Origin of the sequence: Abyssibacter profundi (assembly GCF_003151135.1) — a bacterium.
In the GTDB taxonomy this organism is placed as follows: Bacteria; Pseudomonadota; Gammaproteobacteria; order Nevskiales; family OUC007; genus Abyssibacter; species Abyssibacter profundi.
The window spans coordinates 1-56,563 of the sequence record NZ_QEQK01000015.1 but is presented as its reverse complement, the minus strand read 5'-3'; the positions used below and the strand labels follow the sequence as shown (position 1 = coordinate 56,563).

Here is a 56,563-nt window from a genome sequence, read left to right as displayed (position 1 = left end):
AACATGACTGCCAGCCCGACACCCTGCCCGAGTTGATTCAAAGCCTGCGCCATCGGCTGGATCAGGCCATCCACGCCGGCGAGCACACGGAGCGACTGCAGCAGGAGATCGAGGCCGCCCTTGCGGCGTATCGAGAGGCCGCCCAGCAACTCACACGCGCGCGCTCAGACGCTGCCATGCGGATGCAGCAGGCCGTGACCGACAATGTGCGCAGCCTCGGCATGCCTGACGCGCAGGTTCGCATCAGTATCCGTCCAGACCCCGAGCAGGTTGGCCCGCACGGGATGGATCGCGTCACGTTTGAAATTGCCGCCAATCCCGGTCAAAGCGCGCGGCCACTGGCTCGCGTCGCCTCCGGGGGCGAGCTCTCCCGCTTGGCGCTGGCCATTCAGCTCGTGGTGCTGGGCGACGACGCAGCGCCGACCATGATCTTCGATGAGGTGGACGCCGGCATCGGCGGCGCCGTTGCAGAAATCGTCGGCCGACGCCTGGCGGAGTTGTCAGAGCGACATCAGGTGCTCTGCGTGACCCACCTGCCGCAGGTGGCCGCGCAGGGGCATCAGCAGTATCACGTCAGCAAACAAAGCAGCGACCAGGCGACCCGAACCCGGGTTGAACAACTGCAGGAGGATCGCCGCGTCGAAGAAATTGCCCGCATGCTCGGTGGCGTTGAGGTCACCGAGCGCACACGAGCCCACGCCCGCGAGATGCTCGGCTTGGGCGAAGCCACGGCCTGACGCCAAGCCAGGCCACTGCCGGCGACCTTAGTCGTTCTCTGCCTGCGCCTCGGGGCTCAGGCCATAGATCACCAAGCTGTGATCGGTCATCTTCCAGCCATGCTCGGCGGCAATCTCTCGCTGCCGCTGTTCAATGACATCGTCGACAAACTCGACGACCTGACCGGTCTTCATGCACACCATGTGGTCGTGATGCGGACCATCGTCCAGCTCGAACACACTTTGGCCACCATCGAAGTTGTGGCGGGTAACGATGCCCGCAGACTCGAACTGCGTCAGCACGCGATAAACCGTCGCCAAACCGATTTCCTCGCCCAGCTCCAGCAGTTGCTTATAGACGTCTTCGGCCGTCATGTGACGCTCATCGGCGGATTCCAGGATCTCCAGAATCTTCAGCCGCGGGAGCGTGACTTTGAGTCCGAGTTTTCGCAGGTCTTGAGATTCCACAGCTTCGATACTCCGCCAACGGGTTTTGCCAAGCGTGTATTATCGCACGTCCTTCAACCGACCCACCTGCACCACCATGATTCGATTGGTCGCACTCGCCGGCGTGCTGGCTTTCACCACCGGCTGCAACCTCGTTTACAAGCTCCCCGTCAACCAGGGCAACGTGATCGAGCAGGAGCAGGTCGATCAGGTTGAGGTTGGCATGACGCCAGAGCAGGTGGAGTTCCTAATGGGCTCCGCGCTGGTCAAGAGCGAGTTGCGGGAGACCGTGCGCTGGGACTATGTCTCCTACTACCTGAGCCCACGCGACAAAGAGCTGCGGCGCAACATCACCATTGTCTTCGAGAACGGTGTGGTGTCCGAGATCATCGGCGCCAGCAACGAAACCGACCGCGAGCAATCACAGCCGGTTGACCCGCCGCCGACGCGGTAAACCCGAGCTGGCGGGCGGCTCAGCCCTGCGCCTTGGCCTTGGCCGCCCGTTTCCGACGGGCCGCCTTGGGATCGGCGATCAGTGGGCGATACACCTCGACCCGGTCTCCACTCTTGACCTCGGTCGTGGCCGGCACCTGTTTGCCGAAAATCCCGACCGCAGCCGCCGCCAGATCGATGTCCGGGTACTGCTCCAGCAGGCCGGACCGCTGCACGGCCTGTTCAACGGTCGTGCCAGCCGGCACGTCGAGCCGCAACAGGGACTGACGATCCGGTAACGCATAGGCGACTTCGATCGCCAGCAAGTCTGCTCCACTCATGGTTCTGCCCATAGTTGTACCAGTCGCTGGCCCACCCCCAGCGCGTCGATCAGGACGATGATGATGCCGATCCGAGCGGGGTAGCGCATCATCCAATACCAGGCCTGAAACACGCGATTCGACGGCTCGGTCCCCCACAACTCGGCGACCAGGGTGCGCGGCAACAAGCGGCCGACGTAGACACAAAGCCCCAAGGTCGTCAGCGGCACCAGCAGCCGCCCAGTCAGATCCAGCAGCCATTCGGCCAGCGTCCGGCCGCCTGGGGCCAATTCGGCCAGCACGTTGAAGGACAGAATGGTCAGCAGGCCGAATAGCCAGATCAGCATCCCGCTGGCGGTGGCCGAGAAAACACGCGACAAGCCGAAGCGCTCCATCATGCGCAGCACAATGGGTTCCAGCAGTCCCACTGCCGACGTCAGCGTCAACAACGCCAGCATCACGTAAAGCGCCAATGTGGGCATGGCCCCTTGTGCGCCAAACGCCTGAGGCACTTGCTGGAACAGCAAGGGCACACCCGAACGGGGCGCCTCTCCCGTCGCCAGCACCACGGCGAACAACGCCGTGCCGCCAACAAGCATGAACAGCAAATCTCCGATCAAGACGGCTGCAGCACTGCGCAGCAGAGGCGTGTTGTCGGGCAGGAAGACGCCGTAAGCCAGCATCACACCGGCACCCAGGCTCAAGGTGTAAAACGACTGCGAAATGGCCGACAGCACGCCGGTCAAACCCAGTTCCATTGGACGAAACCCGAGCAACAGTCCGGCCGCCTCGCCCAGATACCCGGTGCCGGCGGCGTAGAGCAACAAACCGATCGCCAATACAAACGCCACGGGCACCAGCAGGGTCGTGGAACGCTGCAAGCCGAACTTGGGACCGTGCGCAACCACCAAGGTCACGAACACCATGAAGATCGTGTGCCAGGCCAGGCTACGCTCCGGATCACCGGCCAGCGCCAGAAACTGCTGTCGGGCCGCCTCCGCATCAATGGCCGAGAACGTGCCGGCCCCGGCGCGAATCGCATAAGCCAGGGTCCAACCTGCAATGACAGCGTAGTACGACAACACCAGGGCTGCGGCGATCAGCGCAGACCACCCCAACAGCTGCCAGCCACGACCGACATGCCCCTCGCGCGAAAGATGCCGAAGCCCCCAGACCATGTTGGAGCGCATCCAGCGCCCCAGCACCCACTCATTGAGCAGCAACGGGGCCGCCATGGCGCACAGGCTGACGATGTAGATGACCAGATACGCCGAGCCGCCGTACTCTGCGACCAAGCTGGGCAGCCGCCATAGGTTTCCCAGACCGACAACGATACCCAGCGCGGCCAGCACAAACCGACCTGGCGAACTCCAATAGCCGTAAGGCGATGACCTTAGCGGCATCTGCACCCCCCTTCTCGCACGCAGCCTAAACGGGCCGCCCAATATGATTTCGAACTACCGATCGGCCGCCGCTGCGAGGCCGACCCTCCCCGACCGAACCTTCGCAGCGCGCGCCTGAACGCAACGGGCACGTATAATCCGAGCCGTGAGCAAGAAGAGCAAATCAAAATTGGGTGATCGCCAGATCGCCGTAAACCGACGCGCACGGCACGACTACCACATCGAGGACCGTTTCGAGGCCGGCATCGTTCTCAATGGCTGGGAAGTGAAGGCATTGCGCGAGGGCCGGGCCCAGGTCGCTGAAGCCTATGTGTACCTCAAGAACGGCGAAGCTTGGCTGCTGGGCGCGCATATCAATCCGCTGCAGTCCGCATCGACGCATGTCGTCGCCAAGCCCGACCGCACGCGCAAACTGCTGCTGCATCGCCGCGAACTGAGCCGACTCATCGGCTCCACCGAGCGCCAGGGCTATACCTTGATCCCCCTGGACCTGCACTGGACGCGCGGGCGGGCCAAACTGGAAATCGGTCTCGCCAAGGGCAAGAAGCAGCATGACAAGCGCTCGGACATCAAGAGCCGCGAATGGGATCGCCAGAAAGCACGCATCCTGCGTCACGGCGAAAAAGCCTAGGGCGCTGTCGTCACCGGCCTGAACTTCTTGGCCAACTGCCGGTCCATTTATGCGACACTATCGCGTTCATCGGGGGCGACTTGGATTCGACGGGAGTCGCGAAACCTGACGTGCATGCCGAGGTGCAGTCCCCCTCGTAAAACAGACTTGCAATCAAGCTTAGTTGCGAACGACGACAACTACGCCCTCGCTGCGTAAAAAACCGCAGTGAGCGTCCGACCTGGTCTGCTTGTGGGCTGGGTATCGGGCGTCAAATTACACAAGCTCGCCCGCGGATAGGTCTCTGGTCCAACGGTTAAAACTTCGTGAGTCTAAGCGGCTGTCTTCCCTCGCCTGCCGGGTAACAGTCGCCGACAATCAAAGGCTAGGCTAAGCATGTAGATCGAAAGGCAGAGGGCTTTCGGACGCGGGTTCGATTCCCGCCGCCTCCACCAATAAAATCAAGCATTTATGCTTGTTTGGGGCTTCTCAGGGCACTCTTTCCCTGCCCTCGCCCTTAGCTCAACAACAGGCCGCCACCGTGCGGCCTGTTCTGTTTCTGCCAAGCGCCTACGAAGGCATCGGAACCATCTCGGATAACTGCCTGGCGCGACGCTGGGTACGCAGTACGATGGCGAGGCCAGTCAGTGCCAGCACCAGATTGCCCAGGGCCAGCGCGACCAGGGTGCCGTCGTACTGCTGTGCGATGGCAAAGCCCAAGCCGGTGCCTGCAACCGTCGTGAAACTCCCGATCACCGCCGCTGCGCTACCGGCGTGGTGTCCCATGGGTTCCATGGCCAGGGCATTGAGGTTGGCGCCCAAAAAACCGAAGCAGAACAGGCAAAGCCCTTGCAGCAGGATGTACAGCGGCAGCGGGACGACGTCGATCCAGGCCAGTACCGACCAGAGCGCCGCAATCGCGATCAGGCCCAACAACGCGGCCCGCGTCATGCGTTCCAGACCGAAGCGGCGGAGCAACCGTGAATTCGCGAAGGCAGCCGCCGAAAGAAACAGCGCGATGATGGCGAACAGCAAGGTGAACCCGGCGCCCACGCCGTAGCGATCCTGAAAGATTTGCTGCGCCAGGCTGATGAAGACCACCAGCACCCCGAACACGCTCCCCAGCGCCAGCATATAGCCGCGGGTCACCGGATGGCGTAGCGCCACGGCAAACCCGAGCAACAGGTTCTCCCGGTTGAAGGGACGCCGGTTGGCGGTCGTGAGCGTTTCCCGCACGCGGTAATGCCCCCAGCCCGCTATCGCCAGACCGGCGATGAACAAGGTGACGAACATCCATTGCCAGGGCGCGATCAATAAGATCCCCTGCCCGATGGAAGGCGCCAGAATCGGTACGATCATGAAGACCATCATGGCCATCGACATGACGCGTCCCATCTCGACCCCAACGAAGCGGTCACGCACCAGTGCCATGGCCACAACGCGGGGCGCACCCGCGCCAAACCCCTGCATGAATCGCGATGCGATCATGATTTCGAAACTGGTCGATGCGGCGGCGACCAGGCTGGCGGCGGCGAATAGCAACAAGCCGAAGCTCAGCACTGGCTTGCGGCCGAAACTGTCACTCAGCGGTCCGTACAGGAACTGCGAGGCGCCCAGCCCGAACAGGTAAGCGGAAATCACCGCCTGACGGTCATTCTCGTCGCTGGCCCCCAGCTCGGATGCCATCTGCGGCAGAGCGGCCAGCACGATGTCGATGGCCAGCGCATTGATGGCCATACAGGCCGCCACAAAACAGACGAACTCACGCAGGCCCATAATGGGTTGACGGCTGGCAGGTTGGACTGCGGGCATGTTCGAGCTCCTTGCCAGCCGAATGCGAGGCGGCGGGACGGGGGTCGTGAAAGCGTGGGTGGCCTAGGCAAGGTCATTAGCACCCACCGTGCGGGCGCCCGACCACTGGCCGCATGACTTGCGTATGGGCCACCATGGCGCCGACGCATTCGTTAGTTTACCTAATTAGATGGGTGGTCAGCCATCCCGCACACTATCTCGATGGATCAGCACGACAGGAGCGGCGAGCAGTCGTGGTTGCAATGGGATCAGGGTCACCCCTATTCCAAGCGCTATGGCGACCGATACTTCGATCGCGACGGACTCGCCGAGTCAAACTATGTCTTCCTGCGACACAACGACTTGCCTGCGCGCTGGGCGAACCGTCGCGCGTTCACCATTGGTGAACTGGGCTTCGGCACCGGCCTCAACGCCTGTCTGACACTAGAGCGCTGGCGGCAGACCGCTCGCCCTGATGCATGCCTCGATTACATCAGCGTGGAATCACATCCGCTGGGTGCCGACGACATGCGTCGCGCCTTGGCCCAGTGGCCCCAGCTGGGGCGTACAGCCGATGCCCTTGCCAGCGCCTGCCAGCAGTTGCAGCCAGGCTTCAACCTACGCGTGCTGGAGAGCGGTCGTGTTCGCCTGCTGGTGTTGTGTGGGGATGTTGACCGCATGCTCGAAGCCCTGGATGCCCAGGTGGACGCCTGGTACCTCGATGGCTTCGCACCCGCACGCAACCCGGACATGTGGTCCGAAACGGTGTGTCGATTACTCGCGGCACGCACGCGTTCTGGCGGCAGTTTTGCCACCTACACCGCCGCAGGTTGGGTACGACGCAATCTGCAGGCAGCGGGATACGACGTGTGCAAGGCGCCCGGGTTCGGGCGCAAGCGCGACATGCTGCATGGCCACCTGGCGAAAGCAGTGGACGCGCCCGCGCAGGGTGATGCCGCCGCTAAACCGTGGTTCCAGCGGCCGAAACCTGCTGCGACCGACCATGCCGTGGTCATCGGAGCCGGACTGGCCGGCAGTGCCACCGCTCGCGCCCTGGCCGAGCGAGGGCTGGATGTCACGGTTTACGACCGGCCAAAACCCGACGTGGCCCCGCCCTCACGACTGCCCGCGTTAATCGTTCGCCCGTATCCCGAGCGCGCGGCCAATCTGCGTGGTCGGTTTTATGACGCCGCTTTCGGCCATGCTGCCCACCGCCTGAAACAGGCCGCCGGCTGGCATCCAACCGGGGTCGGCGTCATCGCCCATCGCGGTCGCCTCAGCGGCCATGTCCTCGACGCGGCCGAGCTGACGCAAGCCGTCGGCACCCCGCTGCAGGCGCCAGGTCAGTGGTTGCCTAACGCCGGATGGCTGCATCCGACGCGGTGGACGGCCGCCTGGCTCGACCATCCTCGAATCCGCTGCCTGAATCAACCAGCGCCGGATCGCCTGGCCGGCGTGCCGACCGTACTGGCGACCGGCGCGGCCGTCACCGACTGGGATTCGATCGCACCTGTCTCCAGGGCCCGGGGACAGATGAGTGAGCTGGCGCCACCCGACGGCAAGCCCCTGCCGACAGCGGCGCTGGCTGGCGGCGGATTGTGTGTGCCGTCAACAGGTACGGCCTGGGTCGGCAGTAGTCATCAACGCGGTCAAACACAGGCCACGCCAGATGCAGATGAGGCGGCCTCCTATGTGACGAACTGGCTTGAACGGCTCGGGTGGCCGGGTTCGGTCGACGTCCTGACACATATGGCCGCCGTCCGGGCGGGGACGCCAGACCGGATGCCCCAGGTCGGTCCCCTGCCAGATGCCGCCTGGTGGCAATCGCAGTACGCAGACATCCGGCATGGGCGGCCCGGAGCACGCTTTCCTATCGGACGGGTGGTCGAGCAGCGCTGGCTACACCGGGGTCACGGAAGCCGAGGGGCAACGGCCGCACTGCTCTGCGGAGAGATCATCGCTGCCGCCATCACCGGTGCGCCGCTGCCTGTGGATCGCGAGACCTGGAACGCCTTGCATCCCGGCCGCAGCCTGATCCAGGCCTTACGCCGAGCCTGACCGACCACTAGCGCCACGCCTGCGCTCAAAGTCGCGCGATGGGGAACCCGCAGCCAAACATCGCCCTGAGCCCCCCGCTGCGCAACGCAGACCTATGTCTGGAGCGGCACGTGCGCACGGTCGAGGATGGCCTCGTACGCCAGGCCTGCAGGCAGCGTGCCGAAGACCCGGCCGCCACCAAAGCGGCCAGCCATGAACGCTTCGGCCACAAACCCCGGCGCTGATCGCACCAGCAGGCTGGCCTGCAGGCAAACAGCGAGTTCTTCAACCAGTGCACGCGCCCGGGTTTCGATCTGGTCGCGATCAGCCAGTGCCTGACCCAGGTGCTCCACCCGTTCAGCAAGCCCCGCATGTTCGGCTGCACCAATGCCCAACTCACGCGTAATCGCGGGCAGGCTGTCCGGTTCGCGGGACAGCGCTCGCAGTACGTCGAGACACTGGATGTTGCCAGAGCCTTCCCAGATCGAATTCAGCGGTGCCTGGCGGTACAGGCGCGGCAGGATCGATTCCTCGACGTAGCCCGCCCCCCCGAGGCATTCCTGCGCCTCGTTGACCATCATCGGCGTGCGCTTGCAGATCCAATACTTGCCCACGGCGGTGAGCACACGAGCCAGCGCCGCCTCCTCGGTATCACCCTGGGCCGCAGCATCCAGGGCGCTGGCCAGTCGCAGCGTCATCGCCAACGCCGCTTCCGACTCCAAAGCCAGATCGGCCAGCACGTTCTGCATCAGTGGCTGGTCCGACAGCAGCCGGCCGAATGCCTGCCGATGCTTGGCGTGATGTACGGCCTGGCTCAAGGCCTGGCGCATCAACGATGCAGAGCCGATCATGCAGTCGAGCCGGGTATGCATGACCATCTCCAGAATGGTGGGCACACCGCGACCCTCCTCGCCCACCATGACGGCCCAGGCCTCGAAGAACTCCACCTCGCTGGACGCGTTGGCGTGATCGCCCAGCTTGTCCTTCAGCCGCTGGATCCGAATCGCGTTCTGGGTGCCATCGGGTTGGAACCGCGGCACCAGAAAACAGGACAATCCGCGCTCGCTCTGTGCCAAGACCAGAAATGCATCGCACATCGGGGCCGAGAAAAACCACTTGTGGCCGACCAGTCTGTAGGCCTGACCCGGGCCGTACTGGCTGACAGGTGTCGCCCGTGTGGTGTTCGCACGGACATCAGAGCCACCCTGCTTTTCGGTCATCCCCATGCCAATGGTGGCCCCGTGTTTGTCAGCCAACGGCAGAAATCGTCCATCGTAGTCAGTGGACAGGATCTTCGGCAGCCACTGTTCGGCCACCTCCGGCTGGTTGCGCAGCGCGGGGACCGAGGCATAAGTCATGGTCAGCGGGCAGCAGGTCCCCGCCTCGGCCTGACCGTGTAGGTAGGTCAGCGCGGCACGCACCACCTGCGCGCCTTCGCCGGGCCGGGACCACGGCAATGAGGGCAAGCCATGACGGATCGCCGTGGCCATAATCTCGTGGTAGGCCGGATGAAATTCGACCTGATCAAGCCGATGTCCGAAGCGATCGTGGGACCGCAGCACCGGCTTGTTGGCATTGGCCAGAAAGCCCAGTTCCATCAGGCGGCCGCCCGCCAGTTCCCCATAGGCCATTGCCCGCTCGTGCCCCCAGCTGCCACCCAGTGCATCCATCCAGTGGCGTAGCACCTGGTCACCTGCATAAAGATTGGTCCCCAGAAAATCGGGGGGCTGGTTGCTCACCGTATGGGTCAAATCATGAACGTTCGGCATGGCATGTTTCTTGAGGAACTTTGAACGACAGTGGATCATGGTCGAAGGGGCAAGCTCAACAGCGGGCGACGGGGATGAACGAAACAAATTGGGCCGAGATCGAACGGGTATTCGATGCGGTCATGGATGTCGCGCCAAACCGCCGACAGGCCATGCTGGATAAGCTCTGCGAGGGGAATGACAGGCTGCGCACGGCGGTGCAGCGCTTGCTGGATGCCGACCGCGATGCCGGCGAGTTCCTGCAGCAACCCGCAGCCTCAGCCTCGACGGCTACCCCCGACGAAACCGCAGACTATGCCCTGGCCCGCGGAGACCATATTGGTGTCTGGGCCGTGGCCTGCCCGCTGGGGCGGGGCGGCATGGGAGAGGTCTATTTGGCGGACCGCTCCGACGGGCAATATCGACAGCAAGCGGCCGTTAAACGACTGCCAACACGTGATCCCGGACGGCTGCAACGATTCCAGCGCGAGCGCCAGATCCTGGCAGACCTGGATCATCCCAACATCGCGCGACTGCTGGACGGCGGTGTCGACGACCAGGGTCATCCCTATATGGCCATGGAGTATGTCGACGGCCTGCCACTCCTCGACTACTGCCAACAACACGGACTGGCACTGCACGCGCGGCTCGATCTGTTCCGGTGCATTTGCGACGCCGTCGCCTATGCCCACCGTCGTCTGGTCATCCACCGCGATATCAAACCGGCCAACATTCTTGTTCGCGCAGACGGCACGCCCAAACTGCTGGACTTCGGCATCGCCTCGCTGATCGATGATTCGGGCGTGAAGAATGGCCAGTTGACACAGGCGCTCTACACCCCGAACTACGCGGCCCCCGAGCAACTGGCCGGCGGTCAGATCACAACGGCCACTGACGTGCATGGGCTGGGGGCGGTGCTCTATGCCCTGCTTGCAGGACAGCCGCCGCAACAACTGGACGGGCTCCCGCTCCCCGCCGCCATCAACCGGGTGCTGACCACCGTGCCCCCTGTTGTCAGTTCATTGATCGATCGCTCCAGCCCCCTGCATGGCCACAATCTGACGGATGATCTCGATGCCATCTGCGCCATGGCGCTGCGCAAGGAGCCGGATGCCCGCTACCCCAGCGTACTCGCGCTTTGCGAGGATATAGACGCCATGCTCGCTCTGCGGCCGGTTGCGGCCCGTCGGGGTGCGCGTCGCTATGTTGCCCGGCGCTTCATCCGCCGCAACCGTGTGGCGGTGGCCGCGTCGGCACTGGTGTTGACGTTGATCATCGCGGCACTGGGCATGACCAGCTATTACGCACATCGCGCCGCGGTCCAGCGAGATGTCGCACTGCGCGACGCTGCCCGCGTTGCCAGCATGCGGGATGCCATGGCCCGGGTACTGGGCGCCGCCGGCAGTCAGAACGAAACCGGCGAACCGCTCACCGCCGTTGGCCTGTTGGACAATGCGCTGGCGCATCTTGATGCCGAGCTCGATGACGATCCGGCCAGCCACGCTGCCGGCCTGCGGATGATCGGCACCATCTTTTTCGCCATGGACGACTACGGCCGGGCCGAGCCGGTTCTGGAGCGCATCGCCAACAATCCGTCCCCGCAGATTCCCCCGGACATCCGCGCATTGGCCCAATTCGACCTGTCACAGATTCGCTTTGAAGCAGGCGATACCGCCGGCGCACGCGCACTCTTTCAGCAGGCGCATGACTACTGGCTGGCCAACGAATCACGCCATGAAGTTCAGCTCATCCACTCGGCTTCGATGCTGTCACGGTTGTATCGGCTGGATGACAACCCCGAGGCGGCCGTGGGCGTCATCAAGGATGCCCTGCGCCGCGCGGACCGCCACTGGGGCCGCAACCACGAAGAAACCGCCATTGTGCTGAGCAACCTGGTGGTGGCGCATTTCTACAACAACGACATGGACGCTGCCCAGCGAGTCAGCGCGCAAACCTGGGCCGTCTGGGAAGCCCTGGACAAGACCCAGACCGTCAACGCGCTCAACACCCTGAGCAACTGGGGAGCCATTGCCCGCAAGCGCGGTGATCTGGTGACGGCGGCCGAGCGCATGCAGCGCGCCATCGAACTCCGGCAGTCGCTTTATGGCCCATCCGCCGCTCTAGCCCGTCAGATGCTCAATCTATCGAAGCTCCAGACCGACAATGGCCAGCTGGATGCGGCACTGACCACCGTCGACCAGGCCCTGCCCATGGCCCATGAATACGGTGAACGGGGCGACAAGCTCACAACCGCACTGGGCTGCCAACGCGGCTACGTCCTGCTGCAAGACGGGCGCCACCAGGATGCGCTGGTTGAACTTGAATCGACCCTGGTCGACATGACACCCAGCACCCAGAACGACATCTACGGCACGGATTGTCGCGTGCTTCGCGGACATGCACTGGCGGTCAACGGGGACTTTGATCGCGCTGAAGATGTGCTGGACCGCAGCATCGAAATTCTGCTCGAGACCGGCGAGCCGGGTAAGCCGCACCTGTCTTTGGCGCTGAGCTATCGCGCGCGACTGGCGCTTTATCGCGGCGACGCCGATGCCGTGCAGCGATTCGAACAGGCTCTGGAGATCAAGCAGGCGCTGCACGGCCCTGAGCACTATCAGGTGCAACTGCTGCGCTGCGAACTGGGCCGTGCTCTGGTCGCTGCCGGCAATCGCGAGCAGGGACACCAGCTCATGGAGACCGCCACAGGCGCGCTCAAGTCGCAGTTCGGTGCCCAGCATGCGCTGTATCAGCGGGCTCAGGCCATCCGGTCAGAAGCGGCCATCTGACCGTCGGGGGCGGCCTGTCCCTTCGGCACCGGCAAACGGCGCTGCGACGACCGGCTGCAGCCGGTGCGGCTTCAGCTAGCCGCCGCAGCACTGGGCTTAGATGATGTTGAACAGCATGTAGAGCATCAGCAGGACCTGCGCGATAAACATCGTCGCCCGGGCCAGTACCAACGGAAAACTGGTACCCACGCTATGCACGGCAATTTGTACCAGACGCGCGTACAACACCCAGGGCGCCAGCGCATCGATCACGGCCCGCTGGTCCAGAGCCACCGCCAACAGAACCACAGCGGCAAACGGAACCAGATTCTCAATACAGTTCAGATGGGCGTGCTTGAGCCGAATGATCAGGCCCGGATCATCCTCCGGCCGACCACGTGTCCAGTGGTCCGCTGCTTTCTTGCCGCTAAGAACCAGCGGTACGCGATAGCCAGCGTAGATCAGTGGCAGCAGCAAGGTGATGGCGGTGAAGCCCGCCAGAGCCATTAGTCCAGTCATGTTCTCCTCCCTGTGAATATCGCCTGTCGAATCGACTCGAGCCAATGGCGATTTGTTGGAGAGGCAAGACTAACCGATCGTTCAAGCCGACCGCACCTACCCGAACGCAGTGGTCAGGATGAGGGCGAATGCTCCAGCGGCCGCAGACCCGCGACCAGCGCTGTGTCCGGCTGGTCACAGGCCGCCAACAACTCCGCGCTGCGCACCAGGTGACGGGGCTGCATGGGCGGGGCCCTCAGCGAATCCAGCTCTTCAACCAAACGACGGGGCAACGGCTGCGACTGCGCCTGCAAACGAACGCGCACCTGAACCAGTTCGAGGTAACGGTGGTAACGACGATCCCCTTCTGCGACGAGGTGACAGGCCACACGCAGCGTATCGACCATACTGAGCTGCGCCGGCACCCGCCCCCCGAACTGCGGTGCCACATAGCGCGTGGCCAGATCGTCGTGGCGTAACGCGGCCTGCACGTAACCCTCGGCGGCCTGAATTGCGGCGGCTCGATCACGGTCGGCCTGCGCCAGCTCACGATCACCCCATTGGGCGGCGAGATTCGTTGCCGCCAACAGCAGCGCGACAGTTGTTGCAAACAGGGTGCGACGGGAGCGAATCGAAGACATGCCGGAACCTCGCGGACAGGACCAAATCAATAACTGTATTTTTATACAGTATTTGTCCTGACTGCAAGGCCAGCACGCACCGGCACCCGACAGGTCAGGGAATTACGCCACGGCGATCGACACGCCGGGGTCGCGCTTGGCCACATACATGGCCTGATCTGCGGCCCGAACCAGTGAGTCCGCATCGGTTGCGTGATCCGGGCACATGGCAATACCGATGCTGGCACCGCACTGCAGCGACAAGCCATCGATGACCACGGGCGCCGTAATCGCTTCCAGCAGGCGCTCGGCGATTTGCCGCGCCTGCGAAACGGTGGAGCAACTGGCAAGCACAACGCCGAACTCGTCTCCCCCCAGACGAGCCACCGAATCAGCGCCCCGAAGCATGCGCGCCATGCGCCAACTCAGTGTCTTGAGCAGGCTGTCGCCGGCATCATGGCCATACTCATCGTTGATCGGCTTGAAGCCGTTGAGGTCTAGATACAACAAGCCGAAGGCTGGCTGATCATCCGCATGGACGCAGCGTTCCAGGTGCCGCTGGAAGATCCGGCGATTGGGCAGGCCGGTAAGCTCGTCATGCTCTGCGCTGCGACGCAAGGCTTCCTGCGCGCTGAGCTGATCCGTGATGTCGTTGAAGACCAGGACAAACCCCGATGTCTGCCGCTGCGCAGAATCGACGGCCGACAGGCTGAAGGCCACTGGGATGGGCGGCTTGCCCGGCAGCACGAACTCGGTTTGGGTACTGCGGTAAATACCCTCTTCCACCGCGATGCGGCGCATGTCGCTGGCCATGAAGTCCGTCCCGACGCGCTCACGCAGCGCCGCGTTGAACAGCGTGAATATCGGTTGGCCGAGCAGTGCGGCACCCTCCACCCCGAGCAATCGCGCCGCGGCAGGGTTGGTGAAGTCGATCACACCGTCGCGTGTCAGCCCGAAGATCCCCTCGGCGGCACCACGCAGCAGGCCACTGAGCTGTCCGTTGACCCGTCGCAACATATCCGTTGACTCGGCCAGCCGGCGCCGATGCAACCATAAATCGGTGAGCACACGCACCTTGGAAATCAACAGCTTGTCGTTGACCGGTTTGAACAGATAGTCAATCGCACCGGTGTCATAGCCGCGAAACTCGCGCGCCTCGCTGCGATCCCCCGCCGTAATGAAAATCACGGGGATGGGCACTTCGCCAGCATGCTCACGGATCAGCTCTGCGGTTTCGTAACCATCGAGATCGGGCATCTGCACATCCATCAGGATGGCTGCAAACTCGTGTCGCAGGACCAGCGACAAGGCCTCATGGCCTGATTCCGCCTCATGCAGCTCAAGGCCCAGTTTGCCGAGTATGGCCCGGTACGCGAGCAGGTTGGCTGGCGTATCGTCGACCAGCAACAGCTTCGGACGTGCCGGCACATCGGCCTGCCTTCTTCCCTCCATCGACAGACTCCCCTTAGTCGATTCCGCGATTGATGAGATCGGCGATAAACCGACCCAGTCGCCCCGCCGCCACTACGTGATCCGGACGGCAACAGGCCAGGGCCGCCTCCGGCATGGTGGCTGCAACCGCCGATTCCGGCGACTGAACCACCGTGGTGCCGCCCAGAGCCTGGATGCGGGCCAACCCACGGGCCCCGTCAGCGCTGGCGCCGGTCAGCAACACGCCCAGCAAGCCATGACCGAACACCATGGCGGCCGACTCGAACAACACGTCGATCGACGGTTGCGCGTGGTTCACCGGGCCGTCGGATGACAGGCTTAGCGACCGATCACGCTCGACCAGTACATGGTAACCGCCGGGTGCCAGGTACACCGTGTTCGGCGCCGGGCGCTGCTTGTCTTCCACTTCCAGCATGCGGCAGCCACAGCGCTCTGAGAAATGGTGGACAAAATCCGGCGTGCTGCCACGCGGGATATGCAGCGCCATCAGTAGCGGCGGGAACTCCACGGCCGCCCAACGCGGCAGCACGTCCAGCAACAAATCGAAGCTGCCGTGCGAGCCACCGATGACCACCGCGTCAAATGGCACGGTACAGTCGCGCGTCGCGATCCAGACATTCAAAGCGCTGCCCGGCCGACAAGTGCAGTAGGCTTTCCTTCGCGCCCAAGGCGAGAAAGCCGCGGCGAGCCAGGCTGCGGCGGAACAAATCAACCACACGATTCTGTAAATCGCGTTCGAAATAAATCAGCACATTACGGCACATGACCAACACCATTTCGCCGAATACCTCGTCCGATACGATGTTGTGCTGCGAGAACACCATGTTGTCGCGCAGCGAGGCATCAAAGCGAGCGGCGCCATATTGCTGGACCGTGTAGTCGGCCAGCCGTCCGGTTCCGCCAGCCGCCAGGTAATTGCGCTCGCCCCGTGCAATCGACTCGGCCGGGTAAATCCCATCCTTGGCGCGGGCCAATGCATCGGTATTGATGTCGGTGGCATAGATCTGTGCCCGGTCCAGCAAGCCGGCCTCCTTCAGCAGGATGGCCATCGAATACACCTCTTCACCCGATGCACAACCGGCGTGCCAGATCTTGAAGTAGGAATAGGTTCGCAGCACCGGAAAGACCTGCTCGCGTATCGCCGCAAAGCATTCGGGATCGCGAAAAGGTTCGGTGACATTGACGGCAATCCCGTTCACCGCCCGATCCACGAAGCCGGGCTCATGCAATAAGCGGGGAATTAGCTCGCTCACCCGCGCCAGCTCCAGCTGCTCAACAAGCCCCAGTAGCCGCCGCTCCAGTGAAGCGCGCGAATACTGGCGGAAATCGAGGCCGAAACGCTCGTACATCGCCTGGATGACCAGATCGACCTCGATTCGGAGAATCTCGGGGTCCGTCACGCGGCACGCCCCAACCACAGCCGAATCATCGACAGCAGGCGGTCCATATCAATGGGCTTGGCCAGATAGTCACTTGCGCCCGCCTCCAGGCATTTGCGGCGATCTTCCGGCATGGCCTTGGCCGTCAGCGCAATAATCGGCAAATCAGCCTGTGTGCTGTCAGCGCGTATACGGGCCATGGCTTCGTAGCCATCCATCACCGGCATCATGATGTCCATCAGGATCAGGTCCACGCTGCCCAGCTGGTCCAGCTTCTCCAAGGCCATCTGCCCGTTGTCGGCAATATGGACCTCGAACCCCTTCTTCTTGAGGGTTCCGGACAAGGCAAAGGTATTGCGCAGGTCGTCATCGACCACCAACAGACGCTTGCCCTCGAACACCCCGGGACCATCATGCAAACGCTCCAATACCTGGCGCTGCTGGGCGGGTAAGCGTTCATTCAGTGCATGGACAAATAGCGTGACCTCATCCAGCAATCGCTCGGGCGATTCCGCCCCCTTGACCACCACACTCTCGGCCATTGCGGTCAGTTCCCGGTGTTCGTCCCGGGTCAGGTCGCGGCCGGTGTAGATGATCACCGGCGGATGCTGGCGCGATTCGCTGGCCCGCAGACGTTTCAGAAATTCCAGGCCGTCGATATCGTCGAGCTTCAAGTCCAGCACGATGCAATCAAAGGTCTCGGAGGCCAGGCGACGCAGTGCCTGCTCCCCGCTGGATTCGGTCTCGATCCGAGTCTGATCGTTCTCCAGCAGACTGCGAATGGCGGACTGGGCTGCGGCATCATCCTCCAGGACCAGCACGCGTCGCTGACCCGTTTGTGCCGACTCAATCTGGTTGAGGACTTCGCCCAGCGCCTCACGGGTCACGGGCTTGGCCAGAAACCCGATGGCCCCCATCCGCAAGGCGTCGACCGAGCCATCCTGGGCAGAGACGATATGCACCGGAATATGGCGTGTCTCCAGACTTTCCTTGAGGACTGCCAAGACTTGCTGCCCGCTCATGTCGGGCAGACGCAGGTCCAGCACAATGCCTTGGGGGCGATACTCCCGCGCCAACGCCAGCCCACTACCACCATCCAGCGCCACCAGTGCCTGGCGGCCGCGGGCCCGAATCTGATCACGGACAATCGCCGCGAACGCGGGATCATCTTCAATGATGAGCACGGCCTGTCCGGGCCCGGTCAGCGCGTCGCGGTCATCCGGCACAACCGCCGCCGGCAGGTCCGCCGGCGAGGATTCCGCGGCGCCCTCGGATAGGGCCGGGTCTGTGGCCAGCGTGTCTGCATCCGCTGCTGCAGGCTCCAGCCACTGTGGCAGCACCGCCGAGAACACGCTCCCTTGGCCGGACTCGCTACTGGCGTGCATTGTTCCGCCCAGCAAGGCCGCCATCTCACGGCAGATGCTCAACCCTAGGCCCGTGCCCCCGTACTGGCGACTGGTCGAACCATCGGCCTGGACAAATGGCTTGAAGATCTCGTCCAGCTTGGCCGGTGCAATACCGATACCGGTGTCAATCACCGAGAACGCCAGCAACTGCTCGGTTGCCCACGGCTCGCCCGCTGGGCCGACCGGCCGCGGCAAAGCGGCATCTGGTCGTGAGACACGCAGTGTCACGCCGCCTTCAGCCGTGAACTTGATGGCATTCGACACGAGATTACGCACGATTTGCTGCAGCCGCTGGGCATCCGTGCAGATTTGCTCAGGCAGGTCCTCGGCACATTCGATGTGGAATGCAATGCCCTTGGCCTGGGCCATCGGTTCAAACTGGCGCCGCAGCGTGTTCAGCACGGCTTTGAGCATAAACGGCTCGGCATGAACGGCCAGCTGCCCGGCCTCGACCTTGGACAGATCCAGAATTTCGTTGATCAGGTTCAGCAGGTCGCGGCCGCTTTCGTAGACCACCCGGGCCGACTCCGATTGCTCGGCGGTGAGGTTGCCCTCCTCGTTGTCGGCCAGTTGCCGGGACAGAATCAGCATGCTGTTCAGCGGGGTGCGCAGCTCATGCGACATATTGGCCAGGAACTCAGACTTGTACTGCGTGGCCTGCTGCAGCTGCCGGGCCGACGCCTCGAGCTTGGTGCGTTCCCTGGATAGCACCTCGCTTTTCTCTTCCAGCTCCTCGTTGGTCGTCCGCAGCTCTTCACGCTGCTGCTTGAGCTCTTCCTCCGACTGGCGCAGCGCCTGCGTTTGTTCCTCCAGTTCTTCATTGGAGACCCGCAGCTCCTCCTGCTGCTCCTCCAGCCGCGTGGCCATGGATCGGGTCTCTTCCAGCAGCTGATCGGTGCGCTGCTTGGCTTCCAGGGCATCCAGCGCCAAGGCAACCGATTCCGAAACGCTATCCAACAGCTCCAGGGTCTGCTCCGGTGCCCGGCGGTGCCAGGCCAGTTCCAGCAGCCCCACCACGCGGCCCTGGCCACGCAAGGGCACCAGTGCCACCGTGCTGGCCAAGGTCTGGCCCAGACCCGATGCAACAGGCAGATAGTCAGCCGGCAGGTCTGCGAGCAAGAACGCCCCCTGGGCCTTGAGCGCCCGACCCAGCTGGCCATGGTCGGCATCGAACCGGCTAGGCCAGTCGATGCCATCGGGTAGTCCAATGTGAGCCTGCAGCACAACACCCTGCTCATCCTGCTGATAAAGCGCACCGATGTCCGCCTCCAGTCTGTGCAGCAGGCTTTGGACCACCGCCTCCGCCAGATCGCCAACCGACCGGGGGCGACGCATGGCGCGCAGGACTGCCAGCTGGCCTTCAGCACGCCAAGCCGCAGCCGCCGTGGTGCTGCGGTAATCTGCAAGCGCGGCGGCCATGGCATTGACCGCCTGCGACAGCGTGTCCCGCTCACTGCGCGGCAGCAGCGACGTGTCGTAGTCACCGGCAGCAATGCGCTGGGCGTGATCCTCGATCGCCCGGCTGGCCTGGCCCAGCGACACCAGCGACTGTGCCATCACATCCTGCGGCCCCAGCGGCTCCGGCAATTGGGACGTATCACCATCGGCCAGTCGCTGTAGCGCCGCCGCCAGGCTGGCCACACGCTGGTTGTATTGCCGCACCAGGGCTTCGAGCACACCAATTTCATCGGTGGCTGCATTCCCCGCTCGATGCTGCAGTTCGACCGAACCGGTCTCGGTCACATGTCGCAGATCATCCAGAAAGCCGGCCAACCCACTGCTCAGGCGCCGGTAAAACGAGAACGCCAGCAGACTGACCAGCACAACGACCAGCCCGCCCAGGGCCAGGGTCCAGATCGCGCGACGATCGGCCGCGTGGTAGATCGCATCAGCCTGCAGCCGCAGGGTTTGGTGCAACGCCTGCGCCGCCTCGTCCAGCTCGCGGTCCAGTACCTGCTGTGCCTCGGCCTGACGAATACGGTTCATCGGGCTCTGCCACCGGGTCAGCGACTCGATGGCCTGTAGCGCCGCCGTATCCGAGACCTTGACCTGCGCATCAATCGTCGCCGCTGTGTCGCCCCGTGCCAGAGCCGCCGTCACGAACGGGATGCGTTCGACATACGCGGTCAGTGTCGTTTGAAGGTCGGTGATGATCTGCTCATCAATACCAGCCGCTTCGGCTTCATAGGCGATGCGATCCAGCACGGCCTGCGCTGCATCCGCTTTGGCGTTTAACTGCTCAAGGTAGCTGACATCCCCGCGCAGAACGTAGTTCTTGAAGGCATGGATGAATCCCCCGTAGCCCATGGACCGCAGCAGCCGTTCCGTAAGCGCCGCCACTTGCTGCTGGTCCAGTGCATCCTCCACCGCGTCGAACCAACCCTGGGCGCGGAGCTGGCCGACCAGTCCGTCCAGTTGCCTGGCCGCGGAGACATTGGCCATGAGCTCGTTGTAGAGCTCGGCACGCTGCTCCAGTCCGGCAAACGCAACGCTCATCGCGATGGCCGTCTCCGGCTCAACCTGCCCATGCTCATCCGCGTAGGCCATCAGGGTTGCGAGCAGGCCCGCGTCATCGTGCATCCGGTGCAGCACGGCTGCTGCGCGGAATTCTGCTGCAGCCTGGGCACCCCCGGTTTGGATGGCCACCCGGTCCATCCACTGGGCTGCGCCCTGGGTTGCGGGAGCAAACTTTCTGATTAGGCGCTCGAGAGCCGTCCCTGCATCAACGCCGGCCCGCTGAGCCAGACGACTGGTTGAGACATCGATGTAGCGTCGTAGCGGTGCATCCAACTGACCGAGATCGCCCTGTTCCTGTCGCCAGTTCTTCAAGGCATCCAGCGCCGAGTTTGTCTGCTCCCGCCAGCGGGCTTCAGGCGCACCATTGCGCCCCAGCGCGAGAATGGCTGCGTTGCGCTGTTGTGCCGCCGCTCGCCCCACTGCGCGCACGAGCTCAACCCCTGCCAATGACCGCTGCACCTCACTGGCGCGTTGATGCGCGTCCAGCACTGGCCGTAGACCAACAACAACCGCGGCCACACTCATCAGCACCGGCAGGGCTGCCAGCACCAGCATCTTCGATCGCAGCGTCATGCGCGCGTCATCCTTGGCTCCTGTCATCCCTGCTTTGACCTGTCACGACGTATCCCCTGGATAGCGGGTGCGCCTGCTGTTCGTGTGTATCACAGGTCGCGAGCTGACGCCTGCGCGTGTCGCAACAACAGGTAGGCCGCCAGCCCGGTGGCGACGCCTGGCACCACCCCAAGCAACAGGCACACCCAACCGTGGCGAACGCCGCGATGCGCCGCCTCGTACCCCACCCAAACCGCGAGGATGAGCCAGCAGGCAATGGCGTCGCTGGCGTAGCCGGCGGCATAGGGATTGACGAAGCCGGCCATGGCGGCCCCCGGAACATCCGGGTTGGTCAGTAGCGGCGGAACCACGAGAATCACAAACAGCAGGGCGAACCCCAGGCCGATGACGGCCACCAACGCGCGAAACACGGTCTCGGACATTCTCGGAACTCGTATACTGAATTGGATCGAAACTCTACGCCGATACGCCGCAGCCGGTCTGGCAACACATCTGACAGGAATCCTGACATGTCCGATCCGACCCGCAATCGCGTTCAGCGCCGTATCCTACTGGCCGGCATTGTCGGTATGCCGGGCGCTGTCCTGATCGCCCTGGGTTTGCAAGCGCTGTTCTCTGACCAGCCCCTGCACCCCGTGCTGGCCAATCCCGATGTGCTGTGGAGCGTCATCGGTGTCGGCGCCGGCTTTCTGGTGTGGGAAGCCCTAATCCTGGTACCGGCGCTACGCGAGCAGGCCCGCACACGGGCCAGAAACAGGGGCTAGCTCTCTGCCACGCGGCGTAACGTGAGGCCCTGCGCCTCGATGCTCGCCTGAAATCCCAGGCCCTCCAACCAGGCCGCGGTGGCATCGGTTCCCGCCCAGGGCGAGAATCGCAGCGCGGCTGCGGGCGTCGTTTCCACGACCGCGACATGCTCAACGCCGTCGACCAAGTGCAGTAGCTGCTGGCAGGCCCAGTACCAGCGCCCGCGTTCCTCGAGTGACCACGCCTGGGTATCCAGTTCGCCGTCGGTGGTGATGCTGCGCCCCAACTGCGACTCCGCATACAGGCGGATCGACGCCAGCAGCCCGACCTGATCCAACAGGCTGGGGCGAAGCTGGACGGTGGCATCGCGGACCTGGTCTGCCGCTTCGTCCAGGGCGCTGAGGGCCATTTGCTGAGGCGGCGATGCATCCAGTCGTTTCAGAGACAACACGGCCAGCGTCAGTGACTGGGCAATGTCATCGTGCAGCTGCGACGCCAATTGCCGCCGGTCGGCCAGCAATTGCCGAAGCACCTCGTCCAGCGAATCAGACATCCGCGCACACCTTGAAAATATGCGCGCCATGATGCCACGCCCCCAAACGACAAACGGCGCGGAGATCCGCGCCGTGTCTGCTTGAGGTAGGTTGCGCCTGGCTAGAACAGCTCGATGCTGCCCTCGTCCATGGACTCCTGCGTCACCGGATGGTGTGGTGGCTTCTTCCACTCCTGCCGGGCGGGCTGGATGCGCTGGTTGAACTGCTGCAGCTCGCGAACGCGATCCGCCGACGCGCCCTCAGCCGACTTGGGCAGCAACCCCGTCAGCACCAGCGCCTCGCGGCTGATGTGCTCCAGCCGGTCCAGGTGATCGCCAACCGAACCCAGCGCCTGGGTGGCAATGTCCTCGAACTGCAGAGAGCGCACGGCCTTCTGCACGGCAATTTCGATCTGCTCCCGGCAATCCGACACCCGGTTGATGCCATTGGAGAGTTTGTTGTCGATGGACTCCACCTGTGTGACCAGATCATCGGCCTGCACCTTGGCCTGGGCGCTGGCTTCCAGGTCACGCGAGGCCATGTTCTGGACGGTCTGGCGAACCTTGGTCATGGAGTCACGCGCATCGTGTGCCAGACCGCGAATCTGCTCGTTGAAGGTCGTGGAGCGCTCCGACAGGCTGCGGACCTCTTCGGCCACCACGGCAAACCCGCGTCCGGCGTCACCAGCGCGTGCCGCTTCGATAGCCGCGTTCAGCGCCAGCAGGTTGGTCTGATCGGCGATGGACTTGACGTCTTCCAGCAACTCGAAGATCGCATCCAGCTGCTTGCTCATCTGGTCAATCTGACCCAACGTGGAGGAACTGCGCTGGCTTTCTTCCTGCAACAAGGTCACCAACTGCTCGACCAGGGTGCCGGCCCGCACCGCGAACTCGCGGACATTGACCCCGGAGTCATCGGAGGTTTGAGCAACCAGGCCGCTGACCGCATCCTGCTGGCTCCGAGATGTCTGGCTGATTGCACTGAAGCTGCTGCCCAGTTCGGAGACGGCTTCGCGCACCAGGCCGTTGACACGCTCGACCTCGGAGCGCACTTCCAGCATTTCGTTCTTGGCCGATACGCCCAGCTCGTCGAGCAAGGCCTTGTTCTGCTGCAGCGTCTGCTCGTGATCCTCAGCTGAGTGCACGCGTTGCCAGATGGTCCAGCCGACCCATCCCAGCACGAGCAACAAGCCGGCGGTCGTCCCCCAGAGCAGCATGGCCGGGGCGCCCGACAGGGCGGTGACGACATGAGCAACCGTGAGGCCGGCCAGTGCGAGCAGAATCTTGATATCAGGGGTGGGCATTCGAGGTCTCCGGTACTCCGTGAACTGTTGGTATAACGGCCGCTTGGCGCAGGTCTTTAACGATTTATCCGCAGATTATGTTGCGGCTTGCAGCACGGCTTCGTACGTCGCCCGGCATCAGGCAATGGCGTCCTGTCGCGTGGCGTTCAGCGCGGCCTGCGCCATGTCATCCAGGGGTACGAGCTTGTCCACAGCACCCAGCCGGTAGGCGGCACCGGGCATGCCCCAGACCACGCAGCTGGCCTCATCCTGTGCAAGCGTTCGGGCACCGGCCTGTTGCAGCTCCTGCATGGCCTGGGCCCCGTCAGAGCCCATGCCCGTGAGCATCACGCCCACCGCGTTGCGTCCGCAGGCATGTGCCACGGAGCGGAAAAGCACATCGACGCTGGGTCGATGCCCGCTAACCGGTGCTTCATCATCCAGCCTGCAGACCAGACGGGCGCCGCTGCGCGCCACCCGCAGATGCCGGTCGCCCGGCGCGAGATAAGCGTGACCCGGTGTGATCGGCTGACCATCGCGCGCCTCACACACCCGCATGGGCGACGCCCCATCCAGGCGAGCTGCGAGCGAGCCACTAAATGCCGCAGGGATGTGTTGGGTCATCACGACAGCCGGCGCATCCGGCGGCATGCGTTCCAGGAACACACGCAGTGCTTCGGTACCCCCGGTAGAGGATCCGACACAGATCAGCTGGTCCGTCGTTCGGTAGGCCCGCGCAACGACGACCTCGGACGCTTTGGCCGCCACGCTGCGCTGCCGCGGCCTGGATCCAGCGGCTTGCCTCAACTTGTCGCGCAGTTGATCCGTGTACTCTCGGAGACCGCTGGCCACCCCGACCGCTGGCTTGGTGACGAAATCGATCGCACCGAGTTCCAAGGCTCGCAGGGTAATGTCGGCCCCTCGTTCAGTCAGGGACGAAACCATCACCACCGGCATCGGGCGCAGACGCATCAAATTGTCCAGGAAGGTCAGCCCATCCATACGGGGCATTTCCACGTCCAGGGTCAACACATCGGGATTCAGTGCCTTGATCTTCTCCCGAGCGTCATAGGGGTCCCGTGCGACCCCCACCACCTCCAGATCTGGTGCCCGGCTGATCATCTCTGTCAGCACCTCGCGCACAAGCGCCGAGTCGTCGACAACAAGCACGCGCGTGCTCACGAGAACAGCTCCACGGAACCGGATTCCTCAGATTTCTGGGCGAGGCGCTGGAACAGCTGGCTTTCGTCCTTGACGATTCGACTGGCCTCAACCACCGGAAGTCGCTTGACGAAGACCTGCCCTGTTTGTCCAAAAAAATGAACCCGGCGCGGCCACGGCCCGCCAAGGTCTGACGCCACCAGCGGGATGCCCTCAGTCTGGAGATACTGCTCAACGAACTGAATATTGCTCGCACCCACATCGGATTGCGTCATCGAGCGCACCACCGCCGCCCCGCCGAATAGTTTGGCGCGAAGCCGATGGCGTACGGCCCCCACACCAACTAGCCGATTGATCAGCAGCTCCATCGCATGGATGCCGTACCGTCCCGAACCGGACCGAGAGGCCATGTCGCCTGGGAGCATGAAATGGTTCATTCCGCCCACTTTGGACTCCGGATCGAAGAGGCAAGCAGCCACGCACGAACCCAGAATGGTGACCAGCATGGTGGGGTCATCAACTCCGGCAAACTCGCCCGGCATGAGCTTGATAGCCTCGGCATCGAACTTCCGATCGAAATACCGCGTTAGTTGGCCCGAGTTAGGGGCCTGCCACCGATCAAGCATCTCCGGCTTGAGTTCAAGTGCGGGCAATCCCATCAGGCTGCGACTCCAACAGCTTGCGACCGGTAAACCGTATGTCCCTGTGCGACGAAGCCCGGCACGTCTCTGACCTGACTCTCGGAATGGCCGACGAAGAGCCAACCATTGACATTCATCACCCGATGAAATTGTTTCAACAAGGAAGCTTGTGTCGGTTTGTCAAAATAAATCATGACATTTCTGCAAAAAATGATGTCGACCCCATTAAAACGAGACCAGTGATCGCCCAGCAGGTTGAATGTCTCGAAGTCGACCAGTCGCTGTAGCTCCGGTTTTATTCGGGCCTTGCCGGCCATCGCACCCACACCCCGCTGAAAAAAACGTTTGCGGCGGGCAGCGTCAATACCCTCAATTCTGTCCAGACCATAGATGCCCGAACGGCATTGACGCAGGACCTCTGTATTGATGTCCGTGGCCACGATCTCGACCGGAGGAGACCAGCTGTTGTAGTGCTCCACGACCGTCATGGCGATGGAGTAGGGCTCCTCTCCTGTCGACGCAGCGCTACACCAGATCCGAACTTTGCGAGACCCGAATTCGCCCAACACTCGATCGAGCACGTCAAAGTGATGGGCCTCGCGATAAAACGCCGTCAGATTCGTTGTCAGCGCATTGACAAAGGCCTGACGCTCACCCTGCTCGTCTGCCACAACAATCTGCAAATAGTCATCAAAGCTGTCGAGCTTGAGGGCCCTGAGACGACGGACTAGGCGGCTGTACACCATGTCCTGCTTGGACGCCGCCAGGGAGATTCCAGCGTATTCGCCGATCAACTGACGAACACGCTGGAAATGAGCGCGGGTGAGATCAAAGTCCCGGTCCCCGCCACTCACTGTCGCGATCCCCCCTGATGCTCATCCAAGCCCACCAGTCCTGCGCCGAAATGAGCCAAGGGGACACCCCACCACCGCCAGCCATGCTGAGCGATCACGTACAGGCCGCGGCTGATCATGCTTCTTTGCGTAACCAGCATGGTCGCCATAGAACTACGCATTGCCCCACTCCTCGAAGTCGCCGCTAGAACTCAGCCCACTGCTCATCACCTGCAACAGCCGCAGGCGGTGCTTTCGGTGCGACTGCCACCTTCGCAGGCGCAGGCTTTTGTGAGTGGTTAGCAGCCGGCTTCTCAGGTCGACTGACCTGCGAGATGGGCGCTTTTGGGCCTCGGACCAACGGCTCTGCCACAGCATCCTCCGCGTCGAAACGGAATCGGCGAATGGCGGTCAGCAGCCCGTCAGCCTGGTCGGTCAGAGACTTCGCCGCTGCTGCAGACTCCTCCACAAGCGCCGCATTCTGTTGCGTGCCCTGATCCATATGCGTGATGGCGTCGTTGACCTGCTCGATACCCGACCGCTGCTCACGCGATGCGGCGGTAATCTCGCCCATGATGTCGGTCACGCGTTTCACGGCACTAACGATCTCGGCCATTGTCTCGCCGGCCTGATCCACCATCTCGCTGCCCTTGCTGATGTTGTCCACCGAGCTGGAGATCAGCTTCTTGATCTCCTTGGCGGCTGCCGACGACCGCTGCGCCAGAGACCGCACCTCGCCCGCCACAACCGCGAAGCCGCGACCCTGCTCACCGGCGCGGGCCGCTTCCACAGCCGCGTTTAGCGCCAGGATGTTGGTCTGGAACGCGATGCCTTCAATCACACTGATAATTTCGCTGATTTCGCGAGAGCTGTTGGTAATCTCGCCCATGCGGACGACCACCTGCTTCACGACCTCGCCGCCACGATTGGCGGTCTCGCTGGCACCGACAGCCAACTGGTTGGCCTGCTCGGCATTCTCCGAATTCTGGCGCACGGCCGACGTCAGCTCTTCCATCGACGAGGCCGTTTCCTCGAGGCTGGCTGCCGTCTGCTCCGTGCGGGCCGACAAATCATCCGCCCCGGAGGCGATGTCGCGGGAGGCCCCATTGATCTCGACCGACGAGTTCCGAATCTGCCCGAGCAAATCGGTGAGCCGATCCACTGTGGTGTTCACCGAATTGCTGAGCTCGGCCCAAGAGCCCCGATAATCCTCGTCGATACGCTGCGTGAAGTCGCCATCTGCCATGGCCACCAGCGTGCGGTTGATGGACTCGAAGCCTGATTCGAACCCGCCCATCAACTGATTGATCCCTGCCGAAATGCGATGGAAGAATCCCGATTTGTTGTCAAGCTGAATGCGCTTGGCGAAATCACCGTTGTTGGCGGCTTCGATGGCTTCACCGATTTCCTGTTCGACGGCCACTTCGGCCTTGCGATCCTGCCATTCGACCACGGTGCCGCGACGCTCACCCTTGTCATCAAGAATGGGGTTGACGGTTAGCGCCAGGGTTCGCCCGCCGACCTTGATCTGTGCACGGTGGGTGTCACGCAGCTGCGAGATCATGCGCTCCTGGTGCGCAGGATTCTTGTGGAAATCGTCGATGCAGGTCCCCATGACCTTACGCACATCAAACTGGGGCAAATCCTCACGCAGGTCTGCCTCGGCCACGGTAAACATGTTGAACAGCGAACGGTTGATGTAGGTGATACGCCGGTCGTTGTCCGCGATCATCACATTGGCCGAGACGTTGTCCAGGGCATTGCGAATGCGCAGGTTCTCGTCCGCGATCTCACGCTCTCGCGCTTCCCGGGCCTCGATTTCGGCTTGCAGCGCCAGTTCCTGCGTGCGGTCCTGCCACTCCACAACCGTGCCCAGACGCTCGCCGTCATCGCTGATCACCGGACTGGCGATCAAACCAAAAGTGCGTCCGCCCAGCTTGATATCGGTCTTAAAGGCCGTTTCCAACCGTTCCAGCATGCGGCGCTGGTGGTCCGGATTCTTGTGGAAGGCGTCGATGGACTGCCCATCGAGGTTTTCCACCCGGAACTCGGGAAGTTCGTTCTGTATATCCGCTTCCGCGGTCACCAACATCTTGCGAACCGCTTCATTCATGTAAATGATGCGGCGATCGTTGTCAGCGATCATCACATTGGTGGTCACATTGTCCAACGCATTCCGGATGCGCAGGTTATCGGCCGCCGCCACCTGCTCACGCTCTGCATTGCGATGGATGTGATCGAGCATCTTGTTGATGCAGGTGCAGAGTTCACCCACCAGGCCACTGGCCGCATCGACTTCGATGCGCTGCGACAAATCCTCTGATGCCGTAATGGCCATGGTCTGCTTGGCCACCTGCTCCATGGCCAGATTCGCCTGCATCTTCTCGGTGATGTCAGTGGCGTACTTGACCACCTTCATCGGCCGTCCCTCGGCATCTAGGATCGGGTTGTAGGACGCCTCGATCCAGATCCGCCGCCCGCCTTTACCGATACGCGCGTACTGACCCGCGTCGTACTCGCCACGGTTCAGTTTGGCCCAGAATTCTCGGTACTCGTATGAGGCGGCATAGTCTTTGTCCACGAACACGCTGTGGTGACGCCCCTGGATCTCGTCCAGCGTGTACCCCACCGTCTCCAGAAAGTTGCTGTTGGCGGAGAGAATGTTGCCGTCCATATCGAACTCGATCACAGCCTGGGACTTCTGGATGGCTGCCAGCTGTCCAGCGTTTTCGGCTGCCCGATTACGCGCCTCGGTCACATCTGTGGCGTATTTGACGACCTTGAAGGGTCGACCCGCGGCATCGAAGATCGGGTTGTAGCTCGCCTCAATCCAGATTTCGCTGCCATCCTTGGCGACCCGTTTGTAGGTCCCCTTGTCGAACTCGCCGAGTGCCAGCTGCTTCCAGAACAGACGATAGGCGTCGGACGCGCGATCCTCGGGCGTGACAAACATGCTGTGGTGCTTGCCGATGACCTCGTCCCGCGTGTACCCGGTCGCGGCGAGAAAATTGTCGTTCGCGCTAATAATCGTGCCATCCAGTTCGAACTGGATGACTGCCTGTGATTTTCCGATGGCCGCGATCTGGCCCTCGTGATCGCTGGCGACGCGCATGCGTTCGGTCACATCGGTGGCGTATTTCACCACCATGAACGGTTGGCCGGCCTCGTCGAAGATCGGGTTATAGGTCGCTTCGATCCAAACCGGATCGCCGTTCTTCTTGACCCGCTTGTACGTGGCCCGGTCGAACTCGCCCCGGGCGAGTTTTGCCCAGAAATCGCGGTATGAGGCCTTCTCGCGCTCCGCGGGTTCGACAAAGATGCTGTGGTGCTGGCCGATGATCTCGCTGGACTCATAGCCCACCGTGTCGCAGAAATTGCGATTCGCCTTGAGGATGTTCCCCTCCAGGTCGAAATGAATCACGGCCATGGACTTATCCAGAGCCGCGACCTGGCCCTGCGTAATCGCACGTTGCCGCTGCGCATCGCGTGAACCGCCAAACAAACCCAAAATGCTGTTGTTACCCATTGTTTTGCCCTTTTATTTAGTTGCTGACGGCAGCTGCTGGCGCTGCCGTTGACAGCGCCATGTCTTCGCTGGCCATGAATCGTTCGATATCGATCAGAATGACCAGTCGCTCGCCGGCCGACCCCAGCCCTCGGATCGAGTTGGCATTGAGATGCCCGCCAAACTCTGGCGGCGGCAGCATCTGCGACTCGCGCAGGTTCAAGACATCGGACACGCTGTCGACCACGATGCCGACCTTGCGTGATTCCAAGTGCAGAATGATCATCACCGTGAACTCGTCGTAGCGAGGCTCGCCGAGACGGAAGCGCAAGCGCAGATCCACGACCGGCATGATCGTGCCCCGCAGATTGATCACGCCTTTGACGTATTCAGGCGCATCAGGAATCTTGGTCACCGTGTCGTAACCTCGGATTTCCTGAACTTTCAGAATATCCACACCGTATTCCTCGTCACCCAGCCTGAATGTCAGGAACTCCTGGGTCGGCTCGTTGCTCTCCTGCTCTGATAAATGAGGTTGCGCCCGGGCATCCTCATCCATCACCGTCTGGTCGCTCATTGGGGGAGTCCTTGCCGGATTTTCACCGGTCGTTGTTGAGTACCAACCACCCGGCTAAGCCGCGCGGACCTGATCGAACGTGTTTGCAAGCTCGGCGGCGTCGAGAATGAGTGAGACCCGGCCATCTCCAAGAATGGTCGCGCCGGACACGCCGAAAACGCTGCCGTAGTGTTCTTCCAGATTCTTGATGACCACTTGCTGATGTCCCAGCAGCTGGTCGACTTGCAGGGCCACCTGCCGGCCCTCGCTCTCGACGATGACCAGCACGCTGTCCGTCAGCGATGGCTGCGCGTCTTGCACGCCAAAAGCCTGAGACAGGCGAAGAATGGGGATATACGCATCACGCACACGGACCATCTCCGCCTGGCCGGTGATGCGTTTGATATCGGATTCGGCGGGTTGCAGCGATTCGCAGACGACGTTCAAGGGCACGACGTAGGTTTCGTCGCCAACGCCCACCAACATGCCGTCGAGAATGGCCAGCGTCAGCGGCAGACGAATCTCGACCCGCGTGCCACGGCCTGTCTGCGACGACAGGGTCACCTGCCCGCCGAGGCTCACAATGTTGCGCTTGACCACGTCCATGCCGACACCGCGGCCGGACAGGTCTGTCACCGTTTCGGCCGTTGAAAAGCCGGGGGCAAACAGCAGCTGCCACACCTCGGAATCGGGCATGTCATCGCTGACAGCGAGTCCGGAGTCCCGGGCCTTGTCGAGTATGCGCTGGCGATTCAGGCCGGCACCGTCATCGATGACCTCGATGACGATGAATCCACCTTCGTGGGCAGCCTTGAGCGTGATGTGGCCCTTGGCCGGCTTGCCCGCGGCCTGGCGCTGCTCGGGTGATTCAATGCCGTGATCGATGCTGTTGCGGACGATATGTGTCAGCGGATCAACAATCTTCTCGGTGACGCTGCGGTCCAGCTCGGTCCCCTCGCCTTCCATGTGCAGTTCGACCTGCTTGCCCAGCTGGCCGGCCACATCACGCACCACACGCGGAAACCGCTTGAACACCGATTCGATCACAACCATGCGAGTCGATAGCACGGCGTCCTGTAGATCACGCGTGTTCCGGGCCAGCGTATCCAGCCCGGCGATCAGCCGTTCGTGGTGGACGGGATCGAGCTCGTGACCGGCCTGTTTGAGCATGGACTGGGTAATGACCAGTTCGCCCACCAGATTGATCAGCGCATCAATCTTGTCGACACCCACGCGCAGGCTGCTACTGGCCGCGGCTGACTGCGCGGGCGTTCGTGGCTTGTCGGCTTTGACGCTGTCCGTCTCGGCAAGCTTGGGCAAGGTGCCGAGTTCTGGGTCATCCACCAGATGCTGGGGCTTGAGGCTGAGGTCACACTCGTCCTCAATCCACGCAAAGGCTTCGCGCACGGCCTCTTCTGTGACCGGCGCCTGCAAATCCAGCGTCCAGTGCAGATGGCAGAGCGTGGCATCCAGGTGCTCGACATCCGGCAGGTTGCTGCTGTCGGGTGTCGCCGTGAAAGGGCCCATGGCAGCCAGTTCGCGGAACACATGCAGGGGATCATTGCCGGTGGTGAACAGCTCGGGATGCGGGCGGAAATCAATTTGCCAACCCGCGACGGCAAGCGCCGGATCGATCTTCGCCGACGGGTCTGCGTCATCTGGTGCCTGTTCCAGAATCGCCAGCAGCTCCCGCTGCACATCGTTATGCCGCGAGACGTCGATTGGCGTACCCGCCTGGGCGTCGTCGAACATGGCCCGCAGACTGTCGACCGAGCGCAGCAGCAAGTCGACCAACGCCGTGTCTGCCTTGCGACTGCCGCTGCGCAGGTCATCCAGCAGCGTCTCCACCACATGGGTGAACTGGCTGATGGGCTCGAACCCGAAGGTCCCGGCACCACCCTTGATCGAATGCGCCGCCCTGAAGATGGCGTTGATGGCCTCCGCGTCCAGCGCGGAGGGGTCCATCTCCAGCAACCCTGATTCCATGACATCCAGCCCTTCCAGACTCTCCTCAAAGAAGGTTTGCTGGAACTGCTGCATGTCGATGCTCATGGGCGCTACGCCTTGTCAGTTGGGGTGATCGATCAGTTCAAAACGCGTTGGACAACCGAGATCAGCTGGTCGGGATTGAAAGGCTTGACCAGCCAGCCGGTGGCACCGGCCTGCTTGCCTTCGGCCTTCTTGTCGGCCCCGGCTTCGGTGGTCAGGATCAGCAACGGCGTGAACTTGTAGCTGTCCAGCCCACGGAGCTGACGCACCAGCGTGATGCCGTCCATATTCGGCATGTTCACGTCGGCCAGCACCAGCGAGTAGGCATTGGACTTCGCCTTATCCAGCGCGACCTGGCCATCCTCGGCTTCTTCCACGTCAAACCCGGCATCGCGCAGGGTGTAGGCCACCATCTGGCGCATGGAGGGCGAGTCATCAACGGCAAGAATCTTTTTCATCAGTGGGTCTCCGAGTCGGTCTGGAGGGAGTCAAGGGCGAGCAGTGATTCAAGACCCAGCAGACGGGCACCATCCCGCAGCGCCGCTGAGGCGGCAGACCAGCTCGTCTGCCGGCCACAACTGGCGCGCTCGCTGACAAAGCTGGCGAGCAGTTGCAGCCCGGGCGTGTCAACGCGAACAACATGCTCGCCGTCCAGGGTCACGGGCTCCTCGCTGGTACGGGCATCCATCAGCCGTGCATGCAGCGTCGAAATTTCGCGAATGGACAGTTCACCGTCCAGGTTCAGCTTCAGTGCGGTATGGGACATGACATTCTCCCGCGGGGTCTTGTCTGACTTATCGGCAGACTCGAAGGGTTCTGTAGCGCGAATGCGCATTAATGTGCCTGCACCGTGTTCGGCTCCAACCGCGCGATAAGGCGGGCTTCAGCCGGGGTGAGGCCGTATTCCTTAACCAGCAGGTCGGTGGCGATGCCATCGCGTGCCAGGCTGCGGGCGTGCTCCAGGCCCCAGCGCCGCTCCAGGGCGCGCTGGGCGTCGGCCACGCGGTCGATTTGGGCAAGCGCATCGCGCAGGTCATCACGCCCGGCTGCCTGCGCGGCCATGTGATTGCACTCCACCCGCAGTTGCTGAATGGCGCGACCCAGTGCTCCAACGGTTGCACGGTCGGCCGTCTGCTGACCGACCAGTTGCTGCTGCGCCTCGGCCAGTCGCTGCAATCGGTGCGTCACCAGCCACAAGCCGGCCACGCAGCCGCAGCCCATGACACTGGCGCCGACCATGACGAGCAGTTCGGGGGCCATCAGACCAAGGCTCCGATGCGGCCCAGGACCGCCTGGACGTCCAGCACCATCAACGGGTAGTCCTTGCGCTGGAAGACGCCCGCCACGGGCAGGGCTTCCTTGGAATCCGCCACCTTCGGCGCTGGCTCGAAAAGCCGGTCGGGCGCGTTCCACACATCGCCGACCGCATCAACCGTGAGCCCCACCGGCTCACCCGTGATGTCGGTGACGAGTACGCGCTGCTGCTCGCTGGGCTCCGGTACGGGCCTGTTGAGCATGGTGTGCAGCGACAACACGGTGACAATCGCGCCACGCAGATTAATGACACCCAGCATCCAGTTCGGCGCGCCCGGCACGGGTGTCGGTTCGCAGGGCCTGAGAATCTCCCGAATCTGGTCGATCTCGATGGCGTAGCGGTTCTCGAGCAGGCTGAAGGTCAGCCAGCGCGTGGTGGGTTCCGGGGCCTCGGCCTCGATATCAACCGCGGTCTGGAACAGTTTTTCCATCAGGGCTGGGCTGGACATCTCAAACGCCTTCGCGTGAATCTCGGGCCTGTGGTGCAGGATTCGGACCGCGCCGACCGGAGCCGCCGGCTTCCAGGTCGCCGCCCCGTCTGGCCATGGTCGAGGCGCTGGGTCTGCCCCCCGCCGCGCCCGGCGTCTCACCGATCACCAGCACCACGCGCCGATTCCGTGCCCGGCCCGCGCCACTGCTGTTGTCAGCAATCGGCTGGAATTCCCCGTATCCCTGCACACTTAGACGCGCCGGACCGATGCCGCTGTCGGTGAGCAGGCGGACCACACTGACCGCACGTGCAGCCGACAACTCCCAGTTGGATGGAAAACGAAGGGTGCGGATCGGCTCGTTGTCCGTGTGGCCTTCCACGGTGATGCCGTTGGGATAAGGCGTCAGAATTCCGGCGAGGTGGCGGATCAACGTCTCCGCCTCCGTCGAGATTTCGGCAACACCGCTGGCAAACAGCAGGTCCGCATCCAGTTCGACCTCCAACCCCTTGGCCGTTCGCTTGACGAAGACCTGCTCCGAAAAGATCCGGCGGCGCAAATCACGCACGACGGCTTCCTCCAGCAGATCCAAGGTGGTCACGCCCGGCGCACTGTCGGGATGACGCGTCGCCGGCTGAACGGCCGCAGACTGGGCAAAGGTGGGTGAATCGAATGCCGACGGCGACTCCACCAAATGCTGCCCCGCCTTCATCGGCGTGCCCTGGCTTAACGTGGGGTCGATGGTTCGCGGTGCGCCAGCAAAGGCGGCATTCAGGGCATCGGACAGCACGCGGTATTTGCCCTCGTTCGCGGTCGAGGTGGCGTACATCACGACAAAAAACGCGAGTAGCAGCGTCACCAGATCACCGTAGGGGATGGCCCAGCTCTCGGTGTTGGCGTGCTCGTCGATCGGCGATGAGCGGCGACGCGCCATTACTTGAAGCCCTGCAACCGGGACTCGATCATGCTCGGGTGTTCGCCATCGGCGATCGCAACCAGCCCCTCGATGAGCAGCTCACGGTGCCGCGACTGCCCCGCCACCGTGGCCTTGAGCTTGGAGGCCATGGGCAGGAACAGCAGATTGGCCAGCCCGATGCCGTAGACCGTGGCGACGAATGCGGCGGCGATGCCCGCCCCCAGCTTGTCCGGGTCGCTCAGGTTTTGCATGACGGCCATCAGACCCATCACCGCGCCGATGATGCCCATGGTCGGGGCGTAAGTCCCCATGCCTTCGAATACGCGGGCAGCGGCCACATCACGCCCCTCCAGGGTGTCGAGTTCCACATCGAGTGCCGCGCGAATCTGGCCAGGCTCGGCGCCATCGACCAGCATTTGCAGCCCGCGACGCACAAAGGGATCGGACACCGACCCCACCACCGATTCCAGGCCCAGCAGCCCCTGCTGCCGAACACGCCGCGCCCACAGGACCACGGTTTGAATCTGGGCATCCACATCCTGCTTCGGCGGTCGGAACACCCAACGCGCCATGCCCAGGGCACGGCGGAATGTGTCGCCTGGGGTCTGGACCAGAATGGCAGCGATAGTCCCAACGATGACGATGACAAACGCCGCCGGGCTGACCAGCGCAGCGGCGCCACTGCCCTTGAGGGTGCTGCCCCCAAAAACGGCGCCCAGTGCTAGCAGCAAGCCTGCAATGCTCAGTTTGTCCATGCGTTGGGTCTCGAAGCCGGTCAGGGTTCGGGCGAATGACGCGGCGGAATACGAACCGCCTCTACCCGAGGTTTGTCGGCTTGGGCGTCAATTTCTTGAAGCGACCACCCCGATTGTGGCTCGATTCCCACACGGCACCGGCTCTGAGACACTTAAGATCATGTCTACGCTCCGACCCGCACGCTCAGCCGAATCCCCTCTGTTGTGGTCGCTGCTGCAGCGGTCGGTGCGGAGCCTGGCACCCGGCCACTACTCCGCCGAAGCGATTGCGGCCTGGGCGCCGGCGACCCCGGACCACCCGGCCTGGTCACGACGCCTCACCGGCCAGACCACGCTGGTGGTAGAGCGCCTAGGCCAGATTGCAGGCTTCATCAGCTACGACCACAAAGGGCACATCGATCTGCTCTACACCGACCCCGACCATGTTCGCTGCGGTATGGCCGGCACCTTGCTGCGCGCAGCGGAAGATGCCCTGCGTGCAGAGGCTCAGCCCCGGCTAACCACCGCGGCCAGCCGGGTTGCCATGCCCGTATTCCGCCGCCACGGGTTCGAGGTGGTGCGCGAAGAGCGGGTCCATCGAAACGGCGTCGCGATCTCGCGATACGCCATGGTCAAGCCCCTGCCCATGAAGCCTGTGGCGGACGGCTAGAACAGCTCCAGGTCCATGTCGTCCGCGCCGGCGGCTGCCGGCTGTGCGGCAGGCATGGGTGGCGGTGCGGACCGGGGCGCCGAGTAGGCCGGTGAAACCTGTTTGAGCAGACCGGGCAGATCGAGCACCAGGGCGATGCCACCATCGCCGGTGACACTGGCCCCGGCGATGCCAGCCAATCCGCCCATCATCTTGCCCAAAGGCTTGACGACGATCTCTTCGCGGCCCGGTACATCGTCGACGAGCAGCGCGCGGCGTTCGCGGCCCACATCGACAATCACGCAATGCTGCTGATCGGCGGCAGATGGCCGCCCGACCCAGTGTTCCATGCGCACCAGCGCGATGACGTCTTCCTCGCGGCGCAAGACCTCGCGACTGCCCATGCACTCGACACGGGTGCTGTCGAAACGCGAGACATCCTCAATCGCGGTCACGGGTATGGCGAACTCGCGGCCGCTCACCGTCACCATCAACGCCGGCAGAATCGCCAGGGTCAGAGGCAGTCTGATCAGGAACGCCGACCCCTCGCCGACTTCGGACGTGATCTCCACACTGCCATTGAGTTCGACAATCTTGGAGCGGACAACATCCATGCCCACACCGCGCCCCGAGACTTCGGAGACGGCATCACGGGTGGAAAACCCGGGCTGAAAAATCAGATCCAGGCATTCCTGACCGTCCAGGCGCGCCGCCGATTCGCGATCAATCACGCCTTTCTCGATTGCCTTGGCGCGAATCACGGACGGATCGATACCGGCGCCGTCGTCGCGAATTTCGATGTGGATGTGGTCACCGACCTGCTGCGCGGCCAGCGTCAAGCGCCCCACTTCGGGCTTGCGCGCGGCCAGGCGCTCGGCCGGCATTTCGATACCGTGATCCACCGCGTTGCGCACCAGATGGACCAGCGGCTCGGACAGCGACTCGACCAGCGTGCGGTCCAGTTCGGTGTCCTCGCCTTCCAGCACAACCTCGATCTTCTTGTTCAAGGTCCGCGACAGGTCGCGGACGATTTTCGGAATTTTGGAGAACACCTTGCGCACCGGCTGCATGCGCATGAGCATCACCGAGCTTTGCAGGCCGGTGGTCACCTGGTCCAGGTGGCCCAGGGTGCGGTCGAGCAGCGGATCGTCAACGGATTCTCGCAGGCGCTTGAGCCGGTTTCGCACCAGCACCAGTTCGCCGACCTGATTGACCACGGCGTCCAGCCGGTCCGTATCGATGCGGATGGACGTCTCCACCCGCGCCTTCTTTGGCGCTTGATCAGCCGGTTTGGCCGCGGGGGCTGCGGCCGCTCGCGGCGCAGCTGCAACAGGCGCAGCCGCGGGCGTCGACGGCTCAGCGGGCGCTGCGGCCGGCGGTGCTGCGGGCTCGTTGCCGTGGAAGGCATCAAGCAAGGCCTCGAAGTCATCATCGCTGATCGGCTCGCCGGTCTCTTCACCGAGAATCGCATCGACATCCACTTCGCGCTTGGCGCTACCGGCCGCAGCCGGCTCCGAGCCGTGAAAGGCGGCTCGCAAGGCCTCGAAATCATCATCGCTAATGGGTTCGCCGGTTTCCTCACCGAGAATGGCATCCACGTCCACCGCTGGCTCGGGAACGGGCTCGGCCTGCGGCTCGGGTGCGGGCGGAGACTCCCCGCGGCAGGCAGCTTCCAGCGATGCAATCAGTGCCGGATCGGCAGGCGTGATCGCCTCGCCATTGGATAACTCGGCCAGTGCTTGGTCCAGCCAGCTGACGCTTTGTGAAATGCCGTCGATGATCTCGGGGCTGATGTCCAGGGCCCCCTTGCGCACGGCGCCCATGAGCTCCTCAGCCGCGTGGCAGAGATCCACCATGGGCTGGATTTCGAGAAACCCGGCACTGCCCTTCATCGTGTGGAAGACGCGGAACAGCGCGTTGAGCTGCTCGGGGTCGGCGTCGGACTGTTCGAAGGCGACGATCTGCTCGCCGAGGGCATCGACCATGTCGCCCGCCTCGGTCAGAAAGTCAGCCAGCAGTTCTTGATCCATGGGTCGGCCTCTAACGACAGTGCTATGCGGCGCCACGACCCGGACCGGGTCGCCGCGCGCCTCTACAGTCCTAGATCGGCCAGCAGGTCGTCAGCTTGAGCCTGGGTTGATCCGTGATTGTCCAGGCCAACCAATGCTGGGCCTCCGGCGATGTGCGGTTCCGGCTGGGCACCGGCAACATCCAGACCCGCGAGGTCTAGCAGATCTGCCAGCGCGTTTTCCACGCCTTTGACCAACTGGATGACCCGGCGGATCACCTGTCCGCTGAGGTCCTGGTAGGCCTGGGCTTCGGCAATGGCGGACAGGTTTTTGCGCAAGCCGTCCACGGCGGTTTCGCCGGCAGCGGTGGCCAGCCCAGGTAGTTCGGCCTGCGTGGCTTCCACCAGGTCGAGCGTGCGGTTGGCGGCATCCTCGGTCATTTGCATCACGTGGCTTAGCCTCTCGCAGGCATCCGGCATGTCGCTGCCGGCATAACGCACCAGCCGCTCATCCAGCGCCAGCTGGTTCAAAGCCTTGGCCAGGTTGCGGCTCACGCACTGCAAACCGTTGATCACGCGGTTGGCCCGGTCCTCGTTGAGCCGGGCGACGATTTCGTGAAACTGGGTGAGGTCACCGGCATCCAGCGCCGCCGACAGCGCGGCCACATCGTCGCGAAGCGCCGCGGTGGACGCGGCGCCGGTCACGCTGCGGCCCGGTTGAAGATGCGATCGAGCTTTTCCTTAAGCGTCCCGGCGTTAAACGGTTTGATGATGTAGCCGTTCACTCCGGCCTTGGCGGCCTCAATGATCTGCTCGCGCGTGGATTCGGCGGTCACCATCAGCACCGGCAAACGCGACAGCGCCGGGTTACCACGAATCGCCTTGAGCAATTCGATGCCCGTCATCCCCGGCATGTTCCAGTCCGTGACCACGAACTCGATCCCGTTGCCGTTGGCACCCAAGGCGTTGAGAGCGCTTTGTCCGTCCTCGGCCTCGACGAAATTCGAGAACCCGAGGTCCTGCATCAGATTCTTGACGATACGGCGCATGGTCGGAAAGTCGTCGACCACCAGCACCTTCATGTTTGTGTCCATCTTGCTACTCCTGCACAACCCGTCTGTATTACTTGCCCCGATCCAGCCAGTCGCCCAGACGTGCCCGCAGGCGCACCATGGCCTGCCCATGAATCTGGCAAACCCTCGATTCGCTCACACCCAGCACGGCGCCGATTTCGCGCAGGTTCATGGCCTCGTCGTAGTACAGCGACATCACCAGCTGCTCCCGTTCGGGCAGCTTGGTAATGGCATCGGCCAGATCGCGCTGAAATTGAGCCTGTTGCAGCACTTCGGTGGGCTGGGCCTCGTTCGAGGCCACCTCGCGCAGGTGTGCGTCGTCCTCGGAGTCCACAGGCGTCAGGCTTAACAGCTGGCACTGCGAGGCATCCAGGGTGATGTGGCGGTATTCCTCCAGCGTAATGCCCAGGTGGTCTGCGACCTGCTGCTCGCTGGCTTCGCGCCCGGTGGTCTGTTCGATCTCCTGCACGGCGCGGGTGACATCACGCATCTTGCGGTGCACCGACCGCGGCGCCCAATCGCCCCGGCGCAGCTCGTCGATCATGGCGCCGCGGATGCGGATGCCGGCAAAGGTTTCGAAGGAGGCACCCTGGCTGGCATCAAACGACGCCGCCGCCTCCAGCAGGCCGATCATCCCGGACTGGATCAGGTCGTCCAGTTCCACGGAGTCCGGCAGGCGGGCGGCCAGATGCAGGGCGATCTTGCGAACCAGCCCGGCGTGCTGACCCACCAGGTCATGCGACCCGGCCCGCTCGTAGCTTGCGTAGGATGCCGCCGCGTTCATGCCGTCATCGCCATGTCAGCTCCGGGGCCGACCAGACGCTCCACAAAGAACTCGATATGGCCCCGCGCACCCCGCTGCGGAGCGATCTCCAGCAGCTTGCCCGCAATCTGCCGGAACGCCTGGGCCGAAGGCGCACCGGGGTAAGCATCCAGAACCGGACGCTGCTGCCGGGCACTGCGGACGATCTTGTCGTCCTCGGGCACATGGCCGAGGTAGTTCAGCGTCACGTCGAGGAACCGGTCGGCCACGCGGCAAAGATTGTCGTAGACCTCGCGGCCCTCGCCCGGCGTTTTGACCCGATTGGCGATGAGTTGCATGCGGGGAATGCCGCAGTCACGCGACAACACCTTGATGAGAGCGTAGGCATCCGTCAGCGACGCGGGGTCGTTGCAGACCACCACCAGTACCTCCTGCGAGGCCTGGCAAAAGGTCTGCACGCTGTTGGACAGCCCGGCCGCCGTATCGACAAGCATCACGTCGATGGGGTCGGTCAAACCGCTGAAGGCGCCGATCAGGCCCACATGCTCGCTGCGGGTCAGCTCCGACATCCGTCGTCGGCCAGACGACGCCGGGACGATTTTGAGCCCGTTGGGTCCTTCGATGATCGTGTCGGCCAGGGTGCACTTGCCTTCCAACACGTGTGACAGGTTGGCCGAAGGCTGCAGACCCAGCAGCACGTCCACGTTTGCCAAACCCAGGTCGGCATCCAACAACATGGTGCGGCGCTGGGCTTCGAGCATGGCCATGCCGAGATTCACGGCAATCGTGCTCTTGCCCACACCGCCCTTGCCGCTGGCCACCGCAAACACACGCGGCCCGTTGGCGGGTGGCTTGGTGGCCAGGCCCGCAGCCTGTGTGCGCTGGACGGCTTTTGAGGAATCAAGCAACGGCATTGGCGGCCTCCCGGTCGTAATCGCCTGGCGATGTCTGTGCATCGTGTGTCTTCGTGGAATGTGCGCGGGCGGCCTGAACGGCCCGCTTGATCAGATTTTCAGGACGCTCGCGGTGCAGGTCCTCGGGAACGGCCTGGCCATCGGCGACATACACCACCGGCAGGCGCGCCCGCGTCACGGACGACAACACCGCGCCGTGGCGCGACGATTCATCCAGCTTTGTCACCACGCAGCCCACAGGCCGGGCGGGTCGGAACGCATGAATGGCGCGCGCCTGGTCTTCGGGCTGGGTGGTCGCAGCAAGCACCAGCAGCGTGCGTACACGGCCACCGTCCACGCCGAACTGCTGCAAGCGCGTGGCCAGCTGCTGGTCCGAAGGACTCATGCCCGCGGTGTCGATCAGCACCATGCGCTTGCTGGCCAACCGCGCCAGCACCTGCTGCAGACCTTCGACGCCCGAGGCCGTCAGCACCGGCACGCCGAGCAACCGGCCGTAGGTGGCCAACTGTTCCTGGGCACCGATGCGGAAATCATCCGTGGTCACCAGGGCCAGACCTTCGGTGCCGTAACGGGCCACGTAGCGAGCCGCCAGCTTGGCCAGCGTGGTGGTCTTGCCTACCCCGGTCGGGCCGACCAGTGCGATGGCGCCGGGCGAATCCAGCAGATCGGCCGGCAGCGCCTGCATCTGACTGACAATGGTGCGCAGTGCCGAATAGGTCGCCGTGGGCCGGACGGCATCGGCCGGCAGCGTCCGAACGGCCGCCGCCGTCAGCGCATGCTCGAACCCCATGCGCTCAAGCTGCTGGGCCACGTGGGCATGCTCCAGGTTGCGAAACTCCCACGCGCCCCGGGCAATCTGCCCCATCTCGCTCTGGATGGTGTTACGCAGGCTGAGTAGCTCACGCTCCAGGCGTTCGATATGCGGGTCCTGCGCCCAGATAATGTCGGCCTTGGCTGGGCGGGGTGCCTGCTCGGTCAGCCGGGGCTCTTGTGCCGCTGCCGCGGAGGGCGAGGACTCGGCGGCCTGCGTAAACGGGTTCACATCCGGGCGACGGGCGGAGTCAGCGGCCGCCGGGCTGGCAGAGGCGGTGGCCGCTGCGCGATCCAGGGCCCCCGCGGGGTTGCCGGCAGGTGCTGCCTGCGTGTCCGCAGCGGTCGGTGTAGCGGCTGCCGGTGCGGCCGTCTGCGCCTCCGCGTCGTCGCCGCCGCGGCGCAACGCCTGCTGAACCAGTGCGGCGTCATAGTCGAGCGCCGCAACCACTTCGATTTGATCGCCGATGCGTCGGCTGGAGAGGATGACCGCATCCGGCCCCTGCTCCTCCCGCACCATGCGGAACGCTGCCCGCATGTCCCGGGCCAGATATCGCTTGATTTTCATATCAGGAGTAACCCCCACTTATCCGGGCCGCGGCGCCTCAGGCGCCCACCGAGCCAACCAGCTTGAGCTGCTTGCCTTGCGGCACTTCGTTGTAGGCCAGCACGTTGAGACCCGGGGCGGCGTAGCGCAGAAAACGCGCCAGCGATGATCGAATCGCCTGCGGTACCAGCAGCACGGGCGTCTGGCCCTGGCCCTGCTGGCGTTCTACCCATTCGGCGATTGACTGATGCATGCGTTCGGCGAGTCCCGGTTCGATGGCGGCGGCGTCTTGCTGCATGGACTCCTGCAGGAGCTGTTCCAGCGGCTGCGCCAGCGTCAAAACCGGCAACTCAGGCTCCAAACCATTGATTTGCTGAACAATTTGCTGGCCGAGCGCGACCCGAACATGGGCGGTGAGGATGTCGGGATCCTGACTCTGACGGGCCTGCTCCGCCAAGGATTCGGCGATTTGCTTAAAGGAGCGGACGGCAATGCCCTCCTCCAGCAGGTTCTGCAGCACCTTGACCACGACGGTCAGCGGCAACAGCTTGGGCACCAAATCCTCGACCAGCCGCGGGGAGCTTTCCGACAGGTTCTCCAGCAGGTTCTGCACTTCGTCGTGGCCGAGCAGCTCATGTGCCCGGCTGTGGATGATGTGGCCGATGTGCGTGGCCACCACGGTGCCGGGATCAACCACGGTCCACCCCTTGGACAAGGCATCGGTGCGCACGCCCTGCTCGATCCAGACCGCCTCCAGACCAAAGGCGGGATCACGCCCCTTAATGCCCTCGACCTGACCGAACACCTGGCCCGGGTTCAGCGCCATGAGCCGGTCGGCGTGGACGGATTCTTCCGACACCGGTACGCCATTGACGCATAGCCGATAACCGTTGGGTGGCAGCTCCAGGTTGTCGCGGATGTGCACGGCGGGGACCAGAAAACCCAACTCGTGCGTGGATTTTTTGCGAACGCCACGAATCCGACGCACCAGCTCGCCGCCCTGGCGGATATCCACCAGCGGAATGAGCCGATAGCCGACTTCCAGGCTGAGTGCATCGGTGGGCCGCACATCATCCCAGCTGACCTCGGCGTCCTCTGGTGCTTCCTCGGTCTCGGGCTGCTCGGCATCGACGGGCGCGGGTGCCTTGGCGCGCTGGTGCATCCACCAGGCCAGTCCGCCAGCCGCTGCGCCCAGGGTCAGGAAGACCAGGTTGGGCATGCCGGGGATCAGCCCGCAGATGGTCAGGATGGTTGCCGTAACGATCAGCGTCTGTGGCTTGGCGAACACCTGCGCCGTGACCTGGTTGCCCATGGATTCGGACCGCGACATGCGCGTGACCAGCATGGCCACGGCCGTGGCCAGCAGCAGGCTGGGCAGCTGGGCTACCAGCCCATCGCCAATGGTCAGCAGCGTGTAGTTCTGCATGGCGGTGGACAGGTCCAGGCCATGCTGCATCATGCCGATGCCCAGACCGCCGACCAGATTGATCAACAGGATCAGCACGCCGGCCAGGGCATCACCGCGCACGAACTTACTGGCACCATCCATGGAGCCGTAGAAGTCAGCCTCTTCGCGGACTTCCTCGCGGCGAGCCACGGCCTCATCTCGTGTCAGCAAACCGGCATTGAGATCGGCATCAATCGCCATCTGCTTGCCGGGCATGGAATCCAAGGTGAAGCGGGCGCTGACTTCGGAAATACGCTCGGCGCCCTTGGTGACCACCACGAAATTGATGATGGTCAGGATGATGAACACGACAATCCCGACGGCGTAATTGCCGCCGATGACGAAATTGCCAAAGGCCTCGATGACGTTGCCGGCCGCACCGGGCCCTTCGTGGCCGTTGAGCAGCACCACGCGGGTACTGGCCACGTTCAGCGCCAGTCGCAACAGCGTGACCACCAGCAGAATCGACGGGAACACGCTGAAGTCCAGCGGGCGCATCACATAGATGACGGCCAGCAGAATGCAGATGGACAGGGCGATGTTGAAAGTAAACAAGCCGTCCAGGGCAATGGGCGCCAGCGGCACCACCATCATCGCCAGCATCATCATGACCATCAGCGGCACGGCCAGGCCATTCTTGACGGCATGCACCAGCGGCGCCACGGCGGGCGGCAAGGCCAGAGATTTGCTTGGTTCGCTCATGCGTTAGTCCCGTACACCCAGATCAGGCAGTTCCGGCATGGGCCCTGAGTGCCAGGCCTCCAGCTGACGGATGTAGGTCAGCACCTGGGCCACGGCGCGGTAGAGCGTGCTCGGGATCTCGCACTCGAGATCAACCGTGCGATACAAGACCCGGGCCAGCGGCGGGGCCTCGACAATGGGCACGCGGTTCTCCTTGCCCAGCTTGCGGATCACGGCGGCGATGTGGTCCACACCCTTGGCCACCACACGCGGCGCGTGATCGCTACCGCTGTCGTACTTGAGCGCCACCGCGAAATGCGTGGGGTTGGTGACGATGACATCGGCCTCGGGGACGGCCTCCATCATCCGGCCCCGCGCGGCGGCCTGTTGCAGCTCGCGGATGCGGCCTTTGACCTCTGGCCGGCCTTCCGTCTCCTTGAGCTCATCGCGGACTTCCTGCCGCGTCATCTTCAGCTGTTTGGCGTGGTTGAACACCTGAAACGGCGCATCCACCATCGCGATCAGGAACAGGCCGATGCACAGCGGGATCAGCACGAAAATCGCCGACTGCATGCCGCCGGCTATCGCGTTATTGACGGGCTGGACCGCCAGCGCCAATAACTCGTCGGTTTCGCCCTTGAGGTAGAGCACCGCGATCCCGCCCAACACCGCTGTCTTGGCTAGCGCCTTGCCCAGCTCCATCAGCGCGTTCAGCGAGAACAGCCGGCCGATGCCCTTAATCGGATTGAGGCGCGACATATCCGGGATTAACGCCTGGCCGCTCAGCGACCAGCCTCCGAGCAGAATCGGCCCAGCAAAGGCGGCCACCATGCAAATCGCCAAAAACGGGGCGATGATCCAGTGGGCATCCACCCAGGCGGAAGACAGCGAATCGAACATCGGGCGGCTGTGGATCGTCTGCGCATCCAGGCTGAGCAAGCCCTGCATCCACAGCGAAAAGCGCTGGGCTGTCCAGCCGCCTAGCGTCAAGATTCCGATACCCGCCGAGCCCACGACAACCAGCGTCGTCAATTCTTTGGAGCGGGCAATCTGCCCCTTCTTGCGCGCGTCCCTAAGGCGTTTGGGGGTCGCCTTTTCGGTCTTCTCCTGGGAACTGCTGTTCTCTGCCATCGGGGTTTGCCTGCGGGGTTGCTGACCTGCGCACTGCGCAATCAGCCCCCTCCTGCAAGTGGCGGGCCTGGGCGAATGCCCTGTGACGGCCGCTGGGGCGACGGCAACCCGACGGTTGCGTCGTCGGCCTGTAGGGGCGCCAACCCGGCCCGGGTTTCTGCGGCCATCTGCGTCGGCACACACCACAGGCAGTGACGGCTGAGCCAGCCGGTCTCACGGTCGGCGCCCGGACCCCCGAAAGCTTAGTTCAGAACACCCCAGGGGTTGGCCTGGGGTATCGTGATGCCACCGACGACGCGCTAGGCAACCTCACTGCACAAGGAGCTGACCCGGATGACGATTGCGTGCACCTGCCCCTGCGGCCACACGACTATCGCGTTCTCGGGTGAGCCCGTCCTACGCGTCCACTGTCATTGCCGCATCTGCCAGAAGGTCTATGACGCCGACTATGCAGACTTCGTGATGTTGTCTGCACGGCAGATCGCCCGGCCGCAGGCATCAGACATCCGGTACGCCAAGCACCGCCCGCCGCCAGCGGTTCGTCGGGGCACCTGCCCGAACTGCGAGCATCCCGTGGTGGCGTGGATGCCACTTGCGCCATTTTTGGGCCTGGCATTTGTCCCAACAGCCAACCTGCCGGCCGGGGTCAAGTTGCCCGAACCAGCGCTCCATTCCTTCTACCATCGCCGGGTCAAACATGTGCAGGACGATGTGCCCAAGGTCGCTGGCTACTGGGCAAGCCAGTGGGCGGTGGTGCGCCGGTTCTTCACGGCCTGGTGGCTCCGGGGATCGCGCCGTGGCTGACGACCCCAGCATGACTGAAGCCGGCGCAGTCAACGCACACGGGCCAGTGCAGGCAGCCGCCGTGGCCGGCCCCGTACAACGGTTTGGAGACCGCAGATGACACCGGTTGAAGTAGCCGCTGAGCTGTACCGCCAGATTGCATTCAGCTCGTCGATTCTGGGCGGCTTTTCGCTAACGTTTCTGAGCATTTTGATGACGCAGGTGGAGGCTCGGACTCGGGTGTTCTTGACCGCAATCGGGGCGCTGACCACCTCGGTGGTCTTGCTGGTGGTCACGACGCTGGGAGCGACCTATACGTTGATAGTCGTCCAGCAGCTCGGTCTGACTTTCGACTTTGCCCAATGGCCATCATCGCTTTATCGAACCAAGTGGATCACCGAGCTGGCCTTTGCCTGCGGTGTGCTTTTGCTGGTCGGCGGTATCGGCTTGAGTGGGTATGCCAAGAGCCGCCTGCTCGGGCGCATTACACTGATTCCAGCATTACTCGGCACGGTGCTGTTGCTGGTCATTTTTGTGGGCGGTTGAACACGCATGGGTGTGCGAGCCGCTCATCACGCGCCGAGCACCTGGCTGGGCGCTCCTCCACCGTCTGGCCTGGCCAGGCTCTTCATGAGTGACTGCACAGCATGCTGATCCGAAGCTTCCAACCCAGTGACGAGCCCGCCGTCATCGCGCTGTGGCAGGCCTGTGACCTCATCCGGCCGTGGAACAACCCGCAGCTCGATATCCAGCGCAAACTTGCAGTCCAGCCGGCGATGTTCTTGGTGGCGGCAGCAGATCAGCGAGTGATGGGCACGGTCATGGCGGGCTATGAGGGTCACCGGGGGTGGATTAATTATCTGGCGGTCTCCCCCACTGAGCGTTTGCAGGGTATAGGTCGCCAGCTCATGCAAGCGGCAGAGTCAGCACTCAAGGCAGCCGGTTGCCCAAAAATCAATCTGCAGGTTCGTGACGGCAATGACGCGGCCTTGGCGTTTTATGAGCGACTGGGTTACGGCGTTGACCCTGTTGTGAGTTTGGGCAAACGACTCCTGGCGGATGATTCGCACACTGCGGATGTCTGACGCTGCAAACTGGTATTGCTCCAACTGCCTGGGCGTTTGTGGGCGACCGTCCACGTCATCGAATGCGTGTACGGGCCCATTTCGATGACAGCCGGCTTGCCTGGAGTCGGGTTTGACCAGCACGAAGGATCAACATGCGTGAGCAAGGGCGAATCACCCATTGGAATGATGCCAAGGGCTATGGATTCATCACGCCATCGGCCGGAGGCGAGCGCTTGTTCGTCCACATCAGTGCCTGGCCTCATAAGGGGCAGCGCCCCGCCGAGCAGGACGCGGTGTCCTTTATTCGAGGAAAAGACTCCCGAGGCCGCGCACGCGCAGAATCACTGCGGTGTGCGCGCGCCGCGGCCGTGCAACCAAGGCGCCAGACGAACAAGACCGGCCCCGTTGCGGTGACGGCGATTGCACTCTACGCAGCCGGGCTCATCGGGGGCATCGCGACTGGCCGTCTTCCCCTCTGGGTACTGGCGGCGAGCGTGGTAGCGAGTGTGGTGGCTTATGTCGCCTATGGCCTTGATCAGGCTGCAGCGCGCCGCCGGGCCTGGCGCACTCCGGAACGCAGGCTGCATGGGCTGGCGCTCGTCGGGGGCTGGCCCGGCGCGCTGCTAGCGCAACAACACTTGCGCCACAAGACGGCCAAGCCGGGGTTTCAACGTGTGTTCTGGTGCACAGTGCTTATCCACTGCGCGATGCTTGCGTGGCTGGCGACGCCCAAAGGCGCAGCCACGCTGCGCCAATTCATCACATCCGTCGTCTCATGATCGTTAGATGCTGGATTTCCTGCCTGATCCGCCCGGTTCAGGAAGCTAGGAGGCGGAGCCCACCAAGCGATGATGCTGGGATCTACGACCTCTCAAGTCAGTGCAGCATCAGAAGGCATCTGCGACCATAGCGAAGCCTTACATGTTTGTCCGCATGCTCGGCTGGGCGTATCTGGCGCTTTGCGTGGGCTACTACTTTGGGTTGCGCGCGTCGCTGGAGGGCCGGCGAATGATGGGGCCGATCTGGATGGGGCTGGTCAGCAACGAGGGCGCCTGCGTGTATCTGCTGTATTACGGCGCAACCGGTGCCTGGGCGCAGTGGGGTGGCTTTGTCCAGTTCATTGGCTGGGGGTCGGTCGTCGCCACAGCGCTGATCACCGCCGGCCTCTTCCGGTTTGGCGTACAGGGCCACGAACCCGTCGCAAGCTGACCAAATACAGCATTCCCAGTGACCGACATCCTCAAGGAAGACGCCTCATGACTCCTCTGCGCGGCCTGCTCATCATCTCAACGCTGGCCATCTACGGCTTCACGATGGCGGCGATCCTGTGGCAGGGACTGTTCTGGCCGGCCATCGCCGTTCACGACCTGATGGCGCTGGGCTGGCGCGCCCAGTTCGACTTTGATTTCATCGTCCATCTGCTGTTGCTGGCGACCTGGGTGGTGTGGCGGGAAGGCGCAGATGGTCGCGCCTATGTGTTCGGAGTTTTAAGCGTGGTCATGGGCGGGATGTTCAGCTTTCCCTATCTGCTGTACGCCATTTACAAAGCCCACGGGGACCCTCGGGCATTGCTGCTGGGCGTGCATGCACCCGCACCGACCCCTGCCAGGGTCCAGGCATGACGGTACAAGGCGAAGCCGACGTCGACGGTATTCTCCGGGCCGGGCGCGTGGTCGCACGGGTCCGCGACGCCATGCTCGATGCCATCGAGCCCGGCATGACCACCGCAGAGCTGGACCAGCTAGGCGCCGAGTTGCTGGATGGCTTTGGCGCGCTGTCTGCTCCGAGGGTGATGTACGACTTCCCCGGGGCGACCTGCATCAGCGTGAACGAAGAAGCCGCCCACGGGGTGCCGGGCGCGCGGGTGATCCAGGGCGGCGACCTGGTCAATGTGGATGTATCCGCCGAAGTCGGGGGTTACTACGCGGACACGGGGGCGACGATGGTCGTGCCACCCGCGAGCACCACCGCCACCCGGCTTTGCAGCGCCACCCGGCAGGCACTTGACCGGGCGCTGACGCAGGCCCGAGCCGGCGCTCCCATTAACGGCCTGGGCAAGGCCATCGAGACCACCGCCCGGGCGCACGGATTTCAGGTCATCCGCAATCTCGGGGGGCACGGTATTGGCCGCAGCCTCCACGAGGAACCCGACGGGATCGTCAGCTACTTCAACCGGCGCGACCGCCGCCGGCTCAAACGCGGCCAGGTTCTGGCCATCGAACCGTTCTTGTCCACCCGCAGCACCGTTGTCGAAGAAGCCGATGACGGCTGGACCCTGGTTGGGCATCCGGCCAATCGCTCGGCCCAATACGAGCACACCATCATCGTCACGGAAGGCCAACCGATCATCGCGACGCTTTCTGAGGCCAGTGCCTGAACACATTGTTTGACAGGAGACCGCATGCCACCGTCCATGATTCTGCATCACTACGACGATTCTCCCTACGCGGAGAAGATCAGGCTGATGTTCGGCCTGACCCGGATGCACTGGCAGTCGCTGCGTTCGCCCGCCTGGCCACCCCGACCGAATCTCGACCCGTTGGTGGGCGGCTATCGACGAATCCCGGTGGCGCAGCTGGGGGCCGATTTATTCTGCGATACGCGTCTGATCGCGATGGAAGTTGCCCGCCTGACCGACCAACCCGCGGTGGACCCCAGCACGGTGACCGGTGAGCCAGCAGCGCTCATGGACCGGGCCGAACACGAGTTGTTCTTCGCGGCGATCTCAGCGGTGCCCCCGGCGCGTCTCCTGACGACCATGCTGATGACCTTCGGCCCCTTGGGCATGGCGCGCTTCGTTAGAGACCGCGCCAAGCTGATGCGCGGCGGCACGGTCCGCCCCCCGAGCCAGGCCAAGAGTCAGCACATCATGCAATCGATGCTGACCGCGATCGAGAGCCGCTTGGAGGCAGCGCCATGGATCACCGGCGAGCAACCGGGTGTGGCGGATTTCGCCGTCTACCATCCGCTGTGGCTGCACGTCTTGTGCAGCCGCCGCCCCCTGGATGCCGGCCCCCGTGTCCAGCGCTGGTACCGCGCCGTCACCGAGATCGGGCACGGCGAGCGCAGCGAGATCCATCGAGACCAGGCCTTTGCTGCCGCGGCCGACACCGCCCCGCGTCCGTTGCCTGCCCATAGTGACCTGCCCGAGGTGGAACCCGGCCAAACGGTGCAGGTCGCGCCGGCGGATTACGGTGTGGTGCCCGTGACTGGCAAACTCGCCGCGGCCACCCAACACCGTGTGATTGTGCAGCGTGACACCCCGCAGTTTGGCGCAGTGCATGTGCATTTTCCGCGCGCGGGGTATGCCGTAACGGCCGTTTGACCACCCGCATCACAGGATGAGGCCAGCCCCATGACACCTGCCTTTAAACCCGGCCGCAACATGGCGATGAAGGTCCCGCCCCACGAATTCGAGGCCACGGTCGCGTTCTACCGAGATGTACTCGGGCTGGACGAACTGACCCCGGCGGGTGAATTCGAGACGCCGCGCTTTGCGTTCGGGGACAAACAGCTATGGATCGATTGCGTGCCTGGCTGCACACAGGCGGAGATCTGGCTGGAAGTCACCTCCGACGACCCCGCTGCCGCAGCGCAGCGGCTGGCGCAGGCGGGCGTGGTGCGCTGCGACGCCGTCGAGCCCCTGCCCCCGGACTTCAACGGCTACTGGATCGCCAGTCCGTGCAACATCGTGCATCTGGTCAGCGGCACGTCAGACGCTGCAGATACTCCCTAACCGCCGCTAACCGCTATCGCGTGTAGATCGCGCCGATCGAGTCCAGTGCCTGGTCCATCCAGTAGTCCAAGACCTGCTGCAGGGCGGGCAAGGCCACGTACATGGCCAGCAGCCCGAAGATCAGCGCCGCCGGCAAACCCACCGACAACACGTTCAGTGCCGGGGCCGACCGGCTCATGACACCGAATGCAAAGTTGATCAGCAGCAGCGCGCACATGGCTGGCAATGCCACCTGAATGGCGCCGATGAACATCGCCGTGCCCCACTGGGCCAGTGCCAGATGGGCGTCAGGTAGCCAGCTCACCAGCACGCCGGGCGGCCAGCCAAAGCTTTGTGCCGCCAGCATGATCAGCTGCACATGACCATCCAGCGTCAGGAATAACAACGTCGCCACAATGCTGAAGAACTGGCCCAGCACCGGGGTTTGAGCGCCGCGCAGCGGGTCGGTCATCTGCGCAAAGCCCAGGCCCATGCCCAAAGCGATGAGCTGGCCACCAAAGGAGATAGCCTCGAAGACCAGTTGCAGCAGAAAGCCCATACCGGCTCCGATGAGCAGTTCCTGGGCCACCGCTGCCAGCCACGGGATGGTCAGCAACGGTGGGGGCTCTGGCGTCGGCACCATGGGCAGAATGACCAGGGTCGTCGCCATGGCCGCGATGAGTCGCACCCGCGGCGAGACAATCCGCGTGCCGATAATCGGCGCCACGGCAAACAGCGCGCCGATTCGGAGAAACGGCCAGAAAAACGACGCGACCCACAGCTCGATTTGGCCGGCCGGAATCGCCCCGCCGAAAATCACTGGATCAAACCCAGCATCACCGGAATGCTGGTATACAACTCGGTCGTGAAATCCATCAGCATGCCCAACAGCCAGGGGCCGGTCAGCCCCAGTGCTGCCGCCATCGCAAACAGCTTGGGAATGAAACTCAGCGTCATTTCATTGATCTGCGTGGCCGCCTGAAACATGCCCACGGCCAGACCGACCACCAGCGCCGTGATCAGTAGCGGCGCGGCCAGCAGAAAGGTCAGGTACAGCGCATCCTGCCCCTCAGCCAGCACCATCTCGGGCGTCATATCGCAAAGCTCCCGGCCAGGGTGCCCAGCACCAGCGTCCAGCCGTCCACCAACACGAACAGCATGACCTTGAACGGCAGCGAGATCAGCATGGGCGACAACATCATCATGCCCATGGACATCAACACGCTGGCCACCACCAGGTCGATGACGACAAAGGGAATGAAAATGAAGAACCCGATCTGGAAGGCTGTGGTCAGTTCGCTGGTGATGAACGCGGCCGCCAGGACCGAAAACGCCACATCTTCCGGATTCTCCGGCAGATTCTCATCCCGCATGCTGGCAAACATGCCCAGGTGGTTCTCACGGGTGTTGGCGAGCATGAAGGTCCGGATCGGACCGGCCGCACGCTCCAGCGCCAGCTCGCCTTCCATGGTTTCATCGAAGTACGGCTGCACGGCCGATTCGTAGATCTCGCTGCCGACCGGCGCCATGACAAACAGGGTCATGAACAGCGCCAGCCCGAGCAGAATCTGGTTGGATGGCGTGGCACCGGTTCCCAGCGCCTGGCGCAGCAGTGCCAGCACCACGATGATGCGGGTAAACGCGGTCATCGACAGCAGAATGGCCGGTAGCAGCGTAATCGCCGTCATCAAGGCCAGCACCTGGATGGACAGGCTGTAGGCCTGGCCACCGTCCTCGGTGGTTTCCAGCGATATGGCCGGCAATCCGGCTGCCCAGCTGGTGCCGATGGGCAGCAACCATAGGGCCGCCAGCGGCAGGATTCGAATCAAACCATTCATTTTGCGCGGCCCAGCGATCGCTCGAGGATCGCCATAAAGGAAGGTGCGGTGGGCGCGGCAGCGGCCTCGGCTTGTGTGTCGACGGACAGGCCGCCCTCGACCGTGTCCAGGTGCCGAACCTGACCGGGCGCCACGCCCAGCACATAATCACGGCCACCGGCGGAGACAACCACCACCCGCTCGCGCTGACCCACGGCCACGCTGTCTCGGACCTGCAACAGCCCGCCGCGGCGCAGGTTGCCGCCGGAGACCCGACGCATCACCCACAGCACGCCGACGGCCAGCACCAGAACCAGCACCAGGGCGCCGCCCAGCGTGCCGACCTGCGGCTTGGGAACAGCGCTGCCAATCTCTGGCCGGGCGGGCTCAACGGTGGTCTGCGCCGCCGCCGGGACCGGCCCTGCTGGCGCGGCTGCACTCACCACCGTCGCGGCGGTGGCCATGTTGAGGGTCAGTTGCACGGGGTTTAGCTCAGCTTGCGGACGCGTTCGGCGGGACTGACCACATCGGTCAGGCGCACACCGAATTTCTCGTTGACCACCACGACCTCACCATGGGCCACCAGCGTCCCGTTGACGAAGATGTCCAGCGGCTCACCGGCCAGCCGGTCCAGCTCCACGACCGAGCCCTGGTTGAGCTGCAGCAGGCTGCGGATGGGCATACGGGTGCGTCCGACTTCCATCGACAACGTCACCGTCACGTCGAGAATGCAATCGAGGTTGAGTTCGGATTCATTCGCCGGTGCAGCGTCGTCCTGCAGCTCGCGCACGGGTGCGGTTTCCGGTCCGGCCTGCGTGGGGTCGTTGGCGGGTGTTTGTTCTGTCGTCATGGGTTCAACCTCAATGGACCTGAATCTCGTCGCGCACCGCGCGAACGAGCTTGAGTGCTTGGTTACCGCCGGCCACGCCGAACTCGCAGTCGTACAGCGGCACGCCTTCGGCAGAGAAATCGACGGTGTCGGGCATATCGATGGGGATCACGTCACCCACCTTCATTTTCAGCAGGCGGGACAGGCTCATCCGCACCTCGCAAAGCGTGCTGCTGATGTCGACCTCGGCCCCCAGCAGCTGTTGTTTCAGCGTCGCCGTCCAGCGTTCGTCACGATCGCCGCGGTCACTTTGTATGCCGGTATCCAGCAGGTCTCGAATCGGCTCGACCATCGAGTACGGCAGCGTAAGATGTGCCTCGCCCCCCTGACCGTCGATGTCGACTTCGAAGCGGCAGACCACCACGATTTCGCTGGGGCTGACAATGTTGGCAAAGGCCGGATTGACCTCGGATTGCAGATACTCGAATTCCAGAGGTAACACCGGCGACCAGGCTTGGACCCAGTCCTCAAAGGCGTGGTTGAGCAGGATCTGGATCACCCGCATCTCGGTCGAGGTGAACTCGCGACCTTCGATCTTGGTGTGAAAACGTCCGTCGCCACCAAAGAAATTGTCGACCACCGCGAACACCAGCTTGGGTTCGAAGATCATCAGCCCGGTGCCACGCAACGGCTTGACCTTGATTAGGTTCAGATTGGTGGGCACGAACAGCTGGTGCAGGTACTCCGAAAACTTGACCGTCTGCACGCTGCGCACCGTGATGTCCGGCGAGCGCCGCAACATGTTGAACAGGCTGATGCGGAAATAGCGGGCGAAACGCTCGTTGACCATCTCCAGCGTCGGCATCCGACCCCGGACAATCCGGTCCTGCATGGCCAGATCGTAGGTCCGCGCTCCGTCCGCACCGACCTCATCCGTGCCGGTTTCGACATCGCCATCTTCGACGCCGTGGAGCAGCGCGTCGATCTCATCTTGTGAGAGGACGTCGCTCATTGCATGACGAAGCTGGTGAAGTAGACGGCTTCCACTGCACTGGGCTCCCCTTCGGCTTCCAGCACACGGACGATTTCATTCAGCGCGGCGGTTTGCAGATTCAGCCGGCCTTCGCGGGTTTCCAGTTCGTTGTAGTCCTGGCTACCGAACAGCAGCAGCAAGTCATTGCGAATCACCGGCTCGTGCTGTGTCAGCGCGGCCGGCACGGCCTCGTCGCGGGTCATCACCTGTAATTCCACCTGCAGGAAGCGCATGTTGTCGCCATCCGACAGATTGACCACGAAGGCCGGGTCGAAGGCGTGATAAATCGCCGGACCCTTAACCGTTTCCTCGGCCGTCTCGGAGTCGGCGCCCTCTTCCGTCTCATCGCCTCCAGACAGGAAGAACCAGGCGGCACCACCACCGGCTGCCAGCAGCACGACAACAGCCACCAGAATGATGAACAGCATTTTGCCGGCCTGATGGCCCAGACCCTGGAGTCCGTGGCTAGGCGGCAGCGAGGAGGTAGACAACGTGGCAGGAGACATCTGCAAAACCTGGTCGAGTGAATGAACTGCCAGGTTGGAGCAAGCGATGTGCCACGGATTCTAAGGACGACCCAGGCTCGATCGATTCTTCTAAACAGCTGTTTTTACTTGAATTAACCCGATGATGATCAGGTGGCGTCGGGCTGTTGACGGGCCGGAATTAGGCCCCGCGACAAGAACCCGTCGTCAGGCCCAGGTATCCAGCCCATCGGGTCGGTCAGAACCCCGATTGGACGGCCCGGCGGCTGCTTTGGGTGACGACATTTTGTCGTTGCGGTCGGCGGCACCCTGTTGGGAGCCCTGATCCAGGGTCTGCTGGAAGTCGGATGGCTGCTCACCGCCAGAATCCTGGCGCACATCCACGTCCACGTCCGAGAAGCCAGCAGCATCCAGCGCCGCCTGCAGGCGGGAGGACGACTGCTGCAACCACTCCACCGCTTCCGGCTGACGTGCCGCGACGACCACGCGAACCTGCTGCTCCGCCGTTTCGACGGAAACCTGCAGCTCGCCCAAGGCTTCGGGGTGCAGGCGGACCGTCGCTTTTTGCACGCCATCGCGCAGTTGCAGCTGCAATTGCATGGCAAGTTGCTCGGCGTTCGCCACCACAGGCGCTGAAGGCAGCGCCCCGGGCACCGGCGTAACGGCAGCCGGAGTCGCCGGCCCCGCGGAAGACAACGGTGCCAGGCTGGGCCAACCCGTCTCAGCGGACAGCTCCCGGGACGCACTCGGCAGCAGACCTGCCGCCGTTGCCCCCGTCACCGCCATGGACGTCGCCGTCCGCGCGGACACGGGCTGTCCCCACAGGGCCTGCTGCGTCGTCGCTGGCAAGATCAGCGTGGACTGCGTCGCTGCCGGAGCCGCCTGGACCGGAGCCGTTTGAGCCTGAGCCGTCTGAACCGGTGTCGTCTGAACCGGTGTCGTCTGAACCGGTGTCGTCTGAACCGGGGTCGTCTGAACCGGGGTCGTCTGAACCGGGGTCGTCTGAACCGGGGTCGTCTGAACCGGGGTCGTTTGGACCGGGGTCGTTTGGACCGGGGTCGTTTGGACCGGGGTCGTTTGGACCGGGGTCGTTTGGACCGGGGCCGTTTGGACCGGAGCCGTTTGGACCGGAGCCGTTTGGACCGGAGCCGTTTGGACCGGAGCCGTTTGGGCCTGAGCCGTTTGGGCCTGAGCTGTTTGGGCCTGAGCTGTTTGGGCCTGAGCTGTTTGGGCCTGTGTCGTCTGAACCGGTGTCGTCTGAACCGGTGTCGTCTGAACCGGTGTCGTCTGAACCGGTGTCGTCTGAACCGGGGTCGTTTGGACCGGKGTCGTTTGGACCGGTGTCGTTTGGACCGGTGTCGTTTGGACCGGTGTCGTTTGGACCGGTGTCGTTTGGACCGGTGTCGTTTGGACCGGTGTCGTTTGGACCGGTGTCGTTTGGACCGGTGTCGTTTGGACCGG

Annotated in this window: 58 protein-coding genes, 1 other RNA gene and 1 pseudogene (1 of these 60 cut by a window edge); 18 read left to right on the top strand and 42 right to left on the bottom strand. The window is 63.4% G+C overall.

All coding sequences use genetic code 11. The features are described from left to right. Positions 1-737, top strand: the 3' portion of a protein-coding gene (gene recN / locus DEH80_RS14790) for a DNA repair protein RecN (protein WP_109721287.1). It extends 949 nt beyond the left edge of the window; only the last 737 of its 1,686 coding nucleotides appear in the window; the start codon falls outside the window, past its left edge; it ends in the stop codon at positions 735-737. A gap of 27 nt (positions 738-764) precedes the next feature. Here the strand turns inward: recN and fur are convergent, their stop codons facing one another. Next, positions 765-1,184 carry a ferric iron uptake transcriptional regulator gene (gene fur, locus DEH80_RS14785; protein WP_109721286.1) on the bottom strand — a complete coding sequence of 140 codons (420 nt, stop codon included), beginning with the start codon at positions 1,182-1,184 and terminating at the stop codon, positions 765-767. A 76-nt stretch (positions 1,185-1,260) separates the two neighbouring features. On the opposite strand from fur, the gene DEH80_RS14780 reads away from it, so the two are divergent. Next, positions 1,261-1,617 (top strand): outer membrane protein assembly factor BamE, encoded by a 357-nt coding sequence (locus tag DEH80_RS14780; protein WP_133249262.1) that lies wholly within the window; start codon positions 1,261-1,263, stop codon positions 1,615-1,617. A gap of 19 nt (positions 1,618-1,636) precedes the next feature. Here the strand turns inward: DEH80_RS14780 and DEH80_RS14775 are convergent, their stop codons facing one another. Both DEH80_RS14775 and DEH80_RS14770 read right to left on the bottom strand, forming a co-directional pair. Continuing rightward, complete coding sequence (locus tag DEH80_RS14775) at positions 1,637-1,936, bottom strand: RnfH family protein (RefSeq protein ID WP_109721305.1); 300 nt, start codon at positions 1,934-1,936, stop codon at positions 1,637-1,639. Then, entirely contained in the window at positions 1,933-3,318 is a 1,386-nt protein-coding gene (locus DEH80_RS14770; RefSeq protein ID WP_109721284.1) for a sodium-dependent transporter, read from the bottom strand. The genes DEH80_RS14775 and DEH80_RS14770 overlap by 4 nt, the downstream gene beginning before the upstream one ends. A 145-nt stretch (positions 3,319-3,463) precedes the next feature. Here DEH80_RS14770 and smpB point away from each other — a divergent pair, with 145 nt between their 5' ends. Both smpB and ssrA read left to right on the top strand, forming a co-directional pair. Next, positions 3,464-3,949, top strand: a complete 486-nt coding sequence (gene smpB / locus DEH80_RS14765; RefSeq protein WP_109721283.1) for an SsrA-binding protein SmpB — start codon at positions 3,464-3,466, stop codon at positions 3,947-3,949. A 71-nt stretch (positions 3,950-4,020) separates the two neighbouring features. Then, positions 4,021-4,383, top strand: a transfer-messenger RNA (tmRNA) gene (gene ssrA, locus DEH80_RS14760). 115 nt (positions 4,384-4,498) lie between these two features. On the opposite strand, the gene DEH80_RS14755 is transcribed toward ssrA, so the two are convergent. Then, on the bottom strand, positions 4,499-5,740 hold the full coding sequence (locus tag DEH80_RS14755; protein WP_109721282.1) for a multidrug effflux MFS transporter: 1,242 nt from the start codon (positions 5,738-5,740) through the stop codon (positions 4,499-4,501). 201 nt (positions 5,741-5,941) lie between these two features. On the opposite strand from DEH80_RS14755, the gene mnmC2 reads away from it, so the two are divergent. Next, a complete protein-coding gene (mnmC2, locus tag DEH80_RS14750) occupies positions 5,942-7,777 on the top strand; it encodes a tRNA (5-methylaminomethyl-2-thiouridine)(34)-methyltransferase MnmC2 (protein WP_109721281.1) in 1,836 nt (611 codons plus the stop codon). A gap of 92 nt (positions 7,778-7,869) precedes the next feature. Here the strand turns inward: mnmC2 and DEH80_RS14745 are convergent, their stop codons facing one another. After that, positions 7,870-9,525 (bottom strand): acyl-CoA dehydrogenase family protein, encoded by a 1,656-nt coding sequence (locus tag DEH80_RS14745; protein WP_109721280.1) that lies wholly within the window; start codon positions 9,523-9,525, stop codon positions 7,870-7,872. 74 nt (positions 9,526-9,599) lie between these two features. Between DEH80_RS14745 and DEH80_RS14740 the strand changes: the two genes are divergently transcribed. Then, complete coding sequence (locus DEH80_RS14740) at positions 9,600-12,290, top strand: serine/threonine-protein kinase (RefSeq protein WP_109721279.1); 2,691 nt, start codon at positions 9,600-9,602, stop codon at positions 12,288-12,290. Between the two features lie 96 nt (positions 12,291-12,386). On the opposite strand, the gene DEH80_RS14735 is transcribed toward DEH80_RS14740, so the two are convergent. The 7 genes from DEH80_RS14735 to DEH80_RS14705 form a co-directional block, all read right to left on the bottom strand. Beyond that, positions 12,387-12,788, bottom strand: a complete 402-nt coding sequence (locus tag DEH80_RS14735; RefSeq protein WP_109721278.1) for an MAPEG family protein — start codon at positions 12,786-12,788, stop codon at positions 12,387-12,389. 113 nt (positions 12,789-12,901) lie between these two features. Beyond that, positions 12,902-13,408, bottom strand: a complete 507-nt coding sequence (locus tag DEH80_RS14730) for a hypothetical protein (RefSeq protein ID WP_109721277.1) — start codon at positions 13,406-13,408, stop codon at positions 12,902-12,904. A gap of 102 nt (positions 13,409-13,510) precedes the next feature. Next, positions 13,511-14,839 carry a GGDEF domain-containing response regulator gene (locus tag DEH80_RS14725; protein WP_109721276.1) on the bottom strand — a complete coding sequence of 443 codons (1,329 nt, stop codon included), beginning with the start codon at positions 14,837-14,839 and terminating at the stop codon, positions 13,511-13,513. 13 nt (positions 14,840-14,852) lie between these two features. Beyond that, positions 14,853-15,428, bottom strand: coding sequence for a chemotaxis protein CheB (locus DEH80_RS14720; protein ID WP_207774629.1), 576 nt, complete (start codon positions 15,426-15,428; stop codon positions 14,853-14,855). Then, positions 15,418-16,239, bottom strand: a complete 822-nt coding sequence (locus DEH80_RS14715; protein WP_109721275.1) for a CheR family methyltransferase — start codon at positions 16,237-16,239, stop codon at positions 15,418-15,420. The genes DEH80_RS14720 and DEH80_RS14715 overlap by 11 nt, the downstream gene beginning before the upstream one ends. Beyond that, positions 16,236-20,714 carry a response regulator gene (locus DEH80_RS14710; RefSeq protein WP_165831492.1) on the bottom strand — a complete coding sequence of 1,493 codons (4,479 nt, stop codon included), beginning with the start codon at positions 20,712-20,714 and terminating at the stop codon, positions 16,236-16,238. The genes DEH80_RS14715 and DEH80_RS14710 overlap by 4 nt, the downstream gene beginning before the upstream one ends. 89 nt (positions 20,715-20,803) lie before the next feature. Beyond that, on the bottom strand, positions 20,804-21,136 hold the full coding sequence (locus DEH80_RS14705; protein ID WP_109721273.1) for a DUF2834 domain-containing protein: 333 nt from the start codon (positions 21,134-21,136) through the stop codon (positions 20,804-20,806). A gap of 87 nt (positions 21,137-21,223) precedes the next feature. On the opposite strand from DEH80_RS14705, the gene DEH80_RS14700 reads away from it, so the two are divergent. Continuing rightward, positions 21,224-21,478 (top strand): hypothetical protein, encoded by a 255-nt coding sequence (locus DEH80_RS14700; RefSeq protein ID WP_109721272.1) that lies wholly within the window; start codon positions 21,224-21,226, stop codon positions 21,476-21,478. Here the strand turns inward: DEH80_RS14700 and DEH80_RS14695 are convergent. The 14 genes from DEH80_RS14695 to DEH80_RS14630 form a co-directional block, all read right to left on the bottom strand. Continuing rightward, on the bottom strand, positions 21,475-22,011 hold the full coding sequence (locus DEH80_RS14695) for a histidine kinase (RefSeq protein WP_165831491.1): 537 nt from the start codon (positions 22,009-22,011) through the stop codon (positions 21,475-21,477). The two genes, DEH80_RS14700 and DEH80_RS14695, sit on opposite strands and share 4 nt — an antisense overlap. Before the next feature lie 101 nt (positions 22,012-22,112). Beyond that, entirely contained in the window at positions 22,113-23,051 is a 939-nt protein-coding gene (locus DEH80_RS14690; RefSeq protein WP_438938296.1) for a methyl-accepting chemotaxis protein, read from the bottom strand. A gap of 360 nt (positions 23,052-23,411) precedes the next feature. Then, on the bottom strand, positions 23,412-24,455 hold the full coding sequence (locus DEH80_RS14685; protein WP_109721269.1) for a protein-glutamate methylesterase/protein-glutamine glutaminase: 1,044 nt from the start codon (positions 24,453-24,455) through the stop codon (positions 23,412-23,414). Continuing rightward, the gene (gene cheD / locus DEH80_RS14680) at positions 24,452-25,093 is read right to left on the bottom strand and encodes a chemoreceptor glutamine deamidase CheD (protein WP_207774628.1); all 642 of its coding nucleotides are present in this window, start codon (positions 25,091-25,093) and stop codon (positions 24,452-24,454) included. The genes DEH80_RS14685 and cheD overlap by 4 nt, the downstream gene beginning before the upstream one ends. After that, positions 25,093-25,929 carry a CheR family methyltransferase gene (locus DEH80_RS14675; RefSeq protein WP_207774627.1) on the bottom strand — a complete coding sequence of 279 codons (837 nt, stop codon included), beginning with the start codon at positions 25,927-25,929 and terminating at the stop codon, positions 25,093-25,095. The genes cheD and DEH80_RS14675 overlap by 1 nt, the downstream gene beginning before the upstream one ends. Before the next feature lie 184 nt (positions 25,930-26,113). Continuing rightward, complete coding sequence (locus tag DEH80_RS14670; RefSeq protein ID WP_109721267.1) at positions 26,114-29,434, bottom strand: PAS domain S-box protein; 3,321 nt, start codon at positions 29,432-29,434, stop codon at positions 26,114-26,116. Between the two features lie 16 nt (positions 29,435-29,450). After that, positions 29,451-29,990, bottom strand: coding sequence for a chemotaxis protein CheW (locus DEH80_RS14665; RefSeq protein ID WP_243412826.1), 540 nt, complete (start codon positions 29,988-29,990; stop codon positions 29,451-29,453). Between the two features lie 54 nt (positions 29,991-30,044). After that, on the bottom strand, positions 30,045-32,021 hold the full coding sequence (locus DEH80_RS14660) for a chemotaxis protein CheA (RefSeq protein ID WP_109721266.1): 1,977 nt from the start codon (positions 32,019-32,021) through the stop codon (positions 30,045-30,047). Positions 32,022-32,053: 32 nt separating this feature from the next. Continuing rightward, positions 32,054-32,416 (bottom strand): response regulator, encoded by a 363-nt coding sequence (locus DEH80_RS14655; protein WP_109721265.1) that lies wholly within the window; start codon positions 32,414-32,416, stop codon positions 32,054-32,056. Next, positions 32,416-32,724, bottom strand: a complete 309-nt coding sequence (locus DEH80_RS14650) for an STAS domain-containing protein (protein WP_165831490.1) — start codon at positions 32,722-32,724, stop codon at positions 32,416-32,418. The genes DEH80_RS14655 and DEH80_RS14650 overlap by 1 nt, the downstream gene beginning before the upstream one ends. 68 nt (positions 32,725-32,792) lie before the next feature. Beyond that, positions 32,793-33,218 carry a hypothetical protein gene (locus DEH80_RS14645; protein WP_109721263.1) on the bottom strand — a complete coding sequence of 142 codons (426 nt, stop codon included), beginning with the start codon at positions 33,216-33,218 and terminating at the stop codon, positions 32,793-32,795. After that, positions 33,218-33,721 (bottom strand): chemotaxis protein CheW, encoded by a 504-nt coding sequence (locus tag DEH80_RS14640; protein WP_109721262.1) that lies wholly within the window; start codon positions 33,719-33,721, stop codon positions 33,218-33,220. Before DEH80_RS14640 ends, DEH80_RS14645 begins: the two co-directional genes overlap by 1 nt. A 1-nt stretch (position 33,722) precedes the next feature. Next, a complete protein-coding gene (locus DEH80_RS14635) occupies positions 33,723-34,634 on the bottom strand; it encodes an OmpA family protein (RefSeq protein ID WP_109721261.1) in 912 nt (303 codons plus the stop codon). Beyond that, the gene (locus DEH80_RS14630; RefSeq protein ID WP_109721260.1) at positions 34,634-35,371 is read right to left on the bottom strand and encodes a flagellar motor protein; all 738 of its coding nucleotides are present in this window, start codon (positions 35,369-35,371) and stop codon (positions 34,634-34,636) included. Before DEH80_RS14630 ends, DEH80_RS14635 begins: the two co-directional genes overlap by 1 nt. Positions 35,372-35,531: 160 nt before the next feature. Between DEH80_RS14630 and DEH80_RS17385 the strand changes: the two genes are divergently transcribed. After that, positions 35,532-36,020, top strand: coding sequence for a GNAT family N-acetyltransferase (locus DEH80_RS17385; protein ID WP_165831489.1), 489 nt, complete (start codon positions 35,532-35,534; stop codon positions 36,018-36,020). Here DEH80_RS17385 and DEH80_RS14620 read toward each other — a convergent pair. The 8 genes from DEH80_RS14620 to flhB form a co-directional block, all read right to left on the bottom strand. Continuing rightward, on the bottom strand, positions 36,017-38,029 hold the full coding sequence (locus DEH80_RS14620) for a chemotaxis protein CheA (RefSeq protein ID WP_109721259.1): 2,013 nt from the start codon (positions 38,027-38,029) through the stop codon (positions 36,017-36,019). The genes DEH80_RS17385 and DEH80_RS14620 overlap by 4 nt on opposite strands. Before the next feature lie 62 nt (positions 38,030-38,091). Continuing rightward, a complete protein-coding gene (locus tag DEH80_RS14615) occupies positions 38,092-38,712 on the bottom strand; it encodes a protein phosphatase CheZ (RefSeq protein WP_109721258.1) in 621 nt (206 codons plus the stop codon). Continuing rightward, positions 38,709-39,101 (bottom strand): response regulator, encoded by a 393-nt coding sequence (locus DEH80_RS14610; RefSeq protein WP_109721257.1) that lies wholly within the window; start codon positions 39,099-39,101, stop codon positions 38,709-38,711. Before DEH80_RS14610 ends, DEH80_RS14615 begins: the two co-directional genes overlap by 4 nt. 28 nt (positions 39,102-39,129) lie before the next feature. Further along, entirely contained in the window at positions 39,130-39,864 is a 735-nt protein-coding gene (locus DEH80_RS14605) for an RNA polymerase sigma factor FliA (RefSeq protein WP_109721256.1), read from the bottom strand. Further along, positions 39,861-40,757 (bottom strand): MinD/ParA family protein, encoded by an 897-nt coding sequence (locus DEH80_RS14600; protein ID WP_109721255.1) that lies wholly within the window; start codon positions 40,755-40,757, stop codon positions 39,861-39,863. The genes DEH80_RS14605 and DEH80_RS14600 overlap by 4 nt, the downstream gene beginning before the upstream one ends. Further along, complete coding sequence (flhF, locus tag DEH80_RS14595; protein WP_109721254.1) at positions 40,744-42,135, bottom strand: flagellar biosynthesis GTPase FlhF; 1,392 nt, start codon at positions 42,133-42,135, stop codon at positions 40,744-40,746. The genes DEH80_RS14600 and flhF overlap by 14 nt, the downstream gene beginning before the upstream one ends. A gap of 37 nt (positions 42,136-42,172) precedes the next feature. Then, positions 42,173-44,263, bottom strand: a complete 2,091-nt coding sequence (gene flhA / locus DEH80_RS14590) for a flagellar biosynthesis protein FlhA (protein ID WP_109721253.1) — start codon at positions 44,261-44,263, stop codon at positions 42,173-42,175. Between the two features lie 3 nt (positions 44,264-44,266). After that, positions 44,267-45,373, bottom strand: a complete 1,107-nt coding sequence (gene flhB / locus DEH80_RS14585; RefSeq protein WP_109721252.1) for a flagellar biosynthesis protein FlhB — start codon at positions 45,371-45,373, stop codon at positions 44,267-44,269. 333 nt (positions 45,374-45,706) lie between these two features. On the opposite strand from flhB, the gene DEH80_RS14580 reads away from it, so the two are divergent. The 9 genes from DEH80_RS14580 to DEH80_RS14540 all read left to right on the top strand — a co-directional run bounded on the left by DEH80_RS14580 (position 45,707) and on the right by DEH80_RS14540 (position 50,959). After that, positions 45,707-46,177, top strand: a complete 471-nt coding sequence (locus DEH80_RS14580) for a GFA family protein (protein ID WP_109721251.1) — start codon at positions 45,707-45,709, stop codon at positions 46,175-46,177. Between the two features lie 96 nt (positions 46,178-46,273). Further along, entirely contained in the window at positions 46,274-46,702 is a 429-nt protein-coding gene (locus DEH80_RS14575; protein ID WP_109721250.1) for a hypothetical protein, read from the top strand. Between the two features lie 101 nt (positions 46,703-46,803). Then, positions 46,804-47,241 carry a GNAT family acetyltransferase gene (locus DEH80_RS14570; RefSeq protein WP_109721249.1) on the top strand — a complete coding sequence of 146 codons (438 nt, stop codon included), beginning with the start codon at positions 46,804-46,806 and terminating at the stop codon, positions 47,239-47,241. A gap of 134 nt (positions 47,242-47,375) precedes the next feature. Further along, entirely contained in the window at positions 47,376-48,002 is a 627-nt protein-coding gene (locus DEH80_RS14565; protein WP_109721248.1) for a DUF1294 domain-containing protein, read from the top strand. Between the two features lie 142 nt (positions 48,003-48,144). Continuing rightward, entirely contained in the window at positions 48,145-48,432 is a 288-nt protein-coding gene (locus DEH80_RS14560) for a hypothetical protein (protein ID WP_109721247.1), read from the top strand. 47 nt (positions 48,433-48,479) lie between these two features. Further along, entirely contained in the window at positions 48,480-48,845 is a 366-nt protein-coding gene (locus DEH80_RS14555; RefSeq protein WP_207774626.1) for a hypothetical protein, read from the top strand. Then, the gene (map, locus tag DEH80_RS14550; RefSeq protein ID WP_109721246.1) at positions 48,842-49,600 is read left to right on the top strand and encodes a type I methionyl aminopeptidase; all 759 of its coding nucleotides are present in this window, start codon (positions 48,842-48,844) and stop codon (positions 49,598-49,600) included. The genes DEH80_RS14555 and map overlap by 4 nt, the downstream gene beginning before the upstream one ends. A 24-nt stretch (positions 49,601-49,624) precedes the next feature. Then, the gene (locus DEH80_RS14545) at positions 49,625-50,548 is read left to right on the top strand and encodes a glutathione S-transferase family protein (RefSeq protein WP_109721245.1); all 924 of its coding nucleotides are present in this window, start codon (positions 49,625-49,627) and stop codon (positions 50,546-50,548) included. A gap of 30 nt (positions 50,549-50,578) precedes the next feature. After that, positions 50,579-50,959, top strand: a complete 381-nt coding sequence (locus DEH80_RS14540) for a VOC family protein (protein ID WP_109721244.1) — start codon at positions 50,579-50,581, stop codon at positions 50,957-50,959. Positions 50,960-50,972: 13 nt separating this feature from the next. On the opposite strand, the gene fliR is transcribed toward DEH80_RS14540, so the two are convergent. The 8 genes and pseudogenes from fliR to DEH80_RS14500 form a co-directional block, all read right to left on the bottom strand. Further along, positions 50,973-51,758 carry a flagellar biosynthetic protein FliR gene (gene fliR / locus DEH80_RS14535; protein WP_165831488.1) on the bottom strand — a complete coding sequence of 262 codons (786 nt, stop codon included), beginning with the start codon at positions 51,756-51,758 and terminating at the stop codon, positions 50,973-50,975. Beyond that, positions 51,755-52,033: a flagellar biosynthesis protein FliQ gene (gene fliQ / locus DEH80_RS14530; RefSeq protein ID WP_109721242.1), complete on the bottom strand. Its 279-nt coding sequence runs from the start codon at positions 52,031-52,033 to the stop codon at positions 51,755-51,757. Before fliQ ends, fliR begins: the two co-directional genes overlap by 4 nt. Continuing rightward, positions 52,030-52,776, bottom strand: a complete 747-nt coding sequence (fliP, locus tag DEH80_RS14525) for a flagellar type III secretion system pore protein FliP (protein ID WP_109721241.1) — start codon at positions 52,774-52,776, stop codon at positions 52,030-52,032. Before fliP ends, fliQ begins: the two co-directional genes overlap by 4 nt. Beyond that, positions 52,773-53,237 (bottom strand): flagellar biosynthetic protein FliO, encoded by a 465-nt coding sequence (fliO, locus tag DEH80_RS14520; RefSeq protein WP_109721240.1) that lies wholly within the window; start codon positions 53,235-53,237, stop codon positions 52,773-52,775. The genes fliP and fliO overlap by 4 nt, the downstream gene beginning before the upstream one ends. Before the next feature lie 5 nt (positions 53,238-53,242). After that, positions 53,243-53,503: pseudogene (gene fliN, locus DEH80_RS14515) on the bottom strand (flagellar motor switch protein FliN); the annotation flags it as partial. 112 nt (positions 53,504-53,615) lie between these two features. Beyond that, positions 53,616-54,596 carry a flagellar motor switch protein FliM gene (gene fliM, locus DEH80_RS14510; RefSeq protein WP_109721238.1) on the bottom strand — a complete coding sequence of 327 codons (981 nt, stop codon included), beginning with the start codon at positions 54,594-54,596 and terminating at the stop codon, positions 53,616-53,618. Next, entirely contained in the window at positions 54,593-55,123 is a 531-nt protein-coding gene (locus DEH80_RS14505) for a flagellar basal body-associated FliL family protein (protein ID WP_109721237.1), read from the bottom strand. The genes fliM and DEH80_RS14505 overlap by 4 nt, the downstream gene beginning before the upstream one ends. 186 nt (positions 55,124-55,309) lie before the next feature. Continuing rightward, entirely contained in the window at positions 55,310-55,912 is a 603-nt protein-coding gene (locus DEH80_RS14500; protein WP_109721236.1) for a flagellar hook-length control protein FliK, read from the bottom strand. An 87-nt stretch (positions 55,913-55,999) separates the two neighbouring features. On the opposite strand from DEH80_RS14500, the gene DEH80_RS17830 reads away from it, so the two are divergent. Further along, positions 56,000-56,563, top strand: a 564-nt coding sequence (locus tag DEH80_RS17830; protein WP_369122176.1) for a pentapeptide repeat-containing protein, incomplete at its 3' end; no start/stop codon positions are given.

Coding starts and splice junctions, on each gene's coding strand:
- DEH80_RS14780 (WP_133249262.1), top strand. CDS start 1,261: ATGATTCGATTGGTCGCACTCGCCGGCGTGCTGGCTTTCACCACCGGC.
- DEH80_RS14775 (WP_109721305.1), bottom strand. CDS start 1,936: ATGAGTGGAGCAGACTTGCTGGCGATCGAAGTCGCCTATGCGTTACCG.
- DEH80_RS14770 (WP_109721284.1), bottom strand. CDS start 3,318: ATGCCGCTAAGGTCATCGCCTTACGGCTATTGGAGTTCGCCAGGTCGG.
- DEH80_RS14755 (WP_109721282.1), bottom strand. CDS start 5,740: ATGCCCGCAGTCCAACCTGCCAGCCGTCAACCCATTATGGGCCTGCGT.
- mnmC2 (WP_109721281.1), top strand. CDS start 5,942: ATGGATCAGCACGACAGGAGCGGCGAGCAGTCGTGGTTGCAATGGGAT.
- DEH80_RS14745 (WP_109721280.1), bottom strand. CDS start 9,525: ATGCCGAACGTTCATGATTTGACCCATACGGTGAGCAACCAGCCCCCC.
- DEH80_RS14740 (WP_109721279.1), top strand. CDS start 9,600: ATGAACGAAACAAATTGGGCCGAGATCGAACGGGTATTCGATGCGGTC.
- DEH80_RS14735 (WP_109721278.1), bottom strand. CDS start 12,788: ATGACTGGACTAATGGCTCTGGCGGGCTTCACCGCCATCACCTTGCTG.
- DEH80_RS14730 (WP_109721277.1), bottom strand. CDS start 13,408: ATGTCTTCGATTCGCTCCCGTCGCACCCTGTTTGCAACAACTGTCGCG.
- DEH80_RS14725 (WP_109721276.1), bottom strand. CDS start 14,839: ATGGAGGGAAGAAGGCAGGCCGATGTGCCGGCACGTCCGAAGCTGTTG.
- DEH80_RS14710 (WP_165831492.1), bottom strand. CDS start 20,714: ATGACGCTGCGATCGAAGATGCTGGTGCTGGCAGCCCTGCCGGTGCTG.
- DEH80_RS14705 (WP_109721273.1), bottom strand. CDS start 21,136: ATGTCCGAGACCGTGTTTCGCGCGTTGGTGGCCGTCATCGGCCTGGGG.
- DEH80_RS14700 (WP_109721272.1), top strand. CDS start 21,224: ATGTCCGATCCGACCCGCAATCGCGTTCAGCGCCGTATCCTACTGGCC.
- DEH80_RS14695 (WP_165831491.1), bottom strand. CDS start 22,011: ATGTCTGATTCGCTGGACGAGGTGCTTCGGCAATTGCTGGCCGACCGG.
- DEH80_RS14690 (WP_438938296.1), bottom strand. CDS start 23,051: ATGCTGGAAGTGCGCTCCGAGGTCGAGCGTGTCAACGGCCTGGTGCGC.
- cheD (WP_207774628.1), bottom strand. CDS start 25,093: ATGGGATTGCCCGCACTTGAACTCAAGCCGGAGATGCTTGATCGGTGG.
- DEH80_RS14670 (WP_109721267.1), bottom strand. CDS start 29,434: ATGGGTAACAACAGCATTTTGGGTTTGTTTGGCGGTTCACGCGATGCG.
- DEH80_RS14665 (WP_243412826.1), bottom strand. CDS start 29,990: ATGAGCGACCAGACGGTGATGGATGAGGATGCCCGGGCGCAACCTCAT.
- DEH80_RS14660 (WP_109721266.1), bottom strand. CDS start 32,021: ATGAGCATCGACATGCAGCAGTTCCAGCAAACCTTCTTTGAGGAGAGT.
- DEH80_RS14655 (WP_109721265.1), bottom strand. CDS start 32,416: ATGAAAAAGATTCTTGCCGTTGATGACTCGCCCTCCATGCGCCAGATG.
- DEH80_RS14650 (WP_165831490.1), bottom strand. CDS start 32,724: ATGTCCCATACCGCACTGAAGCTGAACCTGGACGGTGAACTGTCCATT.
- DEH80_RS14645 (WP_109721263.1), bottom strand. CDS start 33,218: ATGGCCCCCGAACTGCTCGTCATGGTCGGCGCCAGTGTCATGGGCTGC.
- DEH80_RS14640 (WP_109721262.1), bottom strand. CDS start 33,721: ATGTCCAGCCCAGCCCTGATGGAAAAACTGTTCCAGACCGCGGTTGAT.
- DEH80_RS14635 (WP_109721261.1), bottom strand. CDS start 34,634: ATGGCGCGTCGCCGCTCATCGCCGATCGACGAGCACGCCAACACCGAG.
- DEH80_RS14630 (WP_109721260.1), bottom strand. CDS start 35,371: ATGGACAAACTGAGCATTGCAGGCTTGCTGCTAGCACTGGGCGCCGTT.
- DEH80_RS17385 (WP_165831489.1), top strand. CDS start 35,532: ATGTCTACGCTCCGACCCGCACGCTCAGCCGAATCCCCTCTGTTGTGG.
- DEH80_RS14620 (WP_109721259.1), bottom strand. CDS start 38,029: ATGGATCAAGAACTGCTGGCTGACTTTCTGACCGAGGCGGGCGACATG.
- DEH80_RS14610 (WP_109721257.1), bottom strand. CDS start 39,101: ATGGACACAAACATGAAGGTGCTGGTGGTCGACGACTTTCCGACCATG.
- DEH80_RS14605 (WP_109721256.1), bottom strand. CDS start 39,864: ATGAACGCGGCGGCATCCTACGCAAGCTACGAGCGGGCCGGGTCGCAT.
- DEH80_RS14600 (WP_109721255.1), bottom strand. CDS start 40,757: ATGCCGTTGCTTGATTCCTCAAAAGCCGTCCAGCGCACACAGGCTGCG.
- flhF (WP_109721254.1), bottom strand. CDS start 42,135: ATGAAAATCAAGCGATATCTGGCCCGGGACATGCGGGCAGCGTTCCGC.
- flhA (WP_109721253.1), bottom strand. CDS start 44,263: ATGAGCGAACCAAGCAAATCTCTGGCCTTGCCGCCCGCCGTGGCGCCG.
- flhB (WP_109721252.1), bottom strand. CDS start 45,373: ATGGCAGAGAACAGCAGTTCCCAGGAGAAGACCGAAAAGGCGACCCCC.
- DEH80_RS14580 (WP_109721251.1), top strand. CDS start 45,707: ATGACGATTGCGTGCACCTGCCCCTGCGGCCACACGACTATCGCGTTC.
- DEH80_RS14575 (WP_109721250.1), top strand. CDS start 46,274: ATGACACCGGTTGAAGTAGCCGCTGAGCTGTACCGCCAGATTGCATTC.
- DEH80_RS14570 (WP_109721249.1), top strand. CDS start 46,804: ATGCTGATCCGAAGCTTCCAACCCAGTGACGAGCCCGCCGTCATCGCG.
- DEH80_RS14565 (WP_109721248.1), top strand. CDS start 47,376: ATGCGTGAGCAAGGGCGAATCACCCATTGGAATGATGCCAAGGGCTAT.
- DEH80_RS14560 (WP_109721247.1), top strand. CDS start 48,145: ATGTTTGTCCGCATGCTCGGCTGGGCGTATCTGGCGCTTTGCGTGGGC.
- DEH80_RS14555 (WP_207774626.1), top strand. CDS start 48,480: ATGACTCCTCTGCGCGGCCTGCTCATCATCTCAACGCTGGCCATCTAC.
- map (WP_109721246.1), top strand. CDS start 48,842: ATGACGGTACAAGGCGAAGCCGACGTCGACGGTATTCTCCGGGCCGGG.
- DEH80_RS14545 (WP_109721245.1), top strand. CDS start 49,625: ATGCCACCGTCCATGATTCTGCATCACTACGACGATTCTCCCTACGCG.
- DEH80_RS14540 (WP_109721244.1), top strand. CDS start 50,579: ATGACACCTGCCTTTAAACCCGGCCGCAACATGGCGATGAAGGTCCCG.
- fliQ (WP_109721242.1), bottom strand. CDS start 52,033: ATGACGCCCGAGATGGTGCTGGCTGAGGGGCAGGATGCGCTGTACCTG.
- fliP (WP_109721241.1), bottom strand. CDS start 52,776: ATGAATGGTTTGATTCGAATCCTGCCGCTGGCGGCCCTATGGTTGCTG.
- fliM (WP_109721238.1), bottom strand. CDS start 54,596: ATGAGCGACGTCCTCTCACAAGATGAGATCGACGCGCTGCTCCACGGC.
- DEH80_RS14505 (WP_109721237.1), bottom strand. CDS start 55,123: ATGTCTCCTGCCACGTTGTCTACCTCCTCGCTGCCGCCTAGCCACGGA.